Source organism: Niameybacter massiliensis (assembly GCF_001282685.1).
Lineage (GTDB): Bacteria > Bacillota > Clostridia > Lachnospirales > Cellulosilyticaceae > Holtiella > Holtiella tumoricola.
The window spans coordinates 555,026-612,696 of record NZ_LN875035.1; the positions used below are offsets into that span (position 1 = coordinate 555,026).

The 57,671-nt window shown below is 34.4% G+C and carries 67 protein-coding genes (1 of these 67 cut by a window edge); 2 read left to right on the forward strand and 65 right to left on the reverse strand.

Features of this window, described 5'->3' with window-relative positions; genetic code table 11:
* Positions 1–29: 29 nt before the first annotated feature.
* The 63 genes from BN2390_RS08280 to proC form a co-directional block, all read right to left on the reverse strand.
* Positions 30–1,421, reverse strand: a complete 1,392-nt coding sequence (locus BN2390_RS08280) for an NCS2 family permease (RefSeq protein ID WP_053983882.1) — start codon at positions 1,419–1,421, stop codon at positions 30–32.
* Between the two features lie 135 nt (positions 1,422–1,556).
* Positions 1,557–2,129, reverse strand: a complete 573-nt coding sequence (locus BN2390_RS08285; protein ID WP_053983883.1) for a GNAT family N-acetyltransferase — start codon at positions 2,127–2,129, stop codon at positions 1,557–1,559.
* Between the two features lie 54 nt (positions 2,130–2,183).
* Positions 2,184–2,480, reverse strand: coding sequence for an AzlD domain-containing protein (locus BN2390_RS08290; protein WP_053983884.1), 297 nt, complete (start codon positions 2,478–2,480; stop codon positions 2,184–2,186).
* A complete protein-coding gene (locus tag BN2390_RS08295; RefSeq protein ID WP_053983885.1) occupies positions 2,480–3,187 on the reverse strand; it encodes an AzlC family ABC transporter permease in 708 nt (235 codons plus the stop codon). The genes BN2390_RS08290 and BN2390_RS08295 overlap by 1 nt, the downstream gene beginning before the upstream one ends.
* Positions 3,188–3,341: 154 nt before the next feature.
* Positions 3,342–5,474 carry a polyribonucleotide nucleotidyltransferase gene (locus tag BN2390_RS08300; RefSeq protein WP_053983886.1) on the reverse strand — a complete coding sequence of 711 codons (2,133 nt, stop codon included), beginning with the start codon at positions 5,472–5,474 and terminating at the stop codon, positions 3,342–3,344.
* A 162-nt stretch (positions 5,475–5,636) separates the two neighbouring features.
* Positions 5,637–5,900, reverse strand: coding sequence for a 30S ribosomal protein S15 (rpsO, locus tag BN2390_RS08305; protein ID WP_053983887.1), 264 nt, complete (start codon positions 5,898–5,900; stop codon positions 5,637–5,639).
* 119 nt (positions 5,901–6,019) lie between these two features.
* Positions 6,020–6,949: a bifunctional riboflavin kinase/FAD synthetase gene (locus BN2390_RS08310; protein WP_053983888.1), complete on the reverse strand. Its 930-nt coding sequence runs from the start codon at positions 6,947–6,949 to the stop codon at positions 6,020–6,022.
* 43 nt (positions 6,950–6,992) lie between these two features.
* Positions 6,993–7,883, reverse strand: a complete 891-nt coding sequence (gene truB, locus BN2390_RS08315) for a tRNA pseudouridine(55) synthase TruB (protein ID WP_053983889.1) — start codon at positions 7,881–7,883, stop codon at positions 6,993–6,995.
* A 13-nt stretch (positions 7,884–7,896) separates the two neighbouring features.
* Positions 7,897–8,847, reverse strand: a complete 951-nt coding sequence (locus BN2390_RS08320; protein ID WP_053983890.1) for a DHH family phosphoesterase — start codon at positions 8,845–8,847, stop codon at positions 7,897–7,899.
* 4 nt (positions 8,848–8,851) lie between these two features.
* Positions 8,852–9,205, reverse strand: a complete 354-nt coding sequence (rbfA, locus tag BN2390_RS08325; RefSeq protein ID WP_053983891.1) for a 30S ribosome-binding factor RbfA — start codon at positions 9,203–9,205, stop codon at positions 8,852–8,854.
* 15 nt (positions 9,206–9,220) lie between these two features.
* Positions 9,221–11,428, reverse strand: coding sequence for a translation initiation factor IF-2 (gene infB, locus BN2390_RS08330; RefSeq protein ID WP_053983892.1), 2,208 nt, complete (start codon positions 11,426–11,428; stop codon positions 9,221–9,223).
* 27 nt (positions 11,429–11,455) lie between these two features.
* Positions 11,456–11,767, reverse strand: a complete 312-nt coding sequence (locus tag BN2390_RS08335; protein ID WP_053983893.1) for a L7Ae/L30e/S12e/Gadd45 family ribosomal protein — start codon at positions 11,765–11,767, stop codon at positions 11,456–11,458.
* Positions 11,760–12,029 (reverse strand): RNase P modulator RnpM, encoded by a 270-nt coding sequence (rnpM, locus tag BN2390_RS08340; protein ID WP_053986290.1) that lies wholly within the window; start codon positions 12,027–12,029, stop codon positions 11,760–11,762. The genes BN2390_RS08335 and rnpM overlap by 8 nt, the downstream gene beginning before the upstream one ends.
* Positions 12,030–12,031: 2 nt before the next feature.
* On the reverse strand, positions 12,032–13,171 hold the full coding sequence (nusA, locus tag BN2390_RS08345; protein ID WP_053983894.1) for a transcription termination factor NusA: 1,140 nt from the start codon (positions 13,169–13,171) through the stop codon (positions 12,032–12,034).
* Between the two features lie 24 nt (positions 13,172–13,195).
* A complete protein-coding gene (locus BN2390_RS08350; protein ID WP_053983895.1) occupies positions 13,196–13,660 on the reverse strand; it encodes a ribosome maturation factor RimP in 465 nt (154 codons plus the stop codon).
* 371 nt (positions 13,661–14,031) lie between these two features.
* Positions 14,032–15,087 carry a flavodoxin-dependent (E)-4-hydroxy-3-methylbut-2-enyl-diphosphate synthase gene (ispG, locus tag BN2390_RS08355; RefSeq protein ID WP_053983896.1) on the reverse strand — a complete coding sequence of 352 codons (1,056 nt, stop codon included), beginning with the start codon at positions 15,085–15,087 and terminating at the stop codon, positions 14,032–14,034.
* Positions 15,087–16,115, reverse strand: a complete 1,029-nt coding sequence (locus BN2390_RS08360) for a M50 family metallopeptidase (RefSeq protein WP_053983897.1) — start codon at positions 16,113–16,115, stop codon at positions 15,087–15,089. Before BN2390_RS08360 ends, ispG begins: the two co-directional genes overlap by 1 nt.
* The gene (locus BN2390_RS08365) at positions 16,112–17,275 is read right to left on the reverse strand and encodes a 1-deoxy-D-xylulose-5-phosphate reductoisomerase (RefSeq protein WP_053983898.1); all 1,164 of its coding nucleotides are present in this window, start codon (positions 17,273–17,275) and stop codon (positions 16,112–16,114) included. The genes BN2390_RS08360 and BN2390_RS08365 overlap by 4 nt, the downstream gene beginning before the upstream one ends.
* Before the next feature lie 34 nt (positions 17,276–17,309).
* Positions 17,310–18,125 carry a phosphatidate cytidylyltransferase gene (locus BN2390_RS08370; protein WP_053983899.1) on the reverse strand — a complete coding sequence of 272 codons (816 nt, stop codon included), beginning with the start codon at positions 18,123–18,125 and terminating at the stop codon, positions 17,310–17,312.
* Positions 18,126–18,136: 11 nt separating this feature from the next.
* A complete protein-coding gene (locus tag BN2390_RS08375) occupies positions 18,137–18,847 on the reverse strand; it encodes an isoprenyl transferase (protein WP_053983900.1) in 711 nt (236 codons plus the stop codon).
* 54 nt (positions 18,848–18,901) lie between these two features.
* Positions 18,902–19,456 (reverse strand): ribosome recycling factor, encoded by a 555-nt coding sequence (frr, locus tag BN2390_RS08380; protein ID WP_053983901.1) that lies wholly within the window; start codon positions 19,454–19,456, stop codon positions 18,902–18,904.
* Positions 19,457–19,474: 18 nt separating this feature from the next.
* On the reverse strand, positions 19,475–20,182 hold the full coding sequence (gene pyrH / locus BN2390_RS08385) for a UMP kinase (RefSeq protein ID WP_053983902.1): 708 nt from the start codon (positions 20,180–20,182) through the stop codon (positions 19,475–19,477).
* Between the two features lie 146 nt (positions 20,183–20,328).
* Positions 20,329–21,240 (reverse strand): translation elongation factor Ts, encoded by a 912-nt coding sequence (tsf, locus tag BN2390_RS08390; protein ID WP_053983903.1) that lies wholly within the window; start codon positions 21,238–21,240, stop codon positions 20,329–20,331.
* 21 nt (positions 21,241–21,261) lie between these two features.
* Positions 21,262–22,008, reverse strand: a complete 747-nt coding sequence (rpsB, locus tag BN2390_RS08395) for a 30S ribosomal protein S2 (protein ID WP_053983904.1) — start codon at positions 22,006–22,008, stop codon at positions 21,262–21,264.
* 149 nt (positions 22,009–22,157) lie between these two features.
* On the reverse strand, positions 22,158–22,607 hold the full coding sequence (locus BN2390_RS08400) for a hypothetical protein (RefSeq protein ID WP_053983905.1): 450 nt from the start codon (positions 22,605–22,607) through the stop codon (positions 22,158–22,160).
* A gap of 4 nt (positions 22,608–22,611) precedes the next feature.
* Positions 22,612–23,043: a DUF6115 domain-containing protein gene (locus tag BN2390_RS08405; RefSeq protein ID WP_053983906.1), complete on the reverse strand. Its 432-nt coding sequence runs from the start codon at positions 23,041–23,043 to the stop codon at positions 22,612–22,614.
* Positions 23,044–23,061: 18 nt separating this feature from the next.
* Positions 23,062–23,379 carry a hypothetical protein gene (locus tag BN2390_RS08410; RefSeq protein ID WP_053983907.1) on the reverse strand — a complete coding sequence of 106 codons (318 nt, stop codon included), beginning with the start codon at positions 23,377–23,379 and terminating at the stop codon, positions 23,062–23,064.
* Positions 23,380–23,395: 16 nt separating this feature from the next.
* Positions 23,396–24,145, reverse strand: coding sequence for a FliA/WhiG family RNA polymerase sigma factor (locus tag BN2390_RS08415; protein ID WP_053983908.1), 750 nt, complete (start codon positions 24,143–24,145; stop codon positions 23,396–23,398).
* A 27-nt stretch (positions 24,146–24,172) separates the two neighbouring features.
* A complete protein-coding gene (locus BN2390_RS08420) occupies positions 24,173–24,661 on the reverse strand; it encodes a chemotaxis protein CheD (RefSeq protein ID WP_053983909.1) in 489 nt (162 codons plus the stop codon).
* Complete coding sequence (locus BN2390_RS08425; RefSeq protein ID WP_053983910.1) at positions 24,654–25,280, reverse strand: chemotaxis protein CheC; 627 nt, start codon at positions 25,278–25,280, stop codon at positions 24,654–24,656. Before BN2390_RS08425 ends, BN2390_RS08420 begins: the two co-directional genes overlap by 8 nt.
* 18 nt (positions 25,281–25,298) lie before the next feature.
* Positions 25,299–25,754, reverse strand: coding sequence for a chemotaxis protein CheW (locus tag BN2390_RS08430; protein WP_053983911.1), 456 nt, complete (start codon positions 25,752–25,754; stop codon positions 25,299–25,301).
* Positions 25,755–25,766: 12 nt separating this feature from the next.
* On the reverse strand, positions 25,767–27,815 hold the full coding sequence (locus BN2390_RS08435; RefSeq protein ID WP_053983912.1) for a chemotaxis protein CheA: 2,049 nt from the start codon (positions 27,813–27,815) through the stop codon (positions 25,767–25,769).
* Positions 27,816–27,819: 4 nt separating this feature from the next.
* On the reverse strand, positions 27,820–28,425 hold the full coding sequence (locus BN2390_RS08440; RefSeq protein WP_053983913.1) for a CheB methylesterase domain-containing protein: 606 nt from the start codon (positions 28,423–28,425) through the stop codon (positions 27,820–27,822).
* Positions 28,426–28,537: 112 nt separating this feature from the next.
* Positions 28,538–29,401: a MinD/ParA family protein gene (locus BN2390_RS08445; RefSeq protein ID WP_053983914.1), complete on the reverse strand. Its 864-nt coding sequence runs from the start codon at positions 29,399–29,401 to the stop codon at positions 28,538–28,540.
* A complete protein-coding gene (flhF, locus tag BN2390_RS08450; protein WP_053983915.1) occupies positions 29,394–30,536 on the reverse strand; it encodes a flagellar biosynthesis GTPase FlhF in 1,143 nt (380 codons plus the stop codon). The genes BN2390_RS08445 and flhF overlap by 8 nt, the downstream gene beginning before the upstream one ends.
* Positions 30,533–32,572 carry a flagellar biosynthesis protein FlhA gene (flhA, locus tag BN2390_RS08455; protein ID WP_053983916.1) on the reverse strand — a complete coding sequence of 680 codons (2,040 nt, stop codon included), beginning with the start codon at positions 32,570–32,572 and terminating at the stop codon, positions 30,533–30,535. Before flhA ends, flhF begins: the two co-directional genes overlap by 4 nt.
* Positions 32,572–33,678 (reverse strand): flagellar biosynthesis protein FlhB, encoded by a 1,107-nt coding sequence (gene flhB / locus BN2390_RS08460; RefSeq protein ID WP_242847657.1) that lies wholly within the window; start codon positions 33,676–33,678, stop codon positions 32,572–32,574. Before flhB ends, flhA begins: the two co-directional genes overlap by 1 nt.
* Before the next feature lie 11 nt (positions 33,679–33,689).
* Entirely contained in the window at positions 33,690–34,478 is a 789-nt protein-coding gene (fliR, locus tag BN2390_RS08465; protein ID WP_053983918.1) for a flagellar biosynthetic protein FliR, read from the reverse strand.
* A gap of 10 nt (positions 34,479–34,488) precedes the next feature.
* A complete protein-coding gene (gene fliQ / locus BN2390_RS08470; RefSeq protein WP_053983919.1) occupies positions 34,489–34,752 on the reverse strand; it encodes a flagellar biosynthesis protein FliQ in 264 nt (87 codons plus the stop codon).
* Positions 34,753–34,762: 10 nt separating this feature from the next.
* On the reverse strand, positions 34,763–35,545 hold the full coding sequence (fliP, locus tag BN2390_RS08475) for a flagellar type III secretion system pore protein FliP (protein WP_053983920.1): 783 nt from the start codon (positions 35,543–35,545) through the stop codon (positions 34,763–34,765).
* Complete coding sequence (locus BN2390_RS08480) at positions 35,532–35,894, reverse strand: flagellar biosynthetic protein FliO (RefSeq protein ID WP_053983921.1); 363 nt, start codon at positions 35,892–35,894, stop codon at positions 35,532–35,534. Before BN2390_RS08480 ends, fliP begins: the two co-directional genes overlap by 14 nt.
* Before the next feature lie 4 nt (positions 35,895–35,898).
* On the reverse strand, positions 35,899–36,261 hold the full coding sequence (locus tag BN2390_RS08485; protein WP_053983922.1) for a response regulator: 363 nt from the start codon (positions 36,259–36,261) through the stop codon (positions 35,899–35,901).
* Between the two features lie 13 nt (positions 36,262–36,274).
* The gene (gene fliY / locus BN2390_RS08490) at positions 36,275–37,561 is read right to left on the reverse strand and encodes a flagellar motor switch phosphatase FliY (RefSeq protein WP_053983923.1); all 1,287 of its coding nucleotides are present in this window, start codon (positions 37,559–37,561) and stop codon (positions 36,275–36,277) included.
* Entirely contained in the window at positions 37,561–38,547 is a 987-nt protein-coding gene (gene fliM / locus BN2390_RS08495) for a flagellar motor switch protein FliM (RefSeq protein ID WP_053983924.1), read from the reverse strand. Before fliM ends, fliY begins: the two co-directional genes overlap by 1 nt.
* A gap of 23 nt (positions 38,548–38,570) precedes the next feature.
* Positions 38,571–39,026 carry a flagellar basal body-associated FliL family protein gene (locus BN2390_RS08500; RefSeq protein WP_053983925.1) on the reverse strand — a complete coding sequence of 152 codons (456 nt, stop codon included), beginning with the start codon at positions 39,024–39,026 and terminating at the stop codon, positions 38,571–38,573.
* A gap of 19 nt (positions 39,027–39,045) precedes the next feature.
* Complete coding sequence (locus BN2390_RS08505; RefSeq protein ID WP_053983926.1) at positions 39,046–39,795, reverse strand: OmpA/MotB family protein; 750 nt, start codon at positions 39,793–39,795, stop codon at positions 39,046–39,048.
* Between the two features lie 13 nt (positions 39,796–39,808).
* Positions 39,809–40,594, reverse strand: a complete 786-nt coding sequence (locus BN2390_RS08510; RefSeq protein WP_053983927.1) for a motility protein A — start codon at positions 40,592–40,594, stop codon at positions 39,809–39,811.
* 18 nt (positions 40,595–40,612) lie between these two features.
* Positions 40,613–40,801, reverse strand: coding sequence for a flagellar FlbD family protein (locus BN2390_RS08515; protein WP_053983928.1), 189 nt, complete (start codon positions 40,799–40,801; stop codon positions 40,613–40,615).
* A gap of 33 nt (positions 40,802–40,834) precedes the next feature.
* The gene (locus BN2390_RS08520) at positions 40,835–42,217 is read right to left on the reverse strand and encodes a flagellar hook protein FlgE (protein WP_053983929.1); all 1,383 of its coding nucleotides are present in this window, start codon (positions 42,215–42,217) and stop codon (positions 40,835–40,837) included.
* 14 nt (positions 42,218–42,231) lie between these two features.
* On the reverse strand, positions 42,232–43,032 hold the full coding sequence (locus BN2390_RS08525) for a flagellar hook assembly protein FlgD (RefSeq protein ID WP_053983930.1): 801 nt from the start codon (positions 43,030–43,032) through the stop codon (positions 42,232–42,234).
* A gap of 9 nt (positions 43,033–43,041) precedes the next feature.
* Positions 43,042–44,319, reverse strand: a complete 1,278-nt coding sequence (locus BN2390_RS08530; RefSeq protein ID WP_053983931.1) for a flagellar hook-length control protein FliK — start codon at positions 44,317–44,319, stop codon at positions 43,042–43,044.
* Between the two features lie 16 nt (positions 44,320–44,335).
* Entirely contained in the window at positions 44,336–45,031 is a 696-nt protein-coding gene (locus tag BN2390_RS08535; protein WP_053983932.1) for a MotE family protein, read from the reverse strand.
* A 1-nt stretch (position 45,032) separates the two neighbouring features.
* On the reverse strand, positions 45,033–45,485 hold the full coding sequence (gene fliJ / locus BN2390_RS08540; protein WP_053983933.1) for a flagellar export protein FliJ: 453 nt from the start codon (positions 45,483–45,485) through the stop codon (positions 45,033–45,035).
* A 10-nt stretch (positions 45,486–45,495) separates the two neighbouring features.
* Positions 45,496–46,791 carry a flagellar protein export ATPase FliI gene (fliI, locus tag BN2390_RS08545; RefSeq protein ID WP_053983934.1) on the reverse strand — a complete coding sequence of 432 codons (1,296 nt, stop codon included), beginning with the start codon at positions 46,789–46,791 and terminating at the stop codon, positions 45,496–45,498.
* Between the two features lie 6 nt (positions 46,792–46,797).
* Positions 46,798–47,538, reverse strand: coding sequence for a FliH/SctL family protein (locus tag BN2390_RS08550; protein ID WP_053983935.1), 741 nt, complete (start codon positions 47,536–47,538; stop codon positions 46,798–46,800).
* On the reverse strand, positions 47,531–48,538 hold the full coding sequence (gene fliG, locus BN2390_RS08555) for a flagellar motor switch protein FliG (protein WP_053983936.1): 1,008 nt from the start codon (positions 48,536–48,538) through the stop codon (positions 47,531–47,533). The genes BN2390_RS08550 and fliG overlap by 8 nt, the downstream gene beginning before the upstream one ends.
* A gap of 6 nt (positions 48,539–48,544) precedes the next feature.
* On the reverse strand, positions 48,545–50,140 hold the full coding sequence (gene fliF / locus BN2390_RS08560) for a flagellar basal-body MS-ring/collar protein FliF (protein WP_053983937.1): 1,596 nt from the start codon (positions 50,138–50,140) through the stop codon (positions 48,545–48,547).
* A gap of 21 nt (positions 50,141–50,161) precedes the next feature.
* Positions 50,162–50,425, reverse strand: coding sequence for a flagellar hook-basal body complex protein FliE (locus tag BN2390_RS08565; protein WP_198524887.1), 264 nt, complete (start codon positions 50,423–50,425; stop codon positions 50,162–50,164).
* 55 nt (positions 50,426–50,480) lie between these two features.
* Positions 50,481–50,921 (reverse strand): flagellar basal body rod protein FlgC, encoded by a 441-nt coding sequence (flgC, locus tag BN2390_RS08570; protein WP_053983939.1) that lies wholly within the window; start codon positions 50,919–50,921, stop codon positions 50,481–50,483.
* Positions 50,922–50,995: 74 nt separating this feature from the next.
* A complete protein-coding gene (gene flgB / locus BN2390_RS08575; protein WP_053983940.1) occupies positions 50,996–51,361 on the reverse strand; it encodes a flagellar basal body rod protein FlgB in 366 nt (121 codons plus the stop codon).
* Between the two features lie 215 nt (positions 51,362–51,576).
* Entirely contained in the window at positions 51,577–52,143 is a 567-nt protein-coding gene (locus BN2390_RS08580) for a hypothetical protein (protein ID WP_053983941.1), read from the reverse strand.
* Between the two features lie 66 nt (positions 52,144–52,209).
* Positions 52,210–52,746 carry an NUDIX hydrolase gene (locus BN2390_RS08585; protein WP_053983942.1) on the reverse strand — a complete coding sequence of 179 codons (537 nt, stop codon included), beginning with the start codon at positions 52,744–52,746 and terminating at the stop codon, positions 52,210–52,212.
* Positions 52,747–52,755: 9 nt separating this feature from the next.
* The gene (gene proC / locus BN2390_RS08590; RefSeq protein WP_053983943.1) at positions 52,756–53,547 is read right to left on the reverse strand and encodes a pyrroline-5-carboxylate reductase; all 792 of its coding nucleotides are present in this window, start codon (positions 53,545–53,547) and stop codon (positions 52,756–52,758) included.
* A gap of 128 nt (positions 53,548–53,675) precedes the next feature.
* On the opposite strand from proC, the gene BN2390_RS08595 reads away from it, so the two are divergent.
* Positions 53,676–54,146 (forward strand): NfeD family protein, encoded by a 471-nt coding sequence (locus BN2390_RS08595; protein WP_053983944.1) that lies wholly within the window; start codon positions 53,676–53,678, stop codon positions 54,144–54,146.
* A 59-nt stretch (positions 54,147–54,205) separates the two neighbouring features.
* A complete protein-coding gene (locus BN2390_RS08600; RefSeq protein WP_053983945.1) occupies positions 54,206–55,144 on the forward strand; it encodes an SPFH domain-containing protein in 939 nt (312 codons plus the stop codon).
* 71 nt (positions 55,145–55,215) lie between these two features.
* Here the strand turns inward: BN2390_RS08600 and purB are convergent, their stop codons facing one another.
* Together purB and BN2390_RS08610 are read right to left on the reverse strand one after the other, a co-directional pair.
* Positions 55,216–56,646: an adenylosuccinate lyase gene (gene purB / locus BN2390_RS08605; RefSeq protein WP_053983946.1), complete on the reverse strand. Its 1,431-nt coding sequence runs from the start codon at positions 56,644–56,646 to the stop codon at positions 55,216–55,218.
* A gap of 244 nt (positions 56,647–56,890) precedes the next feature.
* On the reverse strand, positions 56,891–57,671 hold the 3' portion of the coding sequence (locus BN2390_RS08610) for a pyridoxal phosphate-dependent aminotransferase (protein ID WP_053983947.1). The gene runs 410 nt beyond the window's last position; only the last 781 of its 1,191 coding nucleotides appear in the window; its start codon lies off the right edge, out of view; the stop codon is at positions 56,891–56,893.

The window sequence follows — 57,671 nt, forward strand, 5'->3', positions numbered from 1 at the left end:
TATTATATCGTTAATCTATTCATCTATTTTTACATAAATGCTTGAATCACCATATTTAAGATAAACAACAGGGTTACAATATACATAATAGGATGTATTTTTTTAGCTTTACCTTTAACTACCATACAAATACAATAGCAAATAAATCCTATTGCGATACCATTAGTAATACTACCTGTAAATGCCATAAAAATGAATGTAAAGAAAGCTGGTGCTGCAACCTCAAATTCATGCCATGCTATTTTTGCTAAAGATTCACTCATCATAATACCCACTACAATAAGGGCTGGTGCTGTAGCCGCTGCAGGCACAATGCCTACTATCGGACTAATAAAGATAGAAAGTAAAAATAAACAAGCTACCACAACAGAAGTTAATCCCGTCTTACCACCTACACTAATACCTGCCGCACTTTCTACATAGGTAGTTGTATTACTTGTTCCTAAAAGTGCACCAATAGAAGTTGCTGTTGCATCCGCAAAAAGCGCTCTTTCAAGTTTAGAAGAAAAACTATGACCTTTTTTAAAGACCTCTTCATCTTTTTCATCAAAAATACCAGCTTTACGTCCTGTTCCTAAAAATGTACCTATCGTATCAAATGTATCAGATAAAGACAAAGCAAAAATTGTTGAAAAAACTAAAAAGAATTTACCAGGTTCACTAAATAATCCTGCAAAATCTAGTTTTAAGAAAGTTGGTGCTATACTTGGTATTTCAAAACTCATACCACTTAAATTTCCTACTTGTGTTACACCCATAAATATACCTATAATCGTTGTACCTAAAATGCCCCATAAGATTGCCCCATTAACCTTAAGGAGTAATAAAATAATCGTTAATACAAGACCAATTAATGCAAGCAACGCAATAGGATCGGTGAAGTTTGTTAATCCATGTTGTACATTAATATAAATACTAGAATCTCCGCTCGTTATGCAATCTGATGCACTGGCAGAAAAGGTAATAAAATGTGCTTGCTTAAGCCCAATATAAGTAATAAAAAGTCCAATTCCCGCAGAAATAGCATATTGTAAAGAGGTTGGAATCGCATTGATAATCATTTTTCGTACTTTTGTCACCGTAATGACAATATTAATAAGCCCACATATAAAGACCATTGCTAATGCCTGTTGCCAAGTGAATCCTAAACCAAACACAATTGTAAAGGTAAACATTGCATTAAGTCCCATCCCTGGTGCTTGCGCAAAAGGTACATTAGCAACTAATCCCATTACTAAGGTTCCTATAACCGCTGCCAAAATGGTGGCCATAAAGACAGCTTTTTGATCCATACCCGTTTGAGATAAAATCATAGGGTTAACAAATAGAATATAAGCCATAGTCAAATAAGTGGTTATTCCTGCAAAAATCTCTGTCTTTACTGTTGTACCATTTTCTTTAAGCTTAAAAAACCTCTCCATAATATCCCTCCAATCTCTATTCACTTCATATATATTGAAAGTGTTATCGGTTTAGACCGTAAGGACAACTTGTTAAACTAAATTTTTTACAAATTTACAAAATAAAAAAGGCCGCTGCTTATCTGCAACAACCTTCTACTTTCGTATCATACAATATTGTACCATATTTTCATAACTAATCTCTTTTACTGTTTCAAACTCAAAATGTCTATATAAATTAATATTCTTTGCATTTTGTGTCTCTAATGTAAGTGGCAAGTTTCTAAGCTTGGCTTCTTGTATTGCATAATCCACAAGTGCCTTTGCTTTTCCAAGTCCACGATATTCTCTTTGAACAGCTAATAAGTCCAAATGTATGTAGTTCCCTTCTACATTATGATGAATCCATTCGGACGATAAGTGATGAACTGTTTTTAACATACGATAAACATCACGTACTTTAACATATCGTAAAAAATCTGTTAACCTTAATGAAGCCAAAAATAAATCTTTGTAATAAAGTGATTTACTTTTGAAGCGTTCTTCATAATAAATATAGGCTACAGCTGTCATATCTTCTGAATTTGTCACTAACTCACCATATTTACCTAATACATCTAAATACATCTTAAAGAAAACTTCTAAAGCCTCTAACCTTGTTTTATCATCGGGAAAGATATAAACATAAAGAGGATCATCATAAAACGCATCCGCAAATAAATGTGCCATACGTTTTCTAGTTAAGTTGTTTTGTTTAATCCTAATTAAAATAACATTCACCTTCTAAAATAGATTCATAATATAGACTGCAATAACAGCCACAATAGACACTTGAAGTAAACTTCCACCCAAATACGCAAGGCCTATGCTTATCCCTGCACCTACTATACCACTTAATAAGCTTCCTGTCGAATTAAAAATAGCTGGAAAAGTCATTGCAGCTAAAACAGTATAGGGCACATAGTATAAAAAGGATTGCACAAATTTGGACTGTATTTTCTTTTTCATTAAGATTAGGGGAATAACTCTTGGTAAATAGGTTACAAGAGCCATCACTCCAATCGCTAATAATATGTACATTATGTAAAATCCTCCTCATTAATTGGAAATAACCATGCCCCTATACCACTTCCTATAATGGTAATAAAGATAATCTTCCAACCATTCGTTAATTGCCTAATAAAAGGCATAAAATGGAATAATAAACTCAACCCGATTGTCAAAAGCACGACATAGCATACTGCCTTAGCTTTCTTCATACCTGGTATAATAAGGGCGATAAACATAGCATATAAAGCGATTCCCATAGCTTGTTGAATACTCATTGGTAGTAAAGATGATGCATAGGCACCACAAAACGTACCTAATGCCCATCCTATATAAGGTCCTACAATAATCCCTAACATATGTAAAAAAGGTATTTCTTTTTTCTCAAGTGACGCAAGTGCAAACGTTTCATCTGTAATTCCAAAAGCTAAAATTAATTTTTTTCCTAGTCTCATAGGAGCAAGTTTCTGGCTAATGGCAAGGGACATCAGCATATAGCGAATGTTAATCACAAATGTAGTTACAGCAATCTCTAAAAGAGGCCCACTTATAAGCATTAATTGAGTACCTGCAAATTGTCCTGCTGATGTAAAGTTTGTCATGGAAATGAGGACAGCCATAAGAGGACTTAATCCCCCTGAGGCTGCCATAATTCCAAATGTAAATGATACTGGAAAATAGCCTAATGCTATTGGCATAGCCTTTCTAAGTCCCGAAGTAAAGCGTTCTTTATTATCCATTTTTCTACTCCCCAAAGTAAATATGGCCTTTTCATTAGTTTATTTTAAGACAGAATAGAGGGCTGTCGCAAGCTCACTACATCAAGTGAACTTTTTACAACAGCCCTATATTGTACAACTATCCTACTCTATGCTAAAGTTTAATACTTTATGCCTATTTTTCTTCTGTAACAGTTTCTTCACGTTTAGGTTTTTCAAGTAAAACTTTTCTTGAAAGATTGATACGACCTTGTTTGTCAATTTCAATAACTTTAACTTGAATCATATCACCTACAGCTACCACATCTTCAACTTTTTCTACACGTTCATGTGCAAGCTGAGAAATGTGTACAAGGCCTTCTTTACCTGGTAAAAGTTCTACAAAAGCACCAAAGTTCATAAGTCTTACAACTTTACCGTTGTATACTTCTCCTGCTTCGATATCTTTTGCGATCCCTTGAATGATTTCAATTGCACGAGCAGTTTTATCTGCATCTGTACCACAGATAAATACGCGTCCATCATCTTCAATATCAATTTTAACGCCTGTTTCATCAATGATTTTATTAATCATTTTACCTTTTGGTCCGATTACTTCACTAATCTTTTCTGGGTTAATTGTGATTTGAATAATTTGTGGTGCATACTCAGAAAGTTCTGTACGTGGTGCAGCAATAGCAGGTGTCATAATCTCATCTAAGATATATAAACGGCCTTTTCTTGTTTGTTCAAATGCTTGACGAATAATTTCTGGTGTTAACCCTTGGATTTTCATATCCATTTGAATAGCTGTAATCCCTTTATGTGTTCCACCTACTTTAAAGTCCATATCTCCAAAGAAGTCTTCTAACCCTTGGATATCTGTAAGCATTACGAAATCTTCATCTGACTCACCTGTTACAAGACCTACTGAAATACCTGCAACTGCTGATTTAAGTGGTACACCTGCTGCCATAAGAGAAAGTGATGAACCACAAATACTTGCTTGAGAAGTAGAACCATTTGAGCTTAATACTTCTGATACAGTACGAATTGCATATGGGAATTCATGTTCTGATGGTAATACTGGTAAAAGTGCACGTTCTGCAAGGGCACCATGACCTACTTCACGACGGCCTGGTGCACGTGGTGAACGGGCTTCACCTACTGAGTAAGGTGGGAAGTTATAGTGGTGCATATAACGTTTAGATACTTCTAATTCATCTAAACCATCTAACGTTTGTGTATCTGCTAAAGGTCCAAGTGTTGTAAGTGTTAATACTTGTGTTTGCCCTCTAGTAAACATACCTGATCCGTGTACACGTGGAATTAAATCGATATCAGCTGCAAGTGGACGAATTTCGTCTAATGCACGACCATCTGGACGTTTATGTTCTTTTAAGATCATACGACGTACTGTTTTCTTTTCGAAGTTGTAGAACACTTCACCAAGCTGAGCTAAATGTTCTTCTTTACCTTCTGCTGTTAATTTTTCAATGATTTCATCTTTAATTGCTTTAAGTTGTGTTTCACGAACTTGTTTATCATCTGTAAATACAGCAGTTTCCATACGTTCATCACCAATCATTGCAATGATTTCGTTTTGAATATCTGCTGGTACTGTACATGTTGTATAATTCTCTTTTTTAGCTTTACCACAGTCAGCTTTAATCTCGTTAATAAATTGAACGATTTCTTGGTTTACTGCATGTGCTTTCATAATTGCATCAAACATAAGATCTTCTGCTACTTCATTTGCTCCAGCTTCAATCATCATAACTTTTGTACTACTTGATGAAACAGTTAAAGCAAGGTCACTTACTTCTCTTTGAGCTGAAGTTGGGTTGATGATGAGTTCTCCATCTACTAAACCAACTTGTACAGAACCTACTGGACCTGCAAATGGAATATCTGAAATATCTACAACAAGTGAAGCTGCAATCATAGCTGTTACTTCTGGACTACAATCTTGGTCTACAGACATAACAGTTGTTGTAATAACAACATCATTACGGTAATCTTTTGGGAAAAGTGGACGCATTGGACGGTCAATAACACGTGATGTAAGAATCGCACGTTCTGATGGACGTCCCTCACGTTTAATGTATCCTCCTGGAATTCTTCCTACTGCATAGAACTTTTCTTCATAGTTTACACTAAGAGGGAAAAAGTCAATCCCTTCTTTTGGTTCATCACTTGCTACTACTGTAGCTAAAATAGTTGTTTCACCATAACTTACTAATGCACTACCATTTGCAAGACCAGCCATTTTGCCGATTTCCACTTTAAGTGGTCTACCTGCTAATGTAGTTGAATAATTTTTTACCATAACAATACCCCTTTCGATTATCTTGAGGCATCTCACATCGCTTGCGCAATCTTATAAATCTTTAAGCACTTAAAGATTTGTAACATTGCACAATAAGTATGCGTCTGCCTCATTAGTATTACAAAAAAGGGCGGAAACCTCCGCCCTGTCCTGTCAAAGTTATTATTTTCTGATTCCTAATTCTTTGATGATTGCACGGTATCTTTCGATGTCTGTTCTGATTAAGTAATCTAAAAGACCTCTTCTTTTACCGATCATTAAGAATAAACCACGACGTGAATGGTGGTCTTTTTTGTGTGTACGTAAGTGATCTGTTAAGTGGTTGATTCTTTCTGTAAGAAGTGCGATTTGTACTTCTGGAGAACCAGTATCGTTAGCAGTTCTTGCGTATTTTTGCATAAGTTCTTGTTTGAATTCTTTAGTCATTGTGACTTCCTCCTAAGTTTGTAAGTGTTCCATTTACTAAGATAAAGGTCGGAGTGTCCAAAATCTGAGTAATGGTCTAAATCCTTAAATAGTATAGCATACAGGGTGTAGCTTGTAAACTACTTCCTCATTTTCGCTAAAAAATTTCTCACTACTTTTGTATCTGCAGCTATTTGATTTGAAAGTTCTTCAATTCCAGCAAATTTCTTTTCAGGTCGGATAAAGCAATGGAAGGAAACTTCTATCTCCACACCATATAAATCTCCTTCAAAATCCATAAGATGTGTCTCTATCATCTTCACATTGCCACCTACTGTTGGATTATATCCTACATTAGTTATTCCCATATATACATGATTATATACCTTCACTGTTGTAGCATATACACCATTTGGTGGATGAATACGATCTGGGTCTGCAATAATGTTTAAAGTCGGAAATCCAATTGTACGTCCTAACTTCTTACCATGTACAACAGTTCCAATGATTGTATAGGGGTGTCCCAATAAGTCCTCAGCTTCTTCCATCTTACCTTCACTAATAAGACTTCGAATATGTGTACTTGATATAACTTCCCCTTCTATTTTAACGGTATCTACTACAATAATTTCCACATCGTACTTCTCACCAAGACCACGCATACAAGTTACATTACCAGCTTTACCTTTACCAAAGAAATAATTACTTCCTATAACAATAGCACGTGCATGTAACTTATCAACAAGTACCTCTTTAAAAAATTCCTCTGGACTAATTGATGCAAAAGATTTAGTAAATGGATATTCAATAAAAACATCCATTCCTTCCTCTTTAATCTTATGTTTGCGATCTTGTCTTGACATAACAAGAGGCTTTGGTTGATTTCCAAGCACCCATGTAGGATGTGGATAAAAGGAAAGTGCAACTGCTAAAAGATTCTTGGCTTTTGCTAAGTCTTTAGCTACTTGCAAAAGTTTTTGATGTCCTTTATGTACACCATCAAAATTTCCTAAAACAACTACACTTTCACTTCCAAGTTCTAGTGTTGTTTCCCCACACTTATATTGCACAGTCCCACCTCCTTTTGGTACCATCATGTACCTTTAAAATGAACTACATAAAGTTTCTTTCCATTGTTAATTGTTGTTTACCCTCATTGATCGTATAAAGACCTATAAATTTCCCCTCATTATCATAAACACGCATGAAGTCTACTGGTTCTTTTGGTAACGCAACAGCTGCTTTAAAGCTTAGTGGATTACCATTATACAATATTTTATTATAGTCTTCTTTAATCGTTACTTCAGGATATTTTTTAAATAACGCTTCTATTGTATGCATATAAGGTGTAATTTCTTCTTTATAGGTCTCAAGTTGTTTAAGAGTAATGCTATCTTCAAGCATATACTGTCCTACCCTGGTTCTTAGAAGGGTCTCCATATAGGCACCGCACCCTAATTTTTTACCTATATCTGTACAAAGTGTGCGAATATACGTACCTTTAGAACAATCTACGCGAATTTTAAAAGCTGTTTCATCTATCCATTCTATGACATCACATTGTATAATAGTCACTTCACGACTAGGGCGATCTATAACTATTCCTTTACGCGCCAATTCATAAAGGCGTACTCCATTTACTTTAATTGCTGAGTACATGGGTGGAGTTTGAGTATATGATCCTTCAAAACTTTTAACAACTTCTAGGATTTGTTCCTTTGTTACTTGAACAGGAAAGGTTTCTAAAATTTCACCTGACGCATCTTCTGTTGTTGTGTATGCACCTAAACGTACAGTTGCTTCGTAGCATTTATCTGCATCTGTTAAATAGGGAACAACTTTGGTTGCTTTGCCAATACAAATTGGAAGTACACCTTCTGCATCAGGATCTAGTGTACCAGTATGTCCAATCTTACGTTCACGCAAAATGCCACGTGCTTTAGCTACAACGTCATGAGAAGTGAATCCCTTTTCTTTGTAAATATTAATGATACCACTTTGCATAAACATCCTCTTTCTAGCTATTCATCATTTCTTTTAATTTATCTTTTACAAGGTGGGCTGCTCCTTCTAAAGTACCATCAATTGTGGCACCAGCAGCTAAGATGTGACCACCTCCACCAAACTGAGCACAAAAGCTAGCTACATCATAAGGTGGATTTGCACGCATGCTTAACTTATAACTGCTTTCACCTTTTGGGTAAATAAAGGCCATAACCTCTATTCCCTCAATATTTTTAAGATAGCTTACTACACCATCTACATCTTCTTTAGTAGCTCCACTTTTTACAAGTTCATCTTGTGATAATGTTGCAAGATAAATACCCTTTTCATCTAAGCATTCTAAATGACTCACTGCCATGCCTTGTAACTTAACTGTTGCAAGGGACTTCTCATGAATAAGTTTACGATATATTGCTGGTGCATCAAAATCTAATTCAATGAGTTTAGCTGCTGCTAAATGGGTACTAGGTGCTGTACAATTATGCATAAAACCACCAGTATCTGTTACAAGCCCTGTATAAAGTGCTTGTCCAAGAGGTACATTTATTTCTAAACCTAATGCACAAACTAATTGATAAACGACTTCACATGTTGAAGAAGCCTCTTTTTCTACTATATTATATGCACCATAAAATGTGTTTGTCATATGATGATCAATATTAATGGTTGTATGTGCGTCCTTAAAATAAGCTTTGTAACCTACTAACCTATCAACATCTCCACAATCTAGTGCAATAAATGTATCTACTGATTGTTCTAAGCTGGTTGCCCAATTACAAGTTTCTATTAAGTAACTTAACTTCTTAATAGGTTCTTCTAATAAAATAGTATAAGGTTTATCCATTAAAGCACAAATTTGTCCCATAGCCACCATAGCCCCGATGGCATCACCATCGGGGTTAGTATGTGCACTTATTGTTAGATGCTTTGCTGCTTTAATGGTTTCAATAACTTGACTAAACATAGTCTTAGTTATGACCTTTTATTGCATCATCAATCATCTTAGACATTTTCATACCATAAGCGATTGTTTCATCTAATTTGAAAATAAGTTGTGGTGTATTACGTAAATTAATGCGTCTTGCAATTTCTTTGCGTAAGAAGCCACCTGCTGCATTGAGTCCAGCAATTGCTTCTTCTTTTTTGTCTTCTTGTAAAACACTAATAAAGACTTTAGCAAATTTTAAATCATTTGTTGTTTCTACGTCCATAACAGAAACCATAGCACCTGATACACGAGGGTCTTTAATTTCTGAACGAACAATTTCTGAAAGTTCTTTGCGAATTTCTTCGTTTATCTTAATGATACGTTGACTAGCCATTTAATTCTCCACTTCCTATCTTGGAACTTCTTCCATAATGAAGGCTTCTGCAATGTCGCCTTCTTTAATGTCATTGAAACGTTCAAACATAAGACCACATTCGTATCCAGTATTAACTTCTTTAACGTCATCTTTAAAACGTTTTAATGATGCAAGCTTACCTTCATAAACTACGATACCGTCACGGACAATACGTACACCACTATGACGTCCTACTTTACCATCTAATACGTATCCACCTGCAACTGTACCTACACCAGATACTTTGAATGTTTGACGTACTTCAATATGTCCTGTTACTTTTTCTACGAATTCAGGATCAAGCATACCTTTCATCGCTGATTTAATATCTTCAATCGCATTGTAGATAACACGGTAAAGACGAATATCAACTTCTTCACGGTCTGCAATTGCTTTTGTTGCAGTATCAGGTCTTACGTTGAAACCAATGATGATCGCACCTGATGCAGATGCAAGCATTAAGTCAGATTCTGTGATTGCCCCAACAGCACCGTGGATAATACGAATACGTACTTCTTCATTTGAAAGACGTTCTAAACTTTGTTTTACTGCTTCAACAGAACCTTGTACGTCTGCTTTAACAATAAGATTAAGTTCTTTCATTTGTCCTTCTTGGATTTGGTTATAAAGGTCATCTAAAGATACTTTTTGTTGTGATTGTCCAAGGATTTGAAGTCTACCTTGAGCTTTTACTTTATCAGCTGCTTGACGTGCTTGTTTATCGCTATTTGCTACATAGAACATATCACCAGCTACTGGCACCTCAGATAAACCTAAGATTTCTACTGGTGTAGAAGGACCTGCTTTTTTCACTTGACGACCTTTGTCATCTACCATCGCACGAATACGACCATATGCACATCCAGCTACAATAGGATCTCCTACTTTAAGCGTACCGCGTTGTACAAGTACAGTTGCAACTGGTCCACGACCTTTATCAAGCTGTGCTTCAACAATTGTACCACGTGCTTTACAGTTAGGATTTGCTTTATAGTTGTTCATTTCTGCAACTAAAAGTACCATTTCAAGAAGGTTATCAAGACCTTCTCCTTTAACAGCTGATACTGGTACACAGATTGTGTCACCGCCCCAGTCTTCTACTAAAAGTCCTTGATCAGCAAGTTCTTGTTTAACACGGTCAGGGTTTGCACCTTGTTTATCCATTTTGTTGATTGCAACAATAATTTCAACACCTGCTGCACGTGCATGGTTAATCGCTTCAATTGTTTGAGGCATAACACCATCATCTGCAGCAACAACTAAGATTGCAATATCTGTTACTTGAGCACCACGCATACGCATTGCTGTGAAAGCCTCATGCCCTGGTGTATCAAGGAAAGTGATTTTCTTACCATTTAATGTAACTGTTGAAGCACCAATATGTTGTGTAATACCACCTGCTTCTCTTGTTGTTACGTGTGTTGAACGAATTGCATCAAGAAGAGATGTTTTACCATGGTCAACGTGTCCCATTACTACTACTACTGGAGGTCTTGCTTCTAAATCTTCTTCTTTATCTTCAACTTCTTTAAAGATTTCTTCTAGTAAATCTTTTTCTTCTTCTAATTCTACAATAATATCAAATTCTTCTGCTACTTGTGCTGCAAGTTCAAAGTCGATTTCTTGATTAATTGTAGCCATTTTACCTTTTTTCATAAGGTTTTTAATAAGTTCAATTGCTGCCATATTCATTTTGTCAGCTAAATCACGAATACTAATATTCGCAGGGATTTCGATTACTTTAATATCTTCGTTTAAGTTTTTGTTTTCATTATCAAAATTTTGTTGTCCCATATTTCCTGCCTTTTCTAACTTTTTATTTTTATTTTTCTTTTTATTCTTACCTTTAGTAGATTTAACTTGATGCGTTAAATCTGGCCTGGTGCGTTCCTTAGTAGTTCGCGGATCGGCTATTTGTGTTGATTGTTGTAATGGCTCTTCTTGCTTTTTCAAAGTTTCTTTAGCCTTTTCAAGTTCAGATAATGTAGGTGTGGGTGGCTTAATGACTTCTTCAGATTCAACTTTTTTTTCATTAGTAGGTTCTTCTTGTGCATAGTATTCCATGATTAGATTCACTTCATCCTCTTGCAATGAACTCATATGGCTATGTACTTCAAAACCATATTCTTTTAATTTATCAAGTATCTCTTTTGTACTTATATCAAGTTGTTTCGCGATTTCATATACTCTCACTTTTGACATGAATCCACCTCCATAAACTTTTACATGTTATCCATCACTTTTAATCATCTCAGTTATCTTCTCCGCTAGTTTTTCATCTTTTATTCCAATAACAACTCGGGTTTCTTTACCTAACATACGTCCAAGTTCATTGCGATCGCCCCATACAAAAAATGGAATCTGACGATAGCTACATTTATCAGTAAATAATTTTAAAGTATTTTTTGAAGCATCTTCTGTCACTATAACAAGTTTTACCTGTTCACTCAGTACTGCTTGTTTAACAGCAAATTCACCTGAAATCAGATGTCTTGCTTTTTGACAAAGACCAATAAGTTGATAGATTCTAGGATTATTCATTTGCTTCAAACTCTTTTCTAAGTTGGTTATAAATTTCTTTGTCTACACTTGTTTTATATGAGCGTTCTAGCCCCTTATTTTTTTCAGCTTGGGTGAGACAATCGATGTTTTTACAGATATAAGCCCCTCTTCCAGCTTTTTTACCTGTAAAATCAAGTGAAAAGTTTCCTTCACTGTCTCTGACAATACGTATCATTTCACGTTTATCTTTCATTTCACCGCAACCTGTGCATTTACGTAAAGGAATTTTTTTCGCTTTCATCATTAGAATTCTTCACCCTCACTTGGTTCTGGTTGACTTTTAATATCTATTTTCCATCCTGTTAATTTAGCAGCAAGACGAACATTTTGACCGCCTTTACCGATTGCTAAAGTTAAAATGTTTTCTGGAACAATAACTTTTGCACTTCTTTCTGTTCCACGCTCTGTTTCAATTTCTTCTAAAGCAACTTCTAAAACTTTTGCTGGGCTAAGTGCTGCTTCAATAAACTCTTTTGGTTCTTCACTCCAACGTACAACGTCGATTTTCTCTCCGTTAAGCTCTTCTACTACTAAGCTAATACGTTTACCTTTTTCACCTACACATGCACCTACTGGATCTACATTAGGATCATTTGAGTGTACAGCAATTTTTGTACGTGAACCAGCTTCTCTTGCGATACTCTTAATCACAACTGTACCTTCTTTAATCTCTACAACTTCTTGCTCAAAAAGACGTTTTACAAGGTCTGGATGTGTACGAGATACAATAACTTGTGCCCCACCTTTTTGTTTACCATCTGGACGTTGCTCATTTTTATTAAAGTCTTTTACGTTAAGTAAGTAGAATGCTTTTTGTGGAAGGCCTTCTTGTTCTCCCATTATATCTTCAAATGTTTCATTTGGAATAGATTCTGTTAATGGTAATGAAGCTTCAGTGTGGTCAAGTTGGATAATAAATCCATTTTTATCTTTTCTTAATACTTGACCTTTAACAAGGTCATTAAGTCTAACACTATATTCATTATAGACCATTTCACGTTCAGCTTCTTTGATTTTTTGAATAACAACTTGTTTTGCATTTTGTGCAGCAATACGTCCAAAGTTTCTTGGTGTAATTTCAACATCTACAACGTCATCTACATCAATAATTGGGTTGATTTTTTTAGCATCTGATACACTAATTTCTGCAATGTCAACAAGTACATCTTCATCTTCTACTACACGTTTAACAGAGTAAACTTTTACGTCACCTGTTTGCTCATTAATGTCCACACGGATTACTGGTTTAACAGGTCCTACGTTACCAAAATGCTTTTTACAAGCAGCTTCAATAGATTGACGAATCGCATCAAATAATTTATCTCTATTAATTCCTTTTGACTTAGCAATCTGATCAATTGCTAACATAAAATCTTGATTCATTATAATCCTCCTATAATAAGCTATTTAGAATAAAATAGCCAATCTTACTACAACTACATTTTTCATTGGAATTTCAATTGTTTCCCCTTCTTCATCGCAAATAGTTAAAAGCTCATCTGTTTTGCTTATAAGTTCACCTTGAAGAGTTTTTTGTTTATTAATAGGGGTGTAGAGTTTAACATCTACTACTTCACCATTAAAGCGTTCAAAATCTTTGTCTTTTTTAATTACACGATCAAGGCCAGGAGAACTTACTTCTAACATATAAGCTGGCTCAATAATATCTTTTTCATCTAAGACTGGTTCAATCGCACGGCTAGTTACTTTACAATCTTCAATTGTTATGCCGCCTTCTTTATCAATATAGATACGAAGATAGAAGGTTGGTCCTTCTTTTACAAACTCCACATCTACAAGCTCATAATTGAATTCTGCAAGTATAGGCTCAAGATATTTAGTTACTTCATCGACTATTTGTTTTTTGTTCATACCAATCATCCTCTCATACAAATAGTTTGACTTATTCTTAATGAACTATTCATTTTGTTAAGAAAAGTTCACCTAAGCATATAGAAAGAGTGGGCGATTAACCCACTCTTTCACGTCACAATAATATATACTACAAAAAGTATATACCTTTTTTATGTAAAAATCAAGACTCTATTCAAAATAAAGTCTTGTATGAAAACATGCTGAACCCCTGTATCTTCTTAAGAAATTCACTCATCATCCTCATTTAGATGCCAAAGAGGTAGGTCAATGTATGGTTCACATCTTCCTACCTCTTTAATCTTTTCTTTCTCAATCTATACTCTAAATTTATACTCTAGACTTCTCTTTAAAGTCCTAAAATCTAAATACTAAAGTAATTCTTCTAATTCTTGCATAAAGTTTTCGATTAGGCTTTCCTCTGAAACTTTACGGATTATTTCACCTTTTTTAAAGATTAGGCCCTCACCTTTTCCACCTGCTATACCAATATCTGCTTCTTTAGCTTCACCTGGTCCATTAACTACACAGCCCATTACAGCAATACGAAGTGGTTTCTTAATATGTGCTGTACGTCTTTCAACTTCTGTTGCAAGTCCTATAAGATCTACATTGGTTCTTCCACAAGTTGGGCAAGAAATAATTTCAACCCCAAAATGGCGAAGTTCTAATGATTGAAGTACAGTCTTTGCACATCTAATTTCTTCTACTGGATCATCTGAAAGAGATACACGAATCGTATCACCTATTCCACGAGAAAGTATAGCACCAAGTCCTGCTGAAGATTTAACAGTACCTTTATAAAGCGTACCTGATTCAGTAATACCTACATGGAGTGGGTAAGCGTATTTTTCAGCAAAAAGTGTATAAGCTTCTATGGCTAAAGGTACTGTAGAGGCTTTCAAAGATACGACAATATCCTGGAAGTTCATTTCTTCTAAAATATCAATATGTTTTTTTGCACTTTCTACCATAGCCTCTGCACATACTTTACCATATTTCTCAAGCAATCCTTTTTCTACTGATCCTGAGTTTACGCCAATACGAATAGGAATCTGATGTGCCTTTGCACTTTCTACAACTTTACGTACTTTATCTTCATCACCTATATTCCCTGGATTAATACGTAATTTATTAATACCGTTTTCAATAGCCATAAGCGCTAAACGATAATCAAAGTGAATATCTGCAACCAATGGAATATGAATACGTTTAACAACCTGCTCAATACTTTTAGCTGCTGCTTCATCTGGAACAGCAACACGTACGATTTCACAGCCTGCTTCTTCTAGTTTAAGAATTTGTGCAACTGTAGCATCTATATCATGTGTTTTTGTATTAGTCATAGATTGGATGGCAATAGGTGCACCTCCACCAACTTTAACTTGACCAATTTGAATTTGTCTTGTTTGTTCTCTTGTATACATTATCCAAACACCCTTCTTAAATCATTAAAGAGTACGAAAACCATAAGTACCATTAGAAGAATAAATCCAATAGTATGTACCATCCCCTCTTTTTCAGGATCTACTGGTTTACGTCTAATCATTTCAATAATTGTAAAGACAATACGTCCTCCATCTAAGGCTGGTAAAGGCAATAGATTAAAGACTGCTAAGTTAGCTGAAAGTAAACCTGCTAAATTGACAATGGTCATAATAGCGGTCATCATCCCTTGTTTCATACCCTCATTCCACATATCAGAACTAATCTGCACAACACCTACAATACCTGCTAATTCTTGAACGGGTACTTCACCTGTAATGAGCATAATAAAAGTCTGGAATATTTGAACCACAACCATTACACTATCTCTTAATCCGCCCCAAACAATATCTACAAATGAAGCTGCTGCTTTACCTGGTCTAAACCCATACATATAACGTCCATCTTCTACTTGTTTAGGTTCAATGGTTAAAGTTTTTTCTGCTTTATTACTTTCAATAACTTGGAAAGTATGAGCGTCTGCTGATGTGCCTAATTGCTCTTTAATGGCAACAAAATCTTTTGTTTTATTGCCGTTAATAGCAACAATCATATCCCCTTCTTTAAGTCCTGCTTCATACGCTGGAGAGTTAGGTTCAACAAAAGATACTGTATTACTTGCAGTGCCTGTATAACCAATAATGGATGCAAAAATCACCCATGCAAGTAAAAAGTTCATGACTGCACCTGCAATAAAGATAATAAATTTTTGCCAAGGCTTCTTACTCATCATAGAATCTTCTTCGTAAGAATCTCCGCCTTCACCTTCTATAGCACAAAATCCTCCTAGAGGAAGTGCACGTATAGAATAAAGTGTATCTCCTTTTTGGATACCAAATAATTTTGGCCCCATTCCGATGGCAAACTCGTTTACACGCACTTTAAAAAAGCGTGCCGCTAAAAAATGTCCTAATTCATGGATTAAAACAATAAGGGCAAACATTAACACAATCATAATGATCTTACTCATTGTTTTTGTACCTCCTGTCTACTCATTACTCTCGCCCATTCATCTATCCCTATGATTTCATCAAGGCTTGGTCTATTTATACATATGTGACGAGCCATGACTTCATGAATAATTTGCGGAATTTGTAAGAAGGTAATCTGTTTTTTTAAGAAGGCATCTACTGCTACTTCATTGGCTGCATTAAGTACAGCTGGCATGGTTCCCCCAACCATTAAAGCATCATATGCCAGTTGCAAACATGGGAATAAATCTTTTTTAGGTGGATCAAACGTAAGCTTACTTACTTTTGTAAAATCTAATGGATGAACACAAGATGTAGGTTTGCGTTCTGGGTAATATAAAGCATAAGCAATCGGATGCATCATATTAGGTAGTCCAAGCTGTGCCATTGTCGACCCATCTTTGTATTCTACCATAGAATGAATGATACTTTCACGATGAACAATCACATCAATTTGTTCTGGTGTAACATCAAAAAGATGTTTTGCTTCTATTACTTCTAGGCCTTTATTCATCAAACTTGCAGAATCAATAGTAATTTTGCTACCCATGCTCCAGTTTGGATGTTTCAAAGCTGCTTCTACAGTAACATCTTGGAGCATTTCTTTTGTATAGTCTCTAAATGGCCCACCAGATGCAGTCAAAATCAATTTAGAAATAGATTGATGCTCATTTCCTCTTAGACATTGAAAAATAGCACTATGCTCACTATCTACGGGTAAAATAGAAACTTGATGTGCCTTTGCAGCTCCCATTACCAACTCACCCGCTGTAACAAGTGTTTCTTTATTCGCAAGTGCAATGACTTTACCTTTCTTTATTGCTTCAATAGTTGGCAATAGCCCTATCATGCCTACTACAGCTGTCAGCACAGTGTCTGCTTCCTCCATAGTGGCTACCGCAATAAGTCCTTCCATTCCAGCTAGAACTTCTACCTTAATACCTTGTGCTCTAACACGTTCTTGAAGCTCTAATGCTTTTTTTTCATCCATAACACATACTAAACGTGGATGAAACATTTTAATTTGCTCTTCAAGTAAATCAATATTATGATGTACAGTCAGGCCTACTACCTCTAAAGAGGGGTCATTGGCTACTACCTCTAGTGTCTGCGTTCCAATTGAACCTGTGGAACCTAAAAGCGCAATTTTCTTTGTCATCTCTTGGTTAACTCCTCTTCTTCTAATATTGCTTTTAAGCAATCATTTTAAGCCCTGCTACAAATTCTAATGTAATTGCTATAAATGGGGCTACAAACAAAATACTATCAAAACGATCTAATACCCCACCATGCCCTGGAAAAATATATCCAAAATCTTTTACATCTAATGTACGCTTAATAGCTGATGCTGCTAGATCACCAAATTGAGAAAGTATAGCACTTACAAATACAATGCCCATGATAAAAATCATTTTTTCTTCCATCATTGGATATGCAAATTGGGTATACATCCATGTGTAAATCCATGCAATAACTGCAGCACCAATAGCACCTCCAACAGCACCTTCAACGGTCTTCTTAGGGCTTAATACAGGTGCCAACTTATGCTTGCCACATAACATCCCTGTAAAGTATGCACATGTATCACTTCCCCATGCACTAATAAAGACAAGCCATACTAGAAAATCTCCATATTCTGCCCCACGAATCATAATAATAAAGCTAATAAGAAGTCCTACATATAATGGTGCAAATAAGGTAAGTGCAATATCTACAATATTGTGTTTTGGATACGTTACAACCATAGCAATGAGCAATATCATTAATGTGCCACTTATAAATATACCAAAGTGTCTCATTATCCACTCATAAGCAACAAAAAATACAATCAGTACAATATAGCCTATCCACGTTATAGGTTTGTATTTTTTCTCTATAACTTGATAAAACTCATGTACGCCAATAAGTGCTACGATACATCCTACAATCCCTAAGATAGGATTTCCTAAGGCCATTAGTAAAATAACAAAAGGTATTCCTATTACAGCTGTTAATACTCGTTTAAGCACAGCATTTCCTCCTATTCGCTTTTACCAAATCGTCTTTTTCTATTACTATATTCTAGTAATGCTTGTTCAAACTCTTTAACTGTAAAGTCTGGCCATAAACATGATGTAAAATAAAATTCACTATAAGCAAGCTGCCATGGTAAATAGTTACTTGTTCGCATTTCTCCACTTGTACGAATCATAAGGTCTGGATCAGGTATACCTGCAGTATCTAAAAATTGTTCATAGTATTCTTCATTAATATCAGCTGCTGTAAGTCCATCTCTTTGCATCGCTTCTATCATCCTACGACTAGCACGTATAAGTTCATCACGGCCTCCATAGTTAATTGCAATATTAATGCAAATTCCTTTTTTATCTTTTGTCAGTGACTCTAATTCATTAATTTGTTTTTGTATATCACTTGGTAGTCCATAACGATCCCCAATCACATGGAAACATGCATTCTTACGTTTAGCATCTTTGATATGTTGTTTCAAATATTGTCGAAGTAAATTCATAAGTCCTTCTACTTCATCTTGAGGTCTTTTCCAATTTTCTGTAGAAAAAGCATACAATGTAACATATTCTATACCTAAGTCTTCTGCATGCTGTGTAATTTTCTTGACAACTTCTGTACCCTTTTTATGACCTTCATTGCGAGATAACCCCTTTTCTTTAGCCCATCTCCCATTTCCGTCCATAATAATCGCAACGTGTTTCGGTAATTTCGACTTTTCCATCCTTACGCCTCCTTAATAAAACAAAAACCCCTCATATTGAGGAGTTTTAAATGATTAAACAGATAAAATTTCTTTATTTTTGTTCTCAATATGGCGATCAATTTCTGATACAAATTTATCTGTTAATTTTTGCACACCATCTTCTACTGATTTTAATTCATCTTCAGTGATTTCATTTGCTTTTTGAGCTTTTTTGAAAGCATCTATTGCATCGCGACGAATATTACGGATTGCAACTTTTGCATTTTCCCCTTTTTTCTTTGTTTCTTTTGTAAGTTCTTTACGACGATCTTCTGTAAGTTCAGGGAAAACAAGACGAATAACTTTACCATCATTTGAAGGGTTGATACCAAGATCAGATTCATTAATAGCTTTTTCAATAAGTTTAAGCATTGTACCATCCCATGGTTGGATAACAAGCATACGTGCTTCTGGAATACTCACGTTACCTACTTGTACAACTGGTGTTGGAGTACCATAGTAATCTACACTGATACGATCTAATACATGTGGATTTGCTCTTCCGACTCTAATAGTGTTAAATTCGTCTAAAAGGGTATTGACTGTTTTTTGCATTTTTTCTTCGTAAGTTTTAAGTTGTTGACTCATAAAATATCCTCCTAAAAGTTATTCCACATAAATGGTTGTACCTATTTTTTCGCCAGCTGCTGCTTTTAAAATGCCATTAGGCATATCTAAATCAAAAACAATAATAGGAAGCTTTTGATCAATACATAAGGTTGCTGCTGCTGCATCAATAGCTTTTAAGTTTTTAGCTAAAAGTTCTTGGCATGAAATGCTGTCATACTTTTTAGCTTCAGGGTTTAGCTTTGGATCGCTATCATATACCCCATCAATATTCTTAGCAAAAAGAAGTGCACCTACTTCTACTTCACATCCTCTTAAAGCTGCGCCTGTATCTGTAGAAAAGAATGGATGACCTGTTCCACCTGCAAAAAATACAATCTTCCCTTCTTTCATATGTAAAAGCGCACGCTCTTTAGAAAAAAGTTCAGTCATATTACCTACAGCAAATGGTGTTTGAACAACAGCCTCAATACCTTCTGCACGACATACATCTGCTACATAAATAGCATTCATAATAGTTGCAAGCATACCAATTTGATCTGCCTTTGTACGATCCATATCACCACTAGTACGCCCTCTCCAGAAGTTACCACCGCCAATAACAACGCTAACTTCGATTCCATTACGAACAAGTTCAATTAATTCACGTGCAACGCGTGTGATGACACTATGGTCAAAGCCTCTTTGTTGTTCTCCAGCAAGTGCTTCACCACTTAATTTAACTAGTACACGACTATATTTTTGCATAATCTTCACCTTCCTGCTATGAATACTCTACCACAAAATCTTTTGCATTTCTAGATATAAAATAAAATAATACCTTTATTTTCTAAGGCTTTCACCCGTAAAAAAGGGGACACAACGTGTCCCCCCTTAATATGCTAATCGAATGATTAGTTACCAGCCATTTGTTTAGCAACTTCTTCAGCAAAGTTTTCTTCTACTTTTTCGATACCTTCGCCAGTTTCGAAACGTACGAATGCTTTAACTACATCAGCGTTACCAAGTTCAGCTGCAACATATTTACCAACTGTGAAATCTGGATCTTTAACATATTCTTGTTCAAGTAAACAAATTTCTTTAAGTTGTTTAGCTAATCTACCCATTACCATTTTCTCAATGATGTTTTCAGGTTTACCTGGGTTTTCATTAAGTGCTTGGTGCATAAGGATTTCTTTTTCTTTTTCTTGTTTTTCTGCTGGAACATCTGTAGTTCTGATGAACTCTGGGTTAGCAGCAGCAACTTGCATTGCAACGTTACGTCCAACTTCAAGTGCTTTATCACCTTCTGTTGCAACTTCTACAACAGAAACGATTTTTCCACCACCATGTGTGTAAGAAGCGAATACGCCTTCTGTTGTCATACGTGCAATACGACGAAGTGTTAAGTTTTCACCAATTGTAGCGATTTTTTCTGTTAAAACATCGCCAACTGTTTTAGAAGCATCTTCACTCCATGGAAGTGCTTTTAATGCTTCTACATCAGTTACATCGTTATTAAGTACCATTTCTGCTACTTGGTTAACGAATGTGATGAATTGTTCGTTTTTAGCAACGAAGTCTGTTTCTGAGTTGATTTCAACTAAAGCAGCTGTTTTGTGATCAGCAGAAATCATTTCTTTTACAAGACCTTCAGCAGCAACACGACCAGCTTTTTTAGCAGCTTTTGCTAAGCCTTTTTCGCGTAATACTTCAATAGCTTTTTCCATATCGCCATTAACTTCATTTAATACATTTTTGCAGTCCATCATACCTGCGCCAGTTCTTTCACGTAACTCTTTTACCATTGCAGCTGTAATAGCCATAATTCATTACCTCCAGATTTCTTATTCAGCGATTACTTGTTCGCTGTTTGCTTCTGCTTCGTCTTCTGCATTTGCTTCAAAGATTTCACCTTGATTTGTTTCTATAATTGCATCTGCCATTTTAGCAACGATTAATTTAACCGCACGGATAGCATCGTCATTACCTGGGATTACGTAATCAACTTCTTCTGGATCACAGTTAGTATCTACGATAGCTACTACTGGAATTCCTAAGATGTGAGCTTCTTGGATAGCAATTTTTTCTTTTCTTGGATCAACTACGAACATAAGGTCTGGTAATTGTTTCATTTCTTTGATACCACCTAAGTTCTTTTCAAGTTTATCCATTTCTTTGCGAAGTTCGATTACTTCTTTTTTAGGAAGTACTTCAAAAGTACCATCTTGTGACATTTCTTCTAATTGTTTAAGTCTAGCAACACGACTTTTGATTGTTGAGAAGTTTGTAAGCATACCACCTAACCATCTTTGGTTTACGTAGTACATACCACAACGTTCTGCTTCAGATTTAACTGAATCTTGAGCTTGTTTTTTAGTACCTACGAATAATACTTTACCACCTTGTTCGCCAACTTGACGAATTACTGCGTAAGCTTCATCGATTTTTTTAGCTGTTTTTTGAAGGTCGATGATGTAGATACCATTTCTTTCTGTGAAGATGTATTCTTTCATTTTAGGATTCCATCTTCTTGTTTGGTGACCGAAGTGTACACCAGCTTCTAAAAGTTGTTTCATTGAAATAACGCTCATTTTAATTCCTCCTGGTTAGTCCTCCGCATGGGTTCTAATACAAACCACTTATTTAAGCACCTCGTTTGTATCACACCATACGTGTGTTTTATTTTCGCATTGAATTATATCATATTCCAAGCTAGAACACAATATCTTATTTTTTATTTTTAATTGCTAGGTTGGGCTGTCAAAATATTAAGAATCTCGTCATATTCTCCATTCATAGGTAAATATTGATTCCCTGTCCTTAACTTTGTTGTCTTTTTTTGTTCTGCTATATAGTTTCTAAAAGCTACACCATCATCCACTATACCTTCAGTCTCTAGAAAATAGCTAATTTGTGTTGCACTATATTCACTCGGGATATCTACCCATTTATAAGCAGATTCCCTTACCTCTTGTTCAACTTCAGATACTTCTTGTCGTTCTTTATCTTCTGTTATTGGCTTTTCCATTATAGATTCATTGGGTAAGTCATCAACTATTTTTTGTTGGTTAATATTTGGATTCTCTATGGTTTTCAGATTAAGTCCTATAAAAGTAATTATAATTCCTGATAACATGATGCCACACCCTAAACCGATAAACCAATAAATAAACTTTTCCTTTTTTTTCATTGTTCTACCTCATAGAATAAAGAGAAATCATAAGTTGTATTTCTCCTTTACCCTTATTTAGCTTTTTGGCAATTTCATCTACCGATACTCCACTATTATAAAGCTTTTCAATTTCTTTATAGATATGAGTATCATCTTGAGTTGATTTTATTGTTTTCATTTCTTCTTTTTCTTTGTTTTTATTCTTGTCTTTTTGATTGACTGAAGGACTTTGTGCCTTATCTGTAGTTTTTAAACTTTGGCGTAATGCATCATTTTTCTTTTCTTCTTCTTCTAAGAAATAGGCAAATAGCTCCTCTGCACTATTTGTATTTATACTTGTATAGTCTGATTCTTCATTTTCATGATAAGCAAATATAAAGAAGCCTACTAATATACACAAGAAGCCTACTCCTGTCCATAAAAGTCCAAGATAAGGTAAACTTGTTATATCCATTTGATTTGCCTCCTTCTTTTAAATACGTATATCAATTTGACTTTCACTGTATCCATTTAAAGATTGTGGCTTTATCTTTTCATGTACTTTTTGTTTGTTATTATCTTTTTTACTATGTTCTTTCTGTTGCTTATTCTTTTTTTCTTGGAGAGAATCTTGTACTTTTTGACCTTTTTCCATCTTATGAACTTTTTCTTGTTTAGCTAACTGTTCTTTTTGCATAAGCTGTGCAAATTGTTCTTGTTGTAAATAAGGTTTTTGATTATCTACTTGTTGTCTATTTGAAAGTTCAGGTGAATTGGGATACAGAATTTGAGTATCTATGGGTCTTATCATACAAATCACTCCTTTTTTATAGAGGTAAGGCTAAATGATATTTTGCTAACTTCACTTTTAATCTTGAAACACCTTTTGTATGAAGTTGTGAAACACGTGATTCAGAGACTTCTAGTATATTACTAATTTCTTTCAAAGTTAATTCTTCAAAATAATAAAATGTAATTACACGCTTTTCACGCTCAGGTAATTCATCCAGTGCCTCTTTAAGTTTCAGCATGATCTCCTGCTTTTCCATATATTCATCGGGCATATCATTCTTTTCATCTTTTACACTAGATGCTTGTAACTCATAATCCTCTATAAATACAAGATTTGCAATATTGGTATCTTGTAAAAGTCCATAGTAATCTTCTTTAGTCATTTGTAATGTATTAGCAATTTCATCGTCTGTAGGTGTTCTCCCAAGTTTATTCTCAAGTTCAAAATAAACCTTGTTCAAATCTTTTTGTTTCTTTCGTAGACTGCGTGGAACCCAATCTAACTTTCTGATTTCATCTAAAATAGCACCTCTTATGCGTAAAGAAGCATAGGTTTCAAACTTAACATTTTTTGCAGAATCAAATTTATCTAAAGCATCGATAAGGCCAATTACACCATAGCTTAATAAATCGTCTAAATCCACATAATGATTTAAGTAAATACTTAATCGCCCTGCTACTAATTTTACAAGATACACATAATGTTCTATTAATGCTTGTTTGATTTCTTGTGTTCTTGACTTTTCATATTTTTTCCACAATACTTCTATATTTTTTTCTTCCACCTTGAGAACCCCCGTAATTTGTTAATGCTAAATTTCTTTTATACCATGACCAATGGTTTTTACAACTAATTTTCCCGTTTCTGTATGTAACTCAATAGTCCGCCCGTAGTTCTCTCCAGTTTCTTCTCCTAAAAGAGGAATTTTATACAGTTCCAGCAGGGATTTAACAGCAATTGTATTACGTACACCTATTCGCATAGATTCATCCATATTAGGGAAAGAGAACATTTGAGCACCTCCAGCAATTTTTGCAACAAGACGGTGACGTTTTGCACCTTTAGCTTCCATTATACTAAGTAATGCTTTTACGCCTGTATCTGCAAACTTTGCTTCATTTTCATTATTTCTAATTTGAGTGCTATCTGGCAACATAATATGAGCCATTCCCCCCAATTGGATGGCAGGATCATAAAGTGCAATGCCAACACAAGATCCCAGTCCTAATGTAGTTAAAACTGCTGGTGCACTTGCTACATTAAGATCTGCCATACCAACTTTTATATAATCATTATTCATAATATCTACCTAAAGAATCTGTTATACGTTCTAAAGAGGCTTGATTTAGAATCAGTATATAAGTTCCATTTAATAATTCTTCACTATCTTTAAATTTTGTTTCAATAAACATCATGGCATTTTCTTCTTGTGTAAATTCTGTAGCTGTAAAGCTTAAAATAGCTCCTGCCATGTCAATAACCGTTTGAGGTACCGATGGTATCAGTTCAAGGTTAGCTAGTGTACTTAGAGCATTTAAATAAGCTCCTGCTAAAATATTCCCCGTCTCACTTAATACTGAGTAATCAAATTCATTAAAATCTGATTCTTCTTTCCATAGTCCTTCTTTTTGTAAGATACGCTTAACCAGTTCATAGGCACTATCTGCTTCTAATGCAAGTAAAAGCATGGCCTTTAATTCTCCATAAACTTCTATTAACATTGCTGCAATATAGTTTTCTTCATCTCCAAGAACCTGGTTAAGCTCTTCAATTTTTTTGATATTAACCGTTGCAATACTCATATCCACGGATTGACCTAGAAGTGTACTGAGTGATGTGACTGCATTGCCTGACCCAATATTTCCTGCTTCGCGAAGCATGTCTATTTTTTCAGGTGTGATTTCATTGAGAATGTTCATTTTATGCTTCCCCCATTCTTAAACTTCGAATGCCTCTTCAATAATCGTTCCTAAGTTGAGTAAGGTTACAATCATATCTTCCTCTTTTAGTTTACCAACACCTTGAACATGGTTAGCATTTGTTTTATCTTGCATATTGGGAACCGTTTCAATTTGTTCACTAGAAAGTTCAATAACCTCTTTTACTTGATCTACAATAATTCCTATCATATCTTCATCTATTTTTACAATAATAATACGTGTGTCTTCATCGTATGCTCTTGCTTCTAATCCAAACTTTGTACGCATATCCACTACCGGAATAATTTCTCCACGTAAGTTCATTACCCCTTTTATACAAGCTGATGCTTTAGGTACGCGCATAATGCTTTTCATACGTTCTATAATTTGAACAATTTGTATATCTACTCCATAATATTGTTGTTCTAATTTAAATACAACAAATTGTTTATTCATCGTATACTCATTTTTCATTCTTTTGTCCCCCTATACTAAAGTATTTACATCAAGAATAAGTGCTACTTCACCATTTCCTAAAATTGTTGCCCCAGCAATCATATTAATATGACTTAAGTATTTTCCAAGTGGTTTAATAACAATCTCTTGTTGCCCAATTAAAGAGTCTATCATAAATCCTATTTGTTTCTCACCTTTTTTCACAATAACGATCATCATAACATCTCGTTCTTCTTGTTCAAGATCCAATAATTTGTGAAGCCTTACAATAGGAATAACTTCTTCTCTTAAAACAATAACTTCTTGATTTTGAACAAACTTAATCTCTTCTTTTCTTACATCTTCAATATTTTGAATATTATTAAGTGGAATAGCATATTTTTCATCTGCTATTTTAACCATCAATGCTTGAATAATAGCAAGCGTAAGTGGTAATCGAACAATAAATTTACTTCCACGACCAATCTCCGTTTTTACTTCTACATGACCACCAAGTCCTGTAATCTTACTTTTAACAACATCAAGACCAACACCACGACCTGACAAATCTGTAATTTCACTTGATGTACTAAAACCTGGTTTAAATAATAATTCTAATACTTCTTGTTCACTTAAAGCTGAGGCTTCTTCTCTTGTTATAACACCTTTTTTAATACTACTTTCTCGTATTTTATCGATATTAATACCTTTACCGTCATCGCTTACTTCAATTACAACGCTGTTGCCATCTTGATAGGCTTGCAAACGAATTGTTCCTTTTGGATCTTTTCCAAGCTTACGACGCTCTTCTGTTGTTTCAAGACCATGGTCGGCTGCATTTCTAAGTAAATGAATAAGTGGATCACCAATCTCATCAATAACTGTACGGTCAAGTTCAGTTTCTTCCCCTGACATTACAAGTTCAATATCTTTTCCTAGTTTACGAGATACATCACGAATCATACGTGGGAAACGATTAAATACAGATTCAACTGGAACCATTCTTACTTTCATAACTGCCTGATGAAGATTATCTGTAATACGTTCTAAGTATTCAATAGAATCATTATAGTTGGTTGCATGCTCATCTTGTCCATGGCCTTTTGCACCATCTAGTTGGGTTTTTACAATAATAAGCTCACTGACTAAATTCATTAAGTTATCAAGGCGTTCAATACTTACACGCACACTTTTATTAGCAACTTGCTGAGTTTTTGCAGCTTGCCCATTTTGTTGTTGTACAGCTGCTTGTTCAGTTTTTACTGCCTTATCACTTTCTGCTCCTTCTTCATCTTTTTGGCTAATAGATACTACTTCAGAACTATCACTTTGCTCAAATACCCCTATAGTAACTTCTTCAACTTCCATAACATCTAGCATTTTTTTCTTAACTATTTCTTTGTCTTCTTGAGTAATAAAGACTAATGAAAAGCTTTCTTCAAACTTTTCATCTTCAATATCCTGTACTTCCGGATTAGAATAGATTACCTCTCCAAGTGTTTCTAAATCTTTAAAAATAACAAAAGCACGTGCTGATTTTAAGACACAATTTGCAGAAAGACGAATATTAATTTGATATACATTAAGCCCTTGTCTTAATGCTTCATCTTTTATATGTAATGGTGCTTCTGGTAAGTTCATTAAATCTATAGAAGTAACTACTGAAGTTTCCGCTTGACTAGTTGATACAGCTGATTGTTCTACTTTTATACTTGCACTTTGATTAATAATACGCTCAAGTGCTTCCATTAAATCTCTATACTCTTCATGGCCTTCTTGACCTGTTCTTACAATCTCATCTACATAGTTTTCTAATGCATCTAAGCACTGGAATAATATATCCAGCATATCTGAATTCACATGAATTTTCCCACTTCTGATATCTGATAATACATTTTCTATATTATGTGTAAGTTTTTGCATTTTTACATAGCCCATTGTACCTGCCATACCTTTTAAAGTATGTGCTACTCTAAAAATTTCATTTAATATTTGAGCATCATCTGGTGTATGTTCTAAATTTAATAAATGCTCATTTAAGCTTTGTAAATTATCATTAGATTCTTCAATAAAAATCTGTAAATATTGACTCATGTCCATAATCTTATTCCCCCATTATTGTTTTTATAGTCTTTGCAATTTCATCAACCGGTACAATGTAATTTGCAAGCTCTGCCTGTACAATTGCTTTTGGCATGCCAAACACTGTACTTGTAGTTTCATCTTGTGCAATAACTGTCATATTTTTATCTTTTTTTAATAATTGAACCCCTTCTAGTCCATCGCTTCCCATCCCTGTCATAATAACTACAATGAGTTTCTGATGAGGAGGCAAGATTTGAAGTGAATTTAGCATCACATTAACCGAAGGTTTATGCCCTTTATAAGCTTCTTCATCTGTTAAAATAAGTTCTAGCTGATTTACATTTCTAAGTTTTAATTGCTTCCCTCCCGGAGCAATATAAACTGTTCCTTGTTGTAATCTTTCGTCACTCTCCCCTTCCTTAACGGTGAGATCACTTAATGTATTGAGGCGTTCAGCTAAAGATTTTGTAAATCCAGCTGGCATATGCTGTACCACAACATATGTTGCCGATAGCGTTTTATCTAAACCTGATAGAACTTTTGTTAATGCTTTAGGCCCTCCTGTTGAGGTCCCTATCGCTACAATATATTCATAGTTCTTAATAGGATTTTGTATGCCTTTCATATTTGTGTCTCCTAACCTATATTATAACTTTATCATACATTGTCACACTGTTGCATAACATGTCATTTTTTATAGAGTGAGAGAGAAAGATGAAAAATTTGTCTTTTCGTGGTCATGACGAAAAGACTTTTTTAAATTTATCTAACCAACTCGTTTTTAAACTTCTTTCTGGTTCTGGCATATTCAATATAGAGCGTCCAATGGCTTTATAGGCTTCGCTTGCTGAACATTTTGGTGCATAATGAATCACAGGCCTTTGATTTTTTACTGCTTCAAACAGTTTTGGATCATAAGGGATATACCCTGCATAACGAATAGATGCTTGTAAAAACTCTTTAACTACATAAGCCATCTTTCTATATACATCATGTGCTTCTTCTCTATTCATTGCCTTATTAATAACAATATTAAATTGTGGTGTAAGTGAAAAATCTTTTACTAATGTTTTAATAAGTGCATAGGCATCTGTCATGGAAGCTGGTTCTGGTGTGACTATAACATAGACTTCATCTGCCAGCTGACAAAACTTCAATACAATTTCATTAATCCCTGCACCTGTATCGATTAAAAGTAAATCTGTTCTTTGCTCTAGTTCTGTAAGTTGATTTGCAATAGTATCCATCTCATCTTGACTCAAAAAGAGCATATCTTTAACCCCTGATCCTCCTGAAATAAAAGGAATACCATATTGACTTTCACAAACTAATTCACTAAAAGTACACTTCTTATGAATAAGATGGGATAGATTGTACTTAGGACGTTGACCTAATATAATTTCTACATTGGCTAGACCAAAATCTGCATCTAAAATAACCGGTGTTTTACCATATTCTTTTAAACTTAGAGCAAGATTTGTTGTAAAATTACTTTTGCCTACGCCTCCTTTCCCACTTGTAACCGTTATAATTTTCATTTTTTGCACGGGCTGATTTTTTTTAGAAACTAAGTCTCTTAACGCTTGTGCTTGATCATTCATGATTTATCCTCCCTAATAGAGCCTTGACATACTCATCACAATCAAACGTTCTAATATCATCTGGTACATTCTGTCCATCAGTAACATAAGAGATTGGACTTTTAGCATAGGCTACAATATTCATCAAATTTCCGATTTCATCCGTTTCATCTAGCTTGGTAATAATGAGTTGGAAGGATCCTGCAAACTCCTTATAAACATCTACAATATGTTTCACATCTTTATAATTGGTATTAACATTTAATACTAAGTAGACTTGCTTTTCTCCAATACTTTGTAGCAACCTCGCTAAGTCTTCTATTTGTTCTTTATTCTTATGAGAACGTCCTGCAGTATCAATAAAAATATGGTCACTATCTTTCCATTTTTCAAGAGCTACATCTAAATCATTCTCTGAATAGATGACTTCAATCGGCACATCTAATATTTCAGCATATGTTTTTAGTTGCTCAATGGCTGCGATTCTATAGGTATCTGCAGTAAAAAGGGCAACTTTTTTTCTTTTATTCATAACATAATCTGCGGTTAACTTCGCTATCGTTGTTGTTTTACCAACACCTGTCGAACCAATAAATACAATAACCTTTGGAAGTTCTTTAGATAGATTTGCAGTAGGCATGATTTCATCCATTTGCTCATAAAGTTTTCTAGCTACGATTTCTAAATTTTCTTCATCTTCAAGTCCTGAGACAATATGAGCCACTACATCTTCTTGAATACCTTCACGGGTTAGCTTCTCTTTCATAATGTTGTAGAGGCTCCCACCTTGTGTAATGCTTACTTGCGTCTTTTCACCTACTAACGACGTATCTCTCATAGCAACTTGCTTAGTCTCAGATAAGTCTTTAACCTTTGCTATATCCTTTTTGATAAAGTCTATTTGATTTTTTAGATAATCAAACATTCCTTTTGTTTCTTCTACATAGTTATCTGAAACGCTTGTTGGCTTTTCCTCTATTTCCTCTTCATCTTGTACTGCAATGGTTATACTGCATGTGGGCTTTTTAAAAAAGCCCATCATACCTTGTTGTTTTTCAAGTTGTGTACTAATGATAACGGTATCTTCCCCGTATTCTTTTTTTATTTGCGCTAAAACTGTCTGTTCATCTTTTCCTTTAATTTTTAGTATTCTCATGATGCACTCACCATTCCTATAGATTGAATTTCAACACTTTGGTCAATTTCGTTATATGAAATAATGGTTAAATCAGGCATATACTGATTAATTAAATGCTTAAAGTAAATACGTACAATAGGTGATGTTAAAAGTACAGGTTGTAAGCCTACATTGGTTAGTTTCATCACTTCACGTTTTAAACTTCCCACAACATCTTGTAGTGTTCTTGGATCTAATGCTACATATGAACCTTGTTCTGTATGCTGAACACTATCCATTATCATCTGCTCTACAGCTGGGTCTAATGTAATAACCTGATTGGTTGGTTGTGTAAATATCTTTTTAGAAATTGCACGTGCTAATCCTTGTCTTACATATTCCGTTAATACATCTGTATCACGAATAGTGGGTGCATAATCAGCTAAGATTTCACAAATGCTTACTAAGTCTCTAATCGATACCCCTTCAGAAAGTAGATTTGCAAGCACCTTTTGAATTTCTCCAAGCCCAAGTAATTTTGGTGTTAACTCACTAATAAGCGCAGAATGACTTTCTGATACATTATCTAAAAGTGTTTGAACATCTTGACGACTTAATAATTCTGCTAAATGCTTTTTAATAATTTCTGTTAAATGTGTTGCAATAATAGATGGACAATCTACTACTGTATACCCTTTAATCTCCGCTTTTTCTCTTTGTGATTCTGTAATCCAAAGTGCTGGAAGACCAAAAGCTGGTTCTCTTGTTTCAATACCATCAATCTCATCTTCTACATAACCGGGATTCATAGCCATATAATGGTCAAATAGGATCTCTCCACGTGCAACTTCTGTTCCTTTAATCTTGATACTGTATGTATTAGGAGGAAGCTGAATATTATCTCTTAACCTAATGATTGGCACAATTGCACCAAGTTCTAAGGCTATTTGACGTCTGATCATAACAACCCTATCAAATAAATCCCCACCTTGATTGACATCTGCAAGAGGAATAATCCCATATCCAAATACAAGCTCTATTGGATCGACTTGTAAAAGGCCCATAACATTTTCTGGCTTTCTAATTTCATCTGCTAAAACGTCTTCTGTAGCAATTTCTTCTTCAACAGCTTTTTCTTTATTTTTATTCATTAGATAATACCCTAATAAGAGCCAAAGCCCTGCAATTGGTACTGTAAGTAATAAACCCATTGGTGTAAAAGCCCCTAGTGCTACAATAACAGCACCTACTATGTAAAGTACCATAGGTGATTGAACAATTTGTCCAAACAATGCTTCACTCATAGGACCTTCTTGATTATTCTTCGTTACCAGTACCCCTGTTGCTATAGAAATAAAAAGTGCTGGAATAGCACTAACTAAACCATCTCCTATCGTAAGAATTGTGTATTTATTAAGTGCCTCCATAAATGGCATACCTTTCATAGCAACACCTAAAATAATACCTCCACCAATATTAATAAAGGAAATAATAAGCCCTGCAACAGCATCATTCTTTACAAATTTTGATGCCCCATCCATTGCTCCGAAGAAGCTTGCTTCATCTTGTATTTTTTGTCTTCGCATTTTAGCTGTGGTCTCATCAATAAACCCTGAATTAAGATCTGCATCAATAGCCATTTGCTTACCTGGCATCGCATCTAAAGTAAAACGTGCAGATACTTCAGCTACACGCTCAGAGCCTTTTGTAATAACTAAAAAGTTAATAATAGAAATAATGAGGAAGATAATCGCTCCAATGATTATGTCCCCACCTGCTACGAATGATCCAAATGCATCGACTACCGCCCCTGCGTCTGCATCTCTTAAAATAAGCCTTGTTGAAGAAATATTAAGACCTAATCTAAATACAGTTGTAATTAATAATATGGTAGGAAATAGAGATAAATCTAAGGCTTCTTTTGAAAAGAGTGCACTTAATAAGAGCATGGCCGCAATTGAAATATTAAGGATTAAAAAGATACTAAGTATCCACTCTGGTAGTGGAATAATAATTAAAAATAAAATCCCAACTACGAATAATCCTAATATAATATCTCCGGATTTAAATTTCACTAGTTTTTCCTCCTACTTTTCTTTTGCTTATCTAAGCTATAAACAAAGGCTAAAACTTCAGCTACGGCATTATAGAGCTCTGCTGGAATTTGTTGTCCTAAGTCTACTGTATAGTATAGGGCTCTGGCCAAAGGTCTATTTTCTACAATTTCAACATGATGTTCTTTTGCCTTTTCCTTAATTTTAGCTGCTACATAATCTACCCCTTTGGCTACAACTATAGGTGCCACATTTTTTTCTGGATCATATTGAATAGCTATAGCAAAATGTGTTGGGTTTGTAATGATAACATCTGCTTCTGGAATAGATTGCATCATTCGTTTCATAGACATCTCACGCATCTTTTGTTTAATTTTACCTTTAACCTGAGGATCTCCCTCTGCTTGTTTATATTCATCTTTAATCTCTTGTTTCGTCATTTTTAAGCTATCTTCATGTTTATACTTCTGATAACCATAATCAACAATAGCTACAAAAATAAAAGCGCCGCCTACATAAAATCCTACTTTTAATAAAACACCAGCTGTATTTGTTAAAATCTGCATCATTGTCATATCATAAAATTTATAGAATACATTAATCTCATCTTTTATAACCATAAGAAAAATACTTCCTAAGAAAATAACTTTTGCTATACTTTTTAAAAGTTCAACTAACATATCTTTAGATACGATACGCTTTAAACCGTTCAGTGGATTCATTTTATTAAACTTTGGCGCTAGCGGTTTAAATGTAGGTTTATAACCTACCTGTCCTATAGACACAACCAATGCGGCAACAAATAATAAAAGCCATAACGGTCCACTTATAATAATAATCTGTATAATGCCTTGCCCTATTACCTTCAAAAGACTACTTCCTTCAAAATTTTGTAGAAGTTCTGGAATAGCGGTAAAACTTTTTGTAAGCCCTTGATTAAATTGGTTCATATAATAATCACCAAGAAACTTCATACCTGCAAAAAAGGCTAAAAGTAGAAAGGCTGTATTAAGTTCTGTACTTTTAGCAACCTGCCCCTTTTTTCTTGCATCTTCACGCTTTTTAGGTGTTGCTTTTTCTGTCCTACCATCTGACTCTGCCCCAAAAAATTGTAAGTCTAAATTCATCCTTATATTCGTCATCTTGGTACCATCCCCTGCTGAACACTATAAAAAATCTCCATAATATAGTCATTTAAAAAAGTATTATAGACTGGCATCAAACCAACTGTAATAAATAGCAACACTAATAAAATAACTACTTTTAATGGTATACCTATAACAAACATATTCATTTGAGGAACTGTTCTAGCAAGTATACCTAGGCCACAGTCTACTATAAAAATAACACCTATAATTGGACTTGCTAATTTAAAACTAAGTTCAAAGAAAATACTTCCTGCTTGAATCATTGTAAAGACTAATTCTTCACTAAATACAGCTTGAGTGACAGGAATCATTTGAAAAGATTCTACTAACCCTCGTATAAACCAGTGAAATCCTCCTGATGCCACAAAAAGTGTAGAGAATGCTAAATAGTAAAAACGCCCAATTAAAGGCGTTTGTGTTCCACTTGTTGGGTCAAATAAATTACTCATACTAAGCCCACCCTGCATACTTATCATCTGTCCTACAAAATGATAAAGCTGGAAAAAAAGTGATACTGCAAAACCTAAAACAAGACCTACTATACATTCTTTTATCACCCATATAAAGTAACCTATAATAGATAGATGTGTGACATCTAATTGTACAGGCACAGTATTATAGACTATAAGTGTTAAAAACAAGGATAAGCCTGCTTTAAAAATAGCTGGTATCTTTGCCTCTAAAGTAATAGGCATAACGTGTATAGCAAACAAAATTCTACAAAAAATTAATAGTGTCACAGGTAAATGTTGTAATATAGCTAATGTATTAAGTAACATAATGATTCACCTATAAAAACTGATTGAAACTTGCAAATAAACGTGTTATAAAATTCACTAAAGTAGTCATAATCCAAGATCCAAAAATAATAATCGCTAAAAATACACCTAGAATTTTAGGTATAAACGCTAAAGTTTGTTCTTGAATAGATGTCGCCGTTTGAAAAATACTGACTACCAAACCAATGACTAAGGCGACAAGTAACGTTGGCGCTGAAACTTTTATCATGGTCATAATTGCCTCACGCATTACATCTAATACTAATTGTTCCATATTGTCACCTCTATCTAAATGTTTGGATCAATTGTCCAATAAGTAAATTCCATCCATCGACTAGAATAAATAATAAAATTTTAAATGGTAGAGCTATAGTAGCTGGTGGTAACATCATCATCCCCATACTCATTAACGTGGATGCAACAACCATATCCATAACAATAAATGGTATGTAAATTAAAAAGCCTATTATAAATCCAGCTCTAAGCTCACTAATCATAAAAGCTGGTACAATAACATGCATTGGTAACTCCTGGGCAATCTGTGCATCTGTTGCAAGGGGCTCCCTACCTGATAGATCCATAAAAAGTTTTATATCTTCATCACGTGTCTGACGAAGCATAAATTCTTTAATAGGTACAAGTCCTCTTTCTACTGCTTCCTCTTGTGTAATTTGTTTTGCTTCATATGGCTTTAATGCTGTTTCATTGATTTGGGTTGCCACTGGACTCATTACAAAGAATGTAAGAAAAAGTGCAAGTCCAATAATGACTTGATTAGGTGGCATCTGTTGTGTCCCCATCGCTGACTTTAAAAAGTGCAATGAAATAATAATACGGGTAAAGGATGTCATCATAATTAAGATAGATGGTGCTAATGCCAATATGGTTAAGATAAAAAGCATTTGTAAACTTTGACTAAGCTCTAAAGGGCTATCTGCCGTACCTACCTCAAGAGAAATACTTGGTAATGATACGCTACTAGCATAAAGATGTGTTGCTCCAAAGCAACACATCCCTATTATCATTGTTAATATTAAGTACTTAAAAGTTTTCTTATTTATTTTCATTTTGTGTCTCCTCATGATCTTGCTTAAAATGAGCTAAATACTCATTAAAACTAGACTCCTTGTAAGCATCCAACTGCAAGTCATTTGGATCTAATTCCTTGCAATAACTAATTTCTTCTTTTGTACTTCCTATAAGATGATAAGTTTTTCCTGTTCTTACAATAGATAAGCATTGACCTTGTCCTATTTGTAAGACTTCTATCATTTGAAGGTTTTTTGTCTTTTGTCCACCTTGTTTAACCTGTGCAATTTTTTTTGTTACAAAATACGTCAATGCAAGTACTCCAACAAATATTATAACCAATGTCACAAGCTCTACTACTGCACTGAAAAACCCTCCATTGTTCATATACTTAGCCTACTACTTTTCTAACAGCTTCAAGTACACGTTCTGCTTGGAATGGTTTAACAATAAAGTCTTTTGCTCCTGCTTGAATAGATTCAATAACCATTGCTTGTTGTCCCATTGCTGAACACATGATTACTTTTGCATTTCCATCTATAGCTTTAATATTTTTTACTGCTTGAATACCATCCATCTCTGGCATTGTAATATCCATGAGAACTAAGTCTGGTGTAAGTTCTTTATACTTTTCAATAGCTTTTACACCATTTTCTGCTTCTCCTACTACTTCATACCCATTTTTTGATAAAATGTCCTTAATCATCATTCTCATAAATGCTGCATCGTCTACGATTAATACGCGGTTTGCCATAATTTTTTTCCTCCTAAATTCTACTTTCTGGGTTTATGATATCTGTAATACGAATACCAAAGTTTTCGTCAATCACAACAACTTCACCTTTAGCAATGAACTTGCCATTTACAAGTACATTTACGGGTTCACCTGCTATATGGTCAAGTTCAACAACGCTTCCAGGACCAAATTCTAAAATTTCTTTAATTTTCTTTTGTGTACGCCCTAGCTCAACAGATACTTCTAAAGAAACATCCATAAGTACATCCATATTTTCTTTTGGATAGACTTGTTGAGGTGCTCCAAAGTTTGGGAACTCTGGTTTTTGAACTTCTATGTCACGCATTGTTTGTGTAGGTCTTACTTCAGGTACACCATAATTTGGCATTTGGTTTGGATAGCCCCCCATTTGTTGGGAATAATCAGGTTGAGCATAGCCTGTTTGAGGATAACCCATCTGTGGGTAACCTTGTTGTGGATAGCTACTTCCTGCTTGTCCATACTCATTTGCCATTACTTGTGGCATTGGTTCTGTAGCACTTGGCATTGGTTCATTATGACTTACAGATTCTATATATGATGATGGTTGCTGTACATCTTCTGTCACTGCTTGTGTTGCTTCTACTTGAATATCAGCTTCCATACTTCCAGCAAATAAATTACTTACTAAGCTTTTTGCAAATTTAATTGGTAATACTTGCATCAATTGACTATCAATGATATTTTCTTCTACTTGCATCCTAAATGAAATTTTTACAATTGGATCTGCACTACCTAAAATCTTTACTAGTTCCTCTTGAGCATAATTCAATTGAATGGCTTCCGGTGGACTAATATCAATTTTCTTTGAAAACATTTGAGATAATGATGTAGAAGATGAACCTATCATTTGATTCATTGCTTCTGCTATCGCACTCAAATGAAGTTCCGAAATAGGTTCATCTGATGCTTGACCTGGTCCTCCCATCATTAAATCTGCTATGATTTTAACATCATTCTGATTTAAAATCATAAGGTTTGTTCCCGTTAATCCTTCTGTATAACCGACTGAAACAGCAATTAAATCATCTGTTACTTGACTCTTAAAACTTTCTAGAGTCATTACCTCAACAAAAGGTGTTGTAATCATAACTTTATGATTTAAAAGAGCAAACAAAGTTGTTGCTGCTGTCCCCATACTAATATTCCCTATTTCTCCTAATGCATCAATCTCTTCTGGTGTTAATACCTCATCGCTACCAGATGATATTTCATCATTTGAGACTAACCCTCCTAGTAATGCATTAATTTCTTCTTGGGAAAGCATTTCTCCTGTCATTAGTCATCCTCCCTCTTTATTACTTCTGTAATCTTAACTGCTGATTTATTTTTATATGTTCCCACTTGCCCTTTAAATTTTAATAATTGACCTACATAAAGATCGATATCTGATTCGATATCTTTATCTAAACTAATAATATCTTGTGTTTGTAGTTCAAGAAACTCTTTCACTGTTATATGGGTTTTACCAAGAACAGCTTTGATTGGCATTTTTGTATATTGAATCATATGTTCAATATTTTTTTCATACTCATGATTGTGTACACGCTCGTTTTGTGCAAACCAAAATCTTGTATTTAATTTATCCATTATTGGTTCGATTACAATATGAGGAATGCACAGATTAAGCATGCCTTCTACATTTCCTAACTTAATGTTAAATGTAATAAGGGCCACCATCTCATTAGGTGAAATAATTTGTGCAACTTGGGAGTTTGTTTCAATCTTTTCAAGCATAGGAGAAAGTTCTACTACATTTTCCCATGGTTCAATTAAAAGATTTGCAAATTGTGCAAACATCTTTTCTAATATAATACGTTCAATTTCTGTGAATTCTCTTATTCTGCTCATAGAACTTCCACTACCACCAAGGACGCGGTCAATAATCGCATAGCCCATATTGGGTGAAAGTTCTAAAATAACTGAACCCGATAGAGGTGAGAAATCTATAATTGATAAAATAACTGGATTACTTAATGAATTTGTAAACTCTGAGTAAGTAATCGCCTCAGCATTAATGACTTCAACCGGCACTAAGTTACGTAAATACCCTGATAAATATGTAGAGATTAATCTTGCATAGTTTTCGCATATAATCTCTAGTGTTCTAAGTTGTTCTTTTGAAAACTTAGACGGTCTGGTGAAGTCATAAGGTTTAATGATTTGTTTTTTCCTATCTTCTTTGATTTCTTCAACATCTATTTCACCAGAGGTTAAGGCCTTAAACAAATCATCAATTTCACTTTGTGAGAGTATTTCACTCATCGTTTCACCTCCTTACTCGTCTCTTATTGTACAAAGAAATCACTAAAGTAAACAGTTTGTATAATTTCTGTACCTAATAAAGCATTAATTTCTTTTTTTATCATTTGTCCAAGTTTATCTTTTTCTAACTCATTATACGTTTGACTTCTAATTAATGAAATAATTTTATCACGAACTATGATTTGTTTTTCTGTAAAATCTACTGTAAAAGTCTTGTAATCTTTATCTTTTGTATTAATTTCAAATCCTAATGATACACGTGCAATATGCGGAATATTATCTTTATCCATTTTTAGATTTGCATTAACTGATTCATCCAAATAGACAATAGCAAGTGCACTTTTATTGACCTTTTCTTCTGAAGATGTTTCTTTTTTAGCATCATTCATCATCATAAATACAGTTACACCACCTGCCACTGTAACAAGCGTTAAGATGATGATTGATATAATTACAAAAATCTTAAATTTTTTATCCATCTCGTTCCACCTTTACTCTCTAATTTTCCTTTGTAAGCTTAAGCTCAACACGTCTATTAGCAGATCTACCTTCTGGTGTATCATTTGTTGCAATTGGTCTATATTCACCATACCCTTCTGCTGAAACAGTTTCTGGTGAGAAGTTCATGTCAGCAACAAAGAATTTTGCTACAGCTATAGCACGTGCTGCTGAAAGTTCCCAGTTACTTGGAAATTGTGGCGTACGAATTGGCAGATTATCTGTATGCCCTTCTAAACTAATCTTATAGCCTTTATCAATATAAGAAAGTAAACCTTCACCCAAAGTTCTTAAAACTTCTTGTGCTTCAGGTTTTAAATCTGCTTTTCCTGTTTCAAATAAGAGAACATCTTCAAAGCTGACAATAATAGCATCCCCTTTATGTTCAACACCAACTTTATCTTGAAGCTTTTCTTCATATATAAACTCTTCTAAATTTTCTTTAATCCCTTGTAACTCTTTGATCTGCTGATAATTTTCAAAGTCACTTACTGAAACCATTTGTTGATTGACAGGAAACTGTTGAATACCATTACCTAACATTCCATTATCATTTAAAATCACTTCTCCACCATCTAAAATACCTGATGATCCTTGAAAAGATTCAATAAATGCTTTAAATTTAGCTGAATCTATAGTAGACATAGAAAACATTAATACAAAGAAAGTTAGAAGAAGGGTCATCATATCACCATAGGTATTCATATATGCTGGTGCACCCTTTTTAGGTTCATCCTCTTTTCTTTTCATGATTTATCTCCTTCTAGTTTTCAGCATTTATATTCTCATCGCTAAAACTATTTCTTACTGATGGTGATAAAAAGGCCTTTAATTTCTCTTCAATAACACGAGGATTTTCACCTGCTTGAATAGATAGAAGTCCCTCTATCATTACCTGTTTTAAAAGTAATTCATCATTACTTTTTACTTTTAATTTATTGGCAACTGGAGTAGCAAAGAAGTTTGCTATCATTGAACCATATAATGTCGTAATTAAGGCAACACCCATTTTAGGACCAATTGTTGATGGATCATCAAGAGAATCAAGCATGGCTATAAGCCCAATAAGTGTTCCAATCATCCCCCATGCAGGTCCAAATTCTGCAAATGTACTCCAGAATCCTTGATTATCTTTATGTCTAGATTCAATAAATGTTAATTCTGTTTCCATAATACTTCTTACAAGTTCTGGATCGGTTCCATCTACAATAAGTAAAATACCTTTTTTAAGGAAAGGATCATCCATTTTTTGAGCCATTTCTTCAAGTGCAAGTAGCCCTTCTTTTCTTGCCGCTAAAGCCAGTTCATTAATTTGTTGAATAAGACCTGTTGCATCTAATTCAACATTAGAAAATGCATGTTTAACTGTTTTTAGCCCTTCAAGAAATTTTGGAAGAGGGTATGCAATTAATAATGCCGATATTGATCCCCCTACTACAATCATAACAGAAGGTAAGTCAAAGAATAGACTTATCCTCCCATTTAAAAGGATTGATATAATAACAAATACAAGCCCAAGTACCAACCCTACTATTGTTGAAATATCCATCTAACCACCTCTTTTATCTTAGACTGGTATATAAATAAGTCGCTTATAGGTAATAACTTTCTGTATTACTATCTCTTCCGATTCTTGAACCACATATTTTTTACCAGTCTGTGTTGTAATTACTGTATCTGGGGTTGTCTCAATTGATTCAATCAATTCTGCATTAAGTGAAAAGTTTGCCCCATTAAGCTTTGTTAATGTAATCATTTTATTACCTCACTTATTTCCCCTAATTATGTCTTATCGTTTTAGATTTACAAGTTCTTGTAACATTTCATCTGATACAGAAATAATACGTGAGTTAGCTTGGAAACCTCTTTGTGTTGTAATCATTTCTGTAAACTCTTGTGATAGATCTACGTTTGACATTTCAAGTACACCAGCTTGGAAGTTAGCTGCCATCCCAATATTATCAAAGTCTCCTGAGTTTGCTGTAGATTGGAATAAACTATCTCCTACTTTTTGAAGTCCTGCTGGGTTATCAAAGTTTGCTACAACTATCTGCCCAAGTAGCTTAGTTGTTCCATTATCATAATGTGCTACAATTTTACCATCGCCTCCTACTTCAAAACCGGTCATTGCACCTGGCGCTTTACCATCCTTCGTTTTAGGGTCAACAGTAGTTTTTGAATTATATTGTGTAAGATTTGTAATATTAATATTTACACCTACTTCAGAACCCACTGTTGCATTAAGAGGTTTATCTTTACCTGTCTCAGGATCAATAGCTTTTGTTAAGTCAATTTTTGCTAAATCAAAGCTTACATTACCTTTTTCATCAACTGTAGCTCCTACTAGTTTATCCTTGCTCGCATCTAATTCACCTTTTTCCGTAAATGAGAACTTGATCCCATAAAAACCAGCTTCCGCCTCTTTAAATACATTACCAATAGGCACAGCATACTGATTTTTATTTGTATCTGTCAAAATAACAAACTCTCCATCTTTACCTGTAATCTTTTCTCCCTTAGGCTCTAGTGTCCACTGACCATTGTCAAATGTTAGGCTAATAGGTGTTGTATATAGATTTCCTAATGAATCGTACATTTTAATCTGTGTATCTATAGGAGACTTATTTTTATCTAAGTTTCCGCTTAATTCTACTGAAGTCGTTGTCTCTGGTTTGGCTGTACTATTAGATGGATCTGTAAGTACAATAGGCTGTACTTCTCCTCTTTCAATATCTGTTCCATCTTTACTTGCTGGCCACCCCATAACTTTCATTCCATTTGGAATAACTAAATTTCCTTCTTCATCTTGTCTTAATGCACCTGCACGTGTAAAATATGTACCCGAATCATCGCTTACAACAATAAAGCCATCACCATCTACCATTAAGTCAAATGGGTTATCTGTTCTTTGTGCTGCACCAGGTGTCATTAAAATATCAATTGAGGATACATTAACCCCTAGACCAACTTGCATTGGGTTACGTCCTCCACGACCTGTTTCATCACTTGCTGATGTACCACTTTGAAGTGTTTGTGAGAAAACATCTCCAAATGTTACACGTTGTGATTTATACCCTACTGTATTAACATTTGCTATATTATTACCAATAACATCCATCTTTGTCTGGTGTACACGAAGACCTGATACACCTGAATACATTGAACGCATCATACCCTTATTCCTCCTTATTTTGCCTCTTTAATTAAATTAATTTGTTTAAATGGTACATATTTGCCATCAATACAAGCATAAGTATCTGATTTTGTAACTACTACATATTCTACAATACCTGTAAGTTCTTGTTCATTGCCCTCTTTATCTTGAATTGTAGCTGATGCCCATTTATCTGTAATTGAAGGTACTTCAACAATATTTTGAACATTATCTAGTTCTAGTTCAACTGCTTGTTCACCATTCCCTACAACGATATAAGAATTGCCATCTTTCATACGCACTTCTAACACACGTCCTTCTATAACAACATTTTCATAGATACCTGTTTCATTCTTAACTTCCATAGTACCTTGAACTGTTTTACCAATAAGGTCAAATGCTGAAGAATTTGCTTGAATATTTGAAGGATCAATAACTTCTTGGATATCTGATAGCTCTACTTCATGGCTACCTATGCCAATGAGTGTATTACTCCCTTTATTTTTAACATAGTCAACTCTTCCAAGAAGTAATTCTGTTTGTCCTGTTTCTGTATTTTTATATGTATATTGAACATAACTTCCAATCATACTATGAGCAAGCTGCTTATTTACAGTATCTGCAACATTCTTCATCTGTTCTAATGCTGTAAATTGAGCAACTTGTGCCATCATTTCTTGATTGTCCATTGGGTTTAGTGGATCTTGATACTGGAGCTGTGTTACAAGAAGTTGCATAAACATATCTTTATTCAACTCTTGATTAATTACACGCCCCCCATCTCCTAATTGTATGTTCTCACTATTTGGTGAAACTATATTTAATGAACTCATCTTTTCCCCCTATACTTCATAATCTAATTCTAAACTTGTTAAACTTTTAGATGCTACCGAGTCTATTTGATTTTCTGCTAATATCTCATCCATTTGTTTAGCAATAAGTTCTTGAATACGTTTTGCAGATTTTTGCTTTTCCATCTCCATTTGAGAATGATGAGTATCTTTTTTTACCTCAACTTGAACATCTTGAATGACAAGTCCTTGGCTTTCTAGTCCTTCTTGAAGTTCCATAAGATGTTCTAAGATTAAATCTTTGGTTTTATCTTGTTCTACTTTAATGTGAGCAGTTACAACACCATTTTGCTCAATCATTTTAAAAGTAAGTTTACCTAGCTCTTTAGGTGCTAATTGCATTTCTAATTCTTTTAATGATTCAAGTTTAGAATAATAAATCTTTTCAAGTACTTGGCTATGAATAGGCATTTCTATTGAAGCTTTTGTTTCTGTTGTAAGTGTTGATAGATCATTTTGCCAAAACTCAATTCCTGGTTGCTTAGAAAGTTCTTGGATTGGTAAGGTCATAGATACTTCAGATACGTTTAGTAGTTCTTCTACTTCGCCTGTCACCTTTACATCTATTTTAGCTACTGCTAAATATTCTTCCTTATCACTGATTTTATCTACTGCCTGGGTTGCTTCTAATATTTCTGGTGTTACTCCATTAGATAATATTTTTTCTTCTTGTCTTGGATTAGCCTCTACTATAACTTGAGTGTTTTGAATAACTTCGCCTTGACTCACCATTGTTTCTTCAGTAATCACTTTATTTTCCGTATAGTATGTTGATTGAATAGTCTTTATGTCCTCAAATAATTTACTTAAAGCTTTTAAATCAACTTCACCACTTAAAAGTGACATCTCATCTTCACCTAATGCATCCATAACAAATGTCCTAAAGGTATCTTGGTCTGTCAGATCCATAACTGTAATCCCTTGTTCTTCTAAAAGCTTTGTCAATTCATCTGTTGTTAAATTAAGTTGACTTTCAAGTAAATTCATCATTAATACTGCAACATTTTCATTGACATCTACTTGTTCTTTCTGATTTTCTAGCTTCTCTTTAACTACAGAGTCTGCCCTTTTATAAGTTTGATTTGTTTTATTCACTTTACTTTGTGACAGTGTTTGATCTTCATTTTTAGGTCTTTCAACACTAGATTGCGTCTTATCCATTGTCTTAGCGAAATTATCTTTTGAGTTAGTCTCTCCTGTCTTAAACTGATTTCCTAATACTTCTTTAGTATTCATATTAGGTGCTAACATTCCAATTAAAGTATTCATTGCTTGCCCCCTTCCCTTAATTTTGACTCGGTGCAATGAGTTTAATAACTTGGGCTGCTGTTGTTGCACTCATTTCATTTAAGATTTTTGCCTGCTGATCACTCTTCATATTTTTCAAGATATTTTTCACCAGTTCTGTATCTGTTGATAGCAGTTTTGTAAGTGCTGCTGCTGCTTCTTTAGCACTCATTTGCCCAATTGTCTTTGCAACTTCTTTTTGTTCTTTATTAAGTATTTCTTCGCCTTTTAATTCTCTATAAATGAGTTCTGCTGTATCCTTATAAGTTGCTTCAAATTGTTCCTTGAAAAGTTCTGGATTTTCCTCTGCTACTTTTTTGTCCCACTCATTTTTTTGAGCAATAAAGGCATTATAATTTTCTTCATATTGTTTAAGTGCATTAATCTTATCATTCAAAAGAGTTGTTTCATTTTCTAGATTAACTACTTTAAGCTGTTCATTAGCCAGAACTTCTTCTGTAGTTAATAGTTTTTGTTTAAGCTCTTCTTTTGAAAGCATATCATAAGGATCTTGGGTTCCTATTTCAGTTTTAAAAATTTGATTCAGTATAGGAATGTTTTTAACAATGGGAGCAATCTTTGATCTATTGATATAAAGCCCTCCGCCTATTAATACAACTATAGTAAGAGCAATGATTCCTTTTAATAAACCTTTTTTCTTTTTCTGTCTTGCCCCTCTTATTGCCTCTGGCATTTTATTCCCCCTCATCCTTTTGCGAATATTTATAAGCTACTAACTCATCAACTAATTGCTGCTCTTCTTTTTTACACACTTCAATAAAATCTGCATAATGAAGTTCTTTTAGATTCTCTAAGATTTTTTTTTCTTTTACAGCTTCTTTTAGCGCTTCTTTTTTTTCATCAATAGTTTCTTCTAGTTGCCTAAGCATTTTCGCAAGTTGCATCTGTTGCATTTTTATAGTTTCATCATAAGACTTATAGTATTTAAGTCTTTCAATATCTAATACCTGATTATTTTCAGGCCTCATAGCTTCTAATATTTCATTTCTAACAGCTATAAGTTTTTCATACTGTTCATCTAATTTAGCTTTTTCATTTAAACAAATACCCAGCTCTCTCTTACATAAATCTTCAGTATTTTGTCTAAGTGATAAAATAGGTTCTAAAGTAAATTTAAACTTCGACATTTCCTACTCCTTAGCCAACAATAGCCTGCATATAAGCCAATGTCTCTTCCTTCGTAAATTGGTCATGAGTAGCTTGTGTTAAAAAGTCCTTAATACTACTAATTTTAGAAATGGCCATATCAATTTCCGGATTACTGCCTTCTTTATAAGCCCCTACATTGATAAGGTCTTCCGCATCTGTATAAATGGCTAAGTGTTTTTTTACTTCGACTGCCATTTGACGGTGTTCTTTTGTTGTAATATCACCCATAACCCTAGAAATACTTCCAAGTACATCAATTGCTGGATAGTGACCTTTATGAGCAAGTTTTCTTGAAAGTAAAATATGTCCATCTAAAATACCACGTGCAGTATCTGTTACTGGTTCATTGAAGTCATCACCATCTACTAAAACAGTATAAAGTCCTGTAATACTTCCTTTATCTGAATAGCCTGCTCGTTCTAATAGTTTTGGAAGTGTTCCAAATACTGAAGGTGTATAGCCTCTTGATACAGGAGGTTCCCCTATAGAAAGTCCAATTTCACGTTGTGCCATTGCAAAACGTGTTAAAGAATCCATAAGAAGTAGTACATCCTGTCCTTGATCTCTAAAATATTCAGCGATTGCAGTAGCTGTTTGAGCTGCTTTAAAACGCACGAGAGCAGGCTGATCTGAAGTTGCTACAACAACAATTGAACGTTTAAGACCTGCCTCTTGTAAGTCTTTTTCAATAAATTCTCTTACCTCTCTACCACGTTCACCTATTAATGCAATGACATTAATATCTGAAAGTGCATTTCTCGCAATCATACCCATCAGCGTACTTTTACCTACACCACTCCCTGCAAATATCCCCATACGTTGCCCTTTACCTACACTAAGCATACCATCTATAGCTTTTACACCTAGCGTCATCTGTTCATGTATACGATTTCTTGTAAGGGGGTTAGGTGCTGTATTTTCAAGAGGTACTTTTACACCATTCAAGATAGGTGTTTCATCTAATGGATTGGCTTGCCAATCTACAACTTGTCCTAATAAATCATTGGTAACTTTTATCTGAAGTTTTTCTCCTGTCGATTTTACAATACACCCAGGCCCTACTCCTGATAAATCACCTAATGGCATCAGCAAAATATTTTCACCATTAAAACCTACTACTTCAGCTAATAGTTCTTCATTACTAGAACCTGTAATCGTACATAATGTTCCAATATTAACTTTGGGACCTAACGATTCTACAGCCATCCCTACAACTTTTGTTACTATACCCGTATAAATCCATAGAGGTGTATCCATGAGCTGTTTATACTTATCCAAATTCATGTCGTCTCACCCCTTAATGCATAAAAGCTGTAACTCATCTAACATTTTTTGAAGACCTTCTTTTATGTCGTATGTAATACCACCTTTAGATGATTCAACTTTACAACTTGTACAGCTCAATCGACTATCACAAGTCAATTCAACTTCCACTGGTAAATGTTTAAAAGCTTCTTGTAAAGCCTCTTCATTTTCTTCTAACATTTTTGAAGCAACAATAACTTGAACCTTTTCTTTAAACTGCTCTTTTTCTATAGCTTGTTTTACAAATAAAGTTAGCCATTCTATTCCACTAATTAATTTAAAGTCTACAATTTTATGTACAAGCGCTGCTACTAGCTCTACAATCTCTGGTTCTGCTTGCTTAATAATATTTTCTTTTTCTAAATAAGCTGCCTTTATAAGGCTATCTACTTCTTCTTGCGCTTGCAACTGCTTCATATGAATTTCTTCATTAATTTGTGTTCTGTAAGCCGTAGTTTCAGCTTCAATATTTTGTTTCATTGTAGCTATTTCTACTTGTGCTTGTTCAAGTATTGCCTTTGCCTTTAGTTCGGCATCTTGTACAATTTTCATTGCTTCTTTTTTAGCCTCCTCTTCTAAGAAAGCTAAATCTATCTGTTCTACAGGTTCTTCAACTGCTATAGCAGTTGAAGAACTGTTTGTTTCTACTTGCAAATAAGATTGTTCTTTTCCTATTGAAATAATATTACCTTGTAAAGTTCTATAATTTTTAATAATACTAGACAATGACCTCATCACCTGCCCCACGTGAAATAACAATCTCGCCTGCATCTTCTAGCTTACGAATAATATTAACGATTTTTTGTTGTGCTTCTTCAATTTCTTTAACACGCTTTGGTCCCATAAACTCAAGATCCTCTTCAATCATAGAAGCAAGACGTTTGGATACGTTACCAAGTATTAATGCTTTAACATTAGCCGTTGCACCTTTAAGTGCAATAGCTAATTCATGATTATCCACTTCACGAAGTACACGTTGAATAGATCTTGGATCCAGCATCGAAATATCTTCAAATACAAACATACGTTTTCTAATTGTTTCTGCAAGTTCTGGATCTTCTATTTCTAGACTTTCCATAATATTTTTCTCAGTTGCTCGGTCTACTTGATTAATAATTTCTACGATTGAATCAATACCACCAATGGTTGCATAATCATCAGATACTAATGTAGAAAGACGTTTTTCTAGTTCCTTCTCTACTTCATTAATAAGATCTGGTGCTGCTCTATCCATTACTGCAATCCTTCTTGCTGTATCTGCTTGCATTTCAACTGGTAAAGATGTCAAAATTGCAGATGCTTGAGATGGTTTTAAATAAGAAAGAATTAATGCAATGGTTTGTGGATGTTCATTTTGAATGAAATTAACAAGTTGAGAAGCATCTGTTTTACGTGCAAATTCAAACGGTCTTACTTGTAAAGATACCGTTAATCGATTAATCACTTCAACTGCTTTTTCAGCACCTAAGGCTTGTTCAAGAACTTGTTTTGCATAACCAATTCCACCCTCTGCAATATATTCTTGCGCTAAGCAAATTTCATAAAACTCTTGCAATACTTCTTCTTTTGCTTTTGGTGAAACAGAATGTATACTTGCTATTTCTAATGTAAGCTCTTCTATTTCTTCTTCTTTTAGATGTTTAAAAATCTTAGAAGACTTTTCTGGCCCTAAAGCAATAAGCAACATAGCTGCTTTTTGCTTACTTGAATATTGTGTTCCCGCCATCTCTTATCACTCCCATTCATCTTCTGATAACCAGTTACGTAATAGATTTGCAACAGCTTCTGGTTTTTCATCCACAAATCTTTCAATTTGACGTTTGGTTTCAAGTGTTTCTTTAAGTTCAATCTCTTCAAGTTCCTTAAGATCTTGTTTAGCAACGCTAAGCATTTCTTCAACTTCAAGTTCTGGTTCTGTTTCAACATCTTCATCATGTTTTCTAAACTTGAATAGAGCAAATGCAGCAACTAATACAATAAGGAGTATTAAGATAAATGGTAGATAATCTGTAAACTCTACTTCATATGGTACTGTGTCAATAAAAACGGGTTTTTCATATCCTGATACAACCACGTTATCAACCCCTGTCCCATATCGAATAGAATCTACAATTTCTTGCTTAACTTCTATTGGTCTATTTACACTATTTGTTTCTTTAAATATTTCCCATGTTACATTATTATCTAATGTTTTTTCTACTTCCTCTTGCTTATAAACTTTATTTTTAAATACATTTACAGCTAAAGTAGAGTTTTTATAATCAATATCACCTGGATTTTTAACTATATTTGAAATAACTTTATTATTTACATATTCTATCTCTTTATTGCTTGTTTTAGATTCACCTGTTCCCCCATCACCAACTTGATAAGTAGGTGCTTCTCCATTATTCGTTGCTACACCTGGTTCTGCACCATTTTGACTATTGGTGCTTTCAGTAGTTTGTTCTTTCTCCACTCGAATAATGCCACGCCCATCTTCTTCAAATTGTGGGACATATTCTTCTCTCATCTCTTCATATTGATCAAAATTCAGAATAAGATTTGAGCTAATACGTACTTCATCATAAATGGGTTCTAATATTTGTTTGACTTTAGCTCCAAGGTCTTTTTCTGCTGCTAATTTAATTTCTTGTTGCTTATTAGTTGACAGCGTATCTTCTTCTTGCCCTATGTATAAGCTATTCCCCTCTGTATCAATGATATTAATATTTTCCATCTTAAGTCCTGATACACTACTTGAAACAAATCGAGCAATCCCTTCGATTTGCTTACTTGTTTGAGGTGTGTTTAGAGTAACTAAAATACTTGCGCTACTTTCTTGTTTTGAAGCAATAAAGGAGTTTTTCTCTTCTGGAACCACCAATCTTACATCTGCATAATCAATAGCATCCATAGAAGTAAGCGCACGTTCTAATTCAACTTCTGCAAGTTGATTCATTTTTGCACGTTTTTCACTCTCTGTTGTAGACATACTATTGTTAATTGCATCCTCAAAAGTATATCCACCTTTTGGTACATTTTCTCTCGTTAATGCTAATTTTGCATTGACAACATCCTTATCTTTAACTTGTAAGCTTGTACCATCATCAATAATTTCATATGTAATCTTTTCATTATCTAAAACTTCTGCTGCCGCTGCAATATCTGATTCAGTAATCTTTCTTAAAACCACTTCATATTTAGGTCTTGTAAATATTACCGCTACAACAATCAGTGTTAGAATAATACAGCTTGCGCCAATGCCTAACCTTATTTTTTGCTTTTTAGAAAGCCCATTCCATTTTTCGGTTAATTGCGTTGATGCTTGCTCTATTGTCTCTTGCATGTATTCACCTCATTTCTTTTACTAGACAGATATTCGCATAATTTCTTGATACGCTTGCATAACTTGATTTCGAACTTGCATAGTAAATTGTAGGAGAATACTTGATTTCTCTTGAGCAATCATTAAATTATGAATATTATCAGTTTTACCTGTCATAAAATCATAACTTAGTTCACTTGTTTCATTTTCCGCTTTAACCGTTGCTTCTAGTAATTGTTGCGCAGATTCAAGTGCCCCTTGAAAGATACCATCATCTGTTTTTCTCTCTAATTTTTGTTCGACCACGGATAGGTTCTTACTAATCCCGCTTATAGAATCTATCATCTAGCTAACCTCCTTATCACCCTTTGCCAATTTCTAAAGCTTTTGTTGCAACAGCTTTCATTGCATTAAAGGCTGTTACATTGGCTTCATATGATCTACTAGCAGAAATCATATTTACCATTTCATCCACAGTGTTTACATTTGGCATTTCTACATATCCCTCTGCATTCGCATCTGGATGTGTTGGATTATATACGAGTGGACAAGGTGATTCATCTGTTATGATTTCTGCCACACGCACTCCTTTATAATTGCCATTTGTATACTCTCCTAAAATACTACTAAAGCTATTATTTTGATTCACGCTTTCAAAAATAACACCTTTTCGCTTATAAGCGCCACCTTCAGCAGTACGTGTTGTATTGGCATTCGCTATATTCTGAGATATGATATCTAATCTCAGTCGTTGTGCGGTCATTCCTGATGCAGATGTATCCATTGATCCAAAAAACGACATTACACATCCCCCTATCTTATATTTAATATTTATATCTCTTATACTTCTTTAGAATTTTTATATTTCACACCTAATTATTTTATATTCTGTAATATGTATGTATAACGACGAATTTGTGCATTTGCACGTTGAATTAAAGCATCATAACGCAATTTAACTTGCGCAAGTTCTGACATTTCTTTATCAATATCTACATTATTTCCATCTATACGATATGATAGTGTACTTTGATCAGTATAGGTAACAGGTGAAAGGTTCTCAACAGTTATATTTTTTGTTCCATTTTTTTGAATTTCTGACTCTAGTTGCGTTTCAAAAGACACTTCTTGCCTTTTATAGCCTGGTGTATCTGCATTTGTAATATTGCCAACTACTGCACCAAACTTCATCATGGTTGCATCTAGCACCTTATTGGTTACATCGATATCACGAAACATCATTGTTTCCCCCCTTACTTCTAAATTTAAATAGTTTTCTTTAAAACCTATTTATTCTTATACAATTATATAACTTTACTTGTCATTTATCAACATCTATGTTTCTTATTTTTCCCACTTTTTCCCCCTATTTCGTCGCTTTTTTTATTTAAAAACTATTTATAACCAAATAAAAATAGGGTAAAACATATCTTACGACATCGTTTTACCCTATAGTATTAAAATAAATTTCTTACAAAAGGTTGTACATAAGCATCTACAAGGCTTATTACTATAGCACCTACTACACAATAAATAATTAATTGATGATAAACTTTACCATAGCTCTCTTTTCCCTTTACGCCATATCTTAAGCTATGTTCACCTACCATAATGCCTAAAAAAAGTAATGCTACAGCCTGTATACCAAAAAGTAAAACACTCATAATTATACCTTTTAGCCCGTAGAGCATTAAAATACCACAAATGCTAAATCCATAATTAAAACCTATAAAAAACAATATAGCCATACCCAAATATCTTGTTGGTTTTGTAAGTCCTGTTACCCATATTCCTAATAATTGAATCAGATGAATACACACAGCTTTCTTCAAAATCAGAAATGAGTTTTCCTGTATCAAAGCATTTCCTTGAACAATAGTTGTTAAACTCCCCATAAAAGCTACATCACTTTTCATACTCACACCATATAAGCTTCCAACAAGTATACCTATCATGCAAACCATAAGCCATACTAAATCTGTATTCATAAATCCTTTTGAAAAAGATTTTATCGCTCGTTTCACTTAGCTTCCTCCTCATAAGGTTTGTCCTCTCTTTTTACTTTATGAGCATAAGGCTAAGTTTAGAACTTATTTAGAATACCTCAATAAATTTTCTACCGCAAGTAATCCAGCTATTGTCTTACTATCACAGATTTCTCCCTTAAAAATCATCTCTACTGCTTTTGTAATCGGATAGGTTACAACTTCAATATATTCATCTTCATCCAAGTTTTGTTTACCTACTTGTAATTGTTCTGCCATATATAAGTGTAGACGCTCATCACTAAATCCTACAGCAGTAAACATACTACAAATTTTAGTCATTCTTCCCGCCTTAAAGCCAATCTCTTCTTCTAGTTCTCGTTTAGCACATTCAAGAGGGTCTTCACCTTTTTCAAGTTTACCTGCTGGGATTTCTAATACATAACCATCTTTAGCATTTCTATATTGTTTAACTAAAATAACTTCTTTATTTTCTGTGATAGGTACAACTGCCGATGCCCCATTATGTACAACTAAGTCCCACTGTGCTACCGAGCCATCGTCAAATAGGATTTCATCTTGTACAATCGTAAATATTTTCCCTTTATAGACTTCTTTACGTCCAATACGTTTAGCCCCCATGATTACCTCCTAACTCATACGATTAGCTTTATCGAAACACGCGCTCATGCCACTTATAACACTATTTCTAAAGCCCGTTTCTTCTAATTTTGCTACTGCTTCAATGGTTGTTCCACCTGGTGAGGTTACAGCATCTTTTAAAACTGCTGGATGTTCTTTAGTCTCTAACACCATCTCACATGCTCCTTTAATAGAGAGTGCAGCCATTTCATAAGCCATTTGTCTAGGCACACCAAAGCGCACAGCCGCATCTGCCATGGCTTCAATAAACATATAACCATATGCAGGTGATGATCCTGATAATGCAACGATTGCATTCATCTGATTTTCTACTATTTTGAAACTACGTCCAAAGGCGTTAAATCTTGATTCTATGGTTTCAATTTCTTCTTTTGAAATCACACCTTCTTCAAAACAGTATGCTGTAACACCTTCTCCTACTAAAGCTGGTGTATTTGGCATGGTACGTATTATTTTTTTATGACCTGCTAAAAGTGTCTGCATCTTATTAATACTTACACCAGGCGCTACAGTTATAATAACCTGTTCTTCATTTAATAGTTCTTTGATTTGGCTACATACTATTTCATAATATTGTGGCTTCACACTAAGAATAATAATATCTGTTTGTTTAACCAATTCTTCTACAGATGTACAGCCTATAATACGCGTTGCATCAAACTTGTTATATTGATTGCTATCTACATCAAATAGAGCCACTTTCTCTTCAAAATATTTAGTAATAGCACCAATCATTGCACCACCCATATTCCCAACACCAATAAATCCAAATCGTTTCATGACTTACCTCTTTCCTTAACTTTATTTTGAATATTCTTATACTTATGTTATAATTTACAGTATAATACGTTTCTATTGCGTACAATTTTATTATAACATTGTACAGCCCAAATGAAAGGAGTGATTTTATGTGGCTTATGTGGCTTGTCATAGGAATCATCTTTGCAATCGCAGAAATGATTAATAGCGGATTCTTTCTCATCTGGTTTACTGTTGGTGCCCTTGCTGCACTTATAACTTCACTTATCACTTCAAATGTTGCCATTCAACTTATTGTCTTTCTTACCATTTCTATTTTATTATTACTTACCTTAACAAAATACTGCACAGCTCATTTTTCTAAAAGAGATGCTATTGCTACGAATATCGATGCTCTTATTGGAAAGACCGGTACTGTACTAGAAGCGATCGGTGAGCATGCTACAGATGTAGGTCAAGTTAAACTAGATGGTGAAATCTGGAGTGCCATCTCAAGCAATGATTTACCTATAAAAAAAGGTTCAAAAGTAATCATTGATGAAATTCGTGGTGTACGATTAGTCGTTCACGCAGTACCAGTTGACTCTAACTCTACTAACCCTAATATGGAACAAATGTAAAACCTATAAAAGTATAGCTTAATAAACTTAATTTTTTACTATTCTTAGGAGGTTTAATCATGCCATTAACGATCGGTCTTATTATTTTAGTTCTCTTTATTTTAGTTATTACCTTAAGTTCTATCAAAATCATCAAACAATCTAGTGTAGGCATTGTGATGCGACTCGGGAAGTTTAGCCGCAAAGCAGAGACAGGAGTCAACTTTATTTTACCTTTTATTGAAAGAATCTATACGATCGTTGATTTGAGAGAGTCTGTCTTAGATTTCCCACCTCAGCCTGTTATTACAAAAGATAATGTTACAATGCAAATTGACACTGTTGTTTATTACAAAGTAACTGATCCTGTAAACTTTATTTTTGAAATTGCCAATCCACTTAGTGCTATCGAAAATTTAACAGCTACTACACTTAGAAATATTATTGGTGAATTAGATTTAGATGAGACACTTACTTCTCGTGATGTAGTCAATACTAAACTACGTGCCATTCTTGATGAGGCAACTGATAAATGGGGAATCAAAGTAAACCGTGTAGAATTAAAAAACATCCTCCCTCCTCGAGATATTCAAGATGCTATGGAAAAGCAGATGCGTGCTGAACGCCAAAGAAGAGAAGCGGTACTGCGTGCTGAAGGTGAAAAAGCTGCTGCTATCTTAGAAGCGGAAGGAAATAAAGAGTCTGCTATTTTACGAGCTGAAGCAGAGAAAGAAGCCCTTATCCATGCAGCAGAAGGCCAACGCCAGGCATCTATCTTAAAAGCACAAGGCGAAGCTGAAGCGATTCTTCAAATTCAAAATGCTAAAGCTGAAGGTACAAAGGCGATTCTACTTGCCATGAAAGATGCTGGTGTAGATGACCAAGTCCTTGCACTACGTTCTATGGAAGCACTAGAAAAAATTGCTGAAGGTGATGCAAGTAAATTGATTCTTCCATCAGATGCTGTTAACTTCTTAGGTACCTTTAAAGGAATCAAAGAAGTTATGTCTGATCAATAATTTTTCTCTCAAACAAATAGTAAGAGCCCTATAACAAGTATTGTTATAGGGCTCTTACTATTTAATTCATATTAAACGCGTACTTCACCTTCACGCCCAAGTACATTTTGATTTGCATCAAGTAGTGGACGAATCACTTCACCAATAAAATCTTCAACTTGCATGCTTGCACATCCAATAAAGTTCTCTGGTTTTAAAATACCACGCAGTTCTTCTTCTGACATTTTGAAAGTACCATCTGCTAAAATACGTTCAATTAAATCATTTGGTCTACCATGTTCTTTTACTTCTTTAGCCGCTTCCATAGAAAGTACACGAATTTTTTCATGAAGTTCTTGGCGGTCACCCCCACGTTTTACACCTTCCATTAAGATTACTTCTGTTGCCATAAATGGAAGCTCACTTAAAATACGTGTTTCAATAACTTTTGGATAAACAACCATTCCATCTGCTACATTCATATAAGTTTCTAAAATAGCATCGATTGCTAAAAAGGCTTCAGATACAGCAAGACGTTTATTCGCACTATCGTCTAGTGTTCTTTCAAACCATTGTGTTGAAGATGTAATCGCTGGATTAAGTGCATCACAGATTACAAAGCGCGCTAGTGCACTTATACGTTCACTACGCATTGGATTACGTTTGTATGCCATTGCTGAAGAACCTATTTGATTTTTTTCGAAAGGTTCTTCTACTTCTTTTAAATTTTGAAGTAAACGAATATCATTACTAAATTTATAAGCTGACTGAGCAATTTGACTAAGAACATTTAAAATTTGACTATCTATTTTTCTTGTATAAGTTTGACCTGTTACAGGAAATACTTCTTCATAACCTAATTTATTCGCAATACGCTTATCTAGTTCTTTAACTTTGCTATAATCTCCTTCAAATAAATTAAGGAAAGTTGCTTGAGTACCTGTTGTACCTTTTGCGCCTCTAAGTCGTTTCCCAGCTAAAAGATGATCTATTTCTTCTAAATCTAACCAAAGCTCTTGAAGCCATAAAGTAGCTCTCTTACCTACTGTTGTAAGCTGAGCTGGTTGGAAATGTGTAAACCCTAAAGTTGGAAGGTCTTTATATTTAAGTGCAAATTGTGTAAGTTTCTCCATTACATTTAAAACTTTAGTACGTAAAAGTTCTAAAGCTTCATACATAATAATCAAATCTGTATTATCGCCTACATAACAGCTTGTTGCACCTAAATGTATAATAGGCATCGCACTTGTAGCTTGTTCTCCATAAGCATGCACATGAGCCATTACATCATGACGCACTTTTTTCTCCCATGCATCTGCAACATCGTAGTTAATGGTATCCATATAACGTTTCATTTCTTCAAGCTGTTCATCTGTAATTGCTAGACCTAACTCTTTTTCTGTTTCTGCAAGAGTCACCCATAATTTACGCCATGTTTTAAATTTTTTATCCTCAGAAAATAAATAAAGCATTTCGCGACTTGCATAGCGACCTGCTAAAGGACTTTGATAAGTATCTCTCATATGCTTCTTCCTCTCTTTCATACGCTCATTGCGTCTCATTCACTTATATTATAATGAATATTTACATGAAACTCAATAAAATTCGAACCTTTTATTTATTTTTTTAGTTTTTGTTCACTTTTTAAATTTTACCTTAAACATCTCTATCTATTTTGCCACCAAATCATCACTCTATAACAACTTACCTTAAACTATTTTCTTACAATAAAAGAGGAAGCCATTTTGAACTGGCTTCCTCTTTTATTTATTCCATACACTCTACAAATTTTTTGATACGATCAAGACCTTTTATGATCGCCTCTTCTTTAATGGCATAAGAAAGCCTAATACAGTCTGGCGCTCCAAAATCTTGACAAGGTACTACTGCAACATTTTCTGCTTCTAAAATCACTCTAGCAAAGTCTGCAGCTGTTTGAATGACTTCACCATTATACTGTTTGCCATAAAGCTTAGATATATTAATAAAACAATAGAATGCACCTTGTGGTTTAATCAAATTAAAACCTTCAATTTCATTTAACCCTTCATACATTAATTTACATCTTTCTTCAAATACCTTTACCATGTTTCTAGCAAAGTCTTGACTTAAATCAAGGGCTGCTTCTGCTGCTTTTTGCGCAATAGAGTTGGGGTTAGATGTTGCATGACTCTGAATATTCCCCGCAGCTTTTGCAACTTCAAGAGGTGCTGCAATATAACCTATTCTCCACCCTGTCATTGCATGGCTTTTTGATAAACCATTTATCGTAATAGTATGTTTATAAATTTCATCTGATAGTGAAGCAATACATGTATGCTCAGCACCATCATAAACTAAATATTCATAGATTTCATCTGAAACAATCCATAAGTCATGTTTAACAGCCATTTCAGCAATAGCTTTAATTTCTTCTCTTGTATATACAACCCCTGTTGGATTTGAAGGAGAATTTAAAACAATAGCTCGAGTATTAGGACCTATTGCAGCTTCTAGTGCCTCTGGCTTTAACTTATAGCCTTCTTCTTGAAGTGTATAAACTATTTTA

Coding starts and splice junctions, on each gene's coding strand:
- BN2390_RS08280 (WP_053983882.1), bottom strand. CDS start 1,421: ATGGAGAGGTTTTTTAAGCTTAAAGAAAATGGTACAACAGTAAAGACA.
- BN2390_RS08285 (WP_053983883.1), bottom strand. CDS start 2,129: ATGGCACATTTATTTGCGGATGCGTTTTATGATGATCCTCTTTATGTT.
- BN2390_RS08290 (WP_053983884.1), bottom strand. CDS start 2,480: ATGTACATATTATTAGCGATTGGAGTGATGGCTCTTGTAACCTATTTA.
- BN2390_RS08295 (WP_053983885.1), bottom strand. CDS start 3,187: ATGGATAATAAAGAACGCTTTACTTCGGGACTTAGAAAGGCTATGCCA.
- BN2390_RS08300 (WP_053983886.1), bottom strand. CDS start 5,474: ATGGTAAAAAATTATTCAACTACATTAGCAGGTAGACCACTTAAAGTG.
- rpsO (WP_053983887.1), bottom strand. CDS start 5,900: ATGACTAAAGAATTCAAACAAGAACTTATGCAAAAATACGCAAGAACT.
- truB (WP_053983889.1), bottom strand. CDS start 7,883: ATGCAAAGTGGTATCATTAATATTTACAAAGAAAAGGGATTCACTTCT.
- BN2390_RS08320 (WP_053983890.1), bottom strand. CDS start 8,847: ATGTTTAGTCAAGTTATTGAAACCATTAAAGCAGCAAAGCATCTAACA.
- rbfA (WP_053983891.1), bottom strand. CDS start 9,205: ATGGCTAGTCAACGTATCATTAAGATAAACGAAGAAATTCGCAAAGAA.
- infB (WP_053983892.1), bottom strand. CDS start 11,428: ATGTCAAAAGTGAGAGTATATGAAATCGCGAAACAACTTGATATAAGT.
- BN2390_RS08335 (WP_053983893.1), bottom strand. CDS start 11,767: ATGAATAATCCTAGAATCTATCAACTTATTGGTCTTTGTCAAAAAGCA.
- rnpM (WP_053986290.1), bottom strand. CDS start 12,029: ATGAAAGCGAAAAAAATTCCTTTACGTAAATGCACAGGTTGCGGTGAA.
- nusA (WP_053983894.1), bottom strand. CDS start 13,171: ATGAATCAAGATTTTATGTTAGCAATTGATCAGATTGCTAAGTCAAAA.
- BN2390_RS08350 (WP_053983895.1), bottom strand. CDS start 13,660: ATGAACAAAAAACAAATAGTCGATGAAGTAACTAAATATCTTGAGCCT.
- ispG (WP_053983896.1), bottom strand. CDS start 15,087: ATGTATACAAGAGAACAAACAAGACAAATTCAAATTGGTCAAGTTAAA.
- BN2390_RS08360 (WP_053983897.1), bottom strand. CDS start 16,115: ATGAGTAAGATCATTATGATTGTGTTAATGTTTGCCCTTATTGTTTTA.
- BN2390_RS08365 (WP_053983898.1), bottom strand. CDS start 17,275: ATGACAAAGAAAATTGCGCTTTTAGGTTCCACAGGTTCAATTGGAACG.
- BN2390_RS08375 (WP_053983900.1), bottom strand. CDS start 18,847: ATGGAAAAGTCGAAATTACCGAAACACGTTGCGATTATTATGGACGGA.
- frr (WP_053983901.1), bottom strand. CDS start 19,456: ATGAGTCAACAACTTAAAACTTACGAAGAAAAAATGCAAAAAACAGTC.
- pyrH (WP_053983902.1), bottom strand. CDS start 20,182: ATGCAAAAATATAGTCGTGTACTAGTTAAATTAAGTGGTGAAGCACTT.
- tsf (WP_053983903.1), bottom strand. CDS start 21,240: ATGGCTATTACAGCTGCAATGGTAAAAGAGTTACGTGAAAGAACTGGC.
- rpsB (WP_053983904.1), bottom strand. CDS start 22,008: ATGAGCGTTATTTCAATGAAACAACTTTTAGAAGCTGGTGTACACTTC.
- BN2390_RS08400 (WP_053983905.1), bottom strand. CDS start 22,607: ATGAAAAAAAAGGAAAAGTTTATTTATTGGTTTATCGGTTTAGGGTGT.
- BN2390_RS08405 (WP_053983906.1), bottom strand. CDS start 23,043: ATGGATATAACAAGTTTACCTTATCTTGGACTTTTATGGACAGGAGTA.
- BN2390_RS08410 (WP_053983907.1), bottom strand. CDS start 23,379: ATGATAAGACCCATAGATACTCAAATTCTGTATCCCAATTCACCTGAA.
- BN2390_RS08420 (WP_053983909.1), bottom strand. CDS start 24,661: ATGAATAATGATTATATAAAAGTTGGTATGGCAGATCTTAATGTAGCA.
- BN2390_RS08425 (WP_053983910.1), bottom strand. CDS start 25,280: ATGAACATTCTCAATGAAATCACACCTGAAAAAATAGACATGCTTCGC.
- BN2390_RS08430 (WP_053983911.1), bottom strand. CDS start 25,754: ATGAAAAATGAGTATACGATGAATAAACAATTTGTTGTATTTAAATTA.
- BN2390_RS08435 (WP_053983912.1), bottom strand. CDS start 27,815: ATGGACATGAGTCAATATTTACAGATTTTTATTGAAGAATCTAATGAT.
- BN2390_RS08440 (WP_053983913.1), bottom strand. CDS start 28,425: ATGAAAGGCATACAAAATCCTATTAAGAACTATGAATATATTGTAGCG.
- BN2390_RS08445 (WP_053983914.1), bottom strand. CDS start 29,401: ATGAATGATCAAGCACAAGCGTTAAGAGACTTAGTTTCTAAAAAAAAT.
- flhF (WP_053983915.1), bottom strand. CDS start 30,536: ATGAGAATACTAAAAATTAAAGGAAAAGATGAACAGACAGTTTTAGCG.
- flhB (WP_242847657.1), bottom strand. CDS start 33,678: ATGAATTTAGACTTACAATTTTTTGGGGCAGAGTCAGATGGTAGGACA.
- fliR (WP_053983918.1), bottom strand. CDS start 34,478: ATGTTACTTAATACATTAGCTATATTACAACATTTACCTGTGACACTA.
- fliQ (WP_053983919.1), bottom strand. CDS start 34,752: ATGGAACAATTAGTATTAGATGTAATGCGTGAGGCAATTATGACCATG.
- fliP (WP_053983920.1), bottom strand. CDS start 35,545: ATGAAAATAAATAAGAAAACTTTTAAGTACTTAATATTAACAATGATA.
- BN2390_RS08480 (WP_053983921.1), bottom strand. CDS start 35,894: ATGAACAATGGAGGGTTTTTCAGTGCAGTAGTAGAGCTTGTGACATTG.
- BN2390_RS08485 (WP_053983922.1), bottom strand. CDS start 36,261: ATGGCAAACCGCGTATTAATCGTAGACGATGCAGCATTTATGAGAATG.
- fliY (WP_053983923.1), bottom strand. CDS start 37,561: ATGACAGGAGAAATGCTTTCCCAAGAAGAAATTAATGCATTACTAGGA.
- fliM (WP_053983924.1), bottom strand. CDS start 38,547: ATGAGTGAAATACTCTCACAAAGTGAAATTGATGATTTGTTTAAGGCC.
- BN2390_RS08500 (WP_053983925.1), bottom strand. CDS start 39,026: ATGGATAAAAAATTTAAGATTTTTGTAATTATATCAATCATCATCTTA.
- BN2390_RS08505 (WP_053983926.1), bottom strand. CDS start 39,795: ATGAAAAGAAAAGAGGATGAACCTAAAAAGGGTGCACCAGCATATATG.
- BN2390_RS08510 (WP_053983927.1), bottom strand. CDS start 40,594: ATGGATATTTCAACAATAGTAGGGTTGGTACTTGGGCTTGTATTTGTT.
- BN2390_RS08515 (WP_053983928.1), bottom strand. CDS start 40,801: ATGATTACATTAACAAAGCTTAATGGGGCAAACTTTTCACTTAATGCA.
- BN2390_RS08520 (WP_053983929.1), bottom strand. CDS start 42,217: ATGATGCGTTCAATGTATTCAGGTGTATCAGGTCTTCGTGTACACCAG.
- BN2390_RS08525 (WP_053983930.1), bottom strand. CDS start 43,032: ATGAGTTCATTAAATATAGTTTCACCAAATAGTGAGAACATACAATTA.
- BN2390_RS08530 (WP_053983931.1), bottom strand. CDS start 44,319: ATGAATACTTTAATTGGAATGTTAGCACCTAATATGAATACTAAAGAA.
- BN2390_RS08535 (WP_053983932.1), bottom strand. CDS start 45,031: ATGCCAGAGGCAATAAGAGGGGCAAGACAGAAAAAGAAAAAAGGTTTA.
- fliJ (WP_053983933.1), bottom strand. CDS start 45,485: ATGTCGAAGTTTAAATTTACTTTAGAACCTATTTTATCACTTAGACAA.
- fliI (WP_053983934.1), bottom strand. CDS start 46,791: ATGAATTTGGATAAGTATAAACAGCTCATGGATACACCTCTATGGATT.
- fliG (WP_053983936.1), bottom strand. CDS start 48,538: ATGGCGGGAACACAATATTCAAGTAAGCAAAAAGCAGCTATGTTGCTT.
- fliF (WP_053983937.1), bottom strand. CDS start 50,140: ATGCAAGAGACAATAGAGCAAGCATCAACGCAATTAACCGAAAAATGG.
- flgC (WP_053983939.1), bottom strand. CDS start 50,921: ATGTCGTTTTTTGGATCAATGGATACATCTGCATCAGGAATGACCGCA.
- flgB (WP_053983940.1), bottom strand. CDS start 51,361: ATGATGTTTCGTGATATCGATGTAACCAATAAGGTGCTAGATGCAACC.
- BN2390_RS08585 (WP_053983942.1), bottom strand. CDS start 52,746: ATGGGGGCTAAACGTATTGGACGTAAAGAAGTCTATAAAGGGAAAATA.
- proC (WP_053983943.1), bottom strand. CDS start 53,547: ATGAAACGATTTGGATTTATTGGTGTTGGGAATATGGGTGGTGCAATG.
- BN2390_RS08595 (WP_053983944.1), top strand. CDS start 53,676: ATGTGGCTTATGTGGCTTGTCATAGGAATCATCTTTGCAATCGCAGAA.
- BN2390_RS08600 (WP_053983945.1), top strand. CDS start 54,206: ATGCCATTAACGATCGGTCTTATTATTTTAGTTCTCTTTATTTTAGTT.
- purB (WP_053983946.1), bottom strand. CDS start 56,646: ATGAGAGATACTTATCAAAGTCCTTTAGCAGGTCGCTATGCAAGTCGC.